At 71.0% G+C, this 56,175-nt stretch carries 52 protein-coding genes and 1 CRISPR repeat array; of the genes, 29 read left to right on the top strand and 23 right to left on the bottom strand.

Features of this window, described 5'->3' with window-relative positions; all coding sequences use genetic code 11:
* Positions 1-85 precede the first annotated feature (85 nt).
* Both ACFVUT_RS20420 and ACFVUT_RS20415 read left to right on the top strand, forming a co-directional pair.
* Positions 86-310, top strand: coding sequence for a DUF397 domain-containing protein (locus ACFVUT_RS20420; RefSeq protein ID WP_389651358.1), 225 nt, complete (start codon positions 86-88; stop codon positions 308-310).
* Between the two features lie 80 nt (positions 311-390).
* Entirely contained in the window at positions 391-867 is a 477-nt protein-coding gene (locus ACFVUT_RS20415; RefSeq protein ID WP_389651355.1) for a hypothetical protein, read from the top strand.
* 501 nt (positions 868-1,368) lie between these two features.
* Here the strand turns inward: ACFVUT_RS20415 and ACFVUT_RS20410 are convergent.
* Positions 1,369-5,118, bottom strand: coding sequence for a S8 family serine peptidase (locus ACFVUT_RS20410; RefSeq protein ID WP_389651352.1), 3,750 nt, complete (start codon positions 5,116-5,118; stop codon positions 1,369-1,371).
* Between the two features lie 141 nt (positions 5,119-5,259).
* On the opposite strand from ACFVUT_RS20410, the gene ACFVUT_RS20405 reads away from it, so the two are divergent.
* Complete coding sequence (locus ACFVUT_RS20405; protein WP_389651349.1) at positions 5,260-6,219, top strand: TrmB family transcriptional regulator; 960 nt, start codon at positions 5,260-5,262, stop codon at positions 6,217-6,219.
* 160 nt (positions 6,220-6,379) lie between these two features.
* Here the strand turns inward: ACFVUT_RS20405 and gdhA are convergent, their stop codons facing one another.
* Complete coding sequence (gdhA, locus tag ACFVUT_RS20400; protein ID WP_389651346.1) at positions 6,380-7,717, bottom strand: NADP-specific glutamate dehydrogenase; 1,338 nt, start codon at positions 7,715-7,717, stop codon at positions 6,380-6,382.
* A 332-nt stretch (positions 7,718-8,049) separates the two neighbouring features.
* Positions 8,050-8,562, bottom strand: a complete 513-nt coding sequence (locus ACFVUT_RS20395; protein WP_389651343.1) for a hypothetical protein — start codon at positions 8,560-8,562, stop codon at positions 8,050-8,052.
* A gap of 238 nt (positions 8,563-8,800) precedes the next feature.
* Between ACFVUT_RS20395 and ACFVUT_RS20390 the strand changes: the two genes are divergently transcribed.
* Positions 8,801-9,256 carry an RDD family protein gene (locus ACFVUT_RS20390; RefSeq protein WP_389651340.1) on the top strand — a complete coding sequence of 152 codons (456 nt, stop codon included), beginning with the start codon at positions 8,801-8,803 and terminating at the stop codon, positions 9,254-9,256.
* A 31-nt stretch (positions 9,257-9,287) separates the two neighbouring features.
* Here ACFVUT_RS20390 and ACFVUT_RS20385 read toward each other — a convergent pair whose 3' ends face one another.
* The 4 genes from ACFVUT_RS20385 to ACFVUT_RS20370 all read right to left on the bottom strand — a co-directional run bounded on the left by ACFVUT_RS20385 (position 9,288) and on the right by ACFVUT_RS20370 (position 13,661).
* Positions 9,288-9,971, bottom strand: coding sequence for an ABC transporter ATP-binding protein (locus ACFVUT_RS20385; protein WP_389651337.1), 684 nt, complete (start codon positions 9,969-9,971; stop codon positions 9,288-9,290).
* Between the two features lie 45 nt (positions 9,972-10,016).
* Complete coding sequence (locus tag ACFVUT_RS20380; protein ID WP_389651334.1) at positions 10,017-11,492, bottom strand: ABC transporter permease; 1,476 nt, start codon at positions 11,490-11,492, stop codon at positions 10,017-10,019.
* A 161-nt stretch (positions 11,493-11,653) separates the two neighbouring features.
* The gene (locus ACFVUT_RS20375; RefSeq protein ID WP_389651331.1) at positions 11,654-12,907 is read right to left on the bottom strand and encodes an Ig-like domain-containing protein; all 1,254 of its coding nucleotides are present in this window, start codon (positions 12,905-12,907) and stop codon (positions 11,654-11,656) included.
* A gap of 256 nt (positions 12,908-13,163) precedes the next feature.
* The gene (locus ACFVUT_RS20370; protein WP_389651328.1) at positions 13,164-13,661 is read right to left on the bottom strand and encodes a hypothetical protein; all 498 of its coding nucleotides are present in this window, start codon (positions 13,659-13,661) and stop codon (positions 13,164-13,166) included.
* Positions 13,662-13,769: 108 nt separating this feature from the next.
* On the opposite strand from ACFVUT_RS20370, the gene ACFVUT_RS20365 reads away from it, so the two are divergent.
* A complete protein-coding gene (locus tag ACFVUT_RS20365) occupies positions 13,770-14,054 on the top strand; it encodes a hypothetical protein (protein WP_389651325.1) in 285 nt (94 codons plus the stop codon).
* Positions 14,055-14,067: 13 nt separating this feature from the next.
* On the opposite strand, the gene hutH is transcribed toward ACFVUT_RS20365, so the two are convergent.
* The 5 genes from hutH to ACFVUT_RS20340 all read right to left on the bottom strand — a co-directional run bounded on the left by hutH (position 14,068) and on the right by ACFVUT_RS20340 (position 20,550).
* On the bottom strand, positions 14,068-15,627 hold the full coding sequence (gene hutH, locus ACFVUT_RS20360; RefSeq protein ID WP_389651322.1) for a histidine ammonia-lyase: 1,560 nt from the start codon (positions 15,625-15,627) through the stop codon (positions 14,068-14,070).
* A gap of 78 nt (positions 15,628-15,705) precedes the next feature.
* Entirely contained in the window at positions 15,706-16,875 is a 1,170-nt protein-coding gene (locus ACFVUT_RS20355) for a diguanylate cyclase domain-containing protein (RefSeq protein WP_389651319.1), read from the bottom strand.
* A gap of 85 nt (positions 16,876-16,960) precedes the next feature.
* Positions 16,961-17,773 carry an enoyl-CoA hydratase/isomerase family protein gene (locus ACFVUT_RS20350; protein WP_389651316.1) on the bottom strand — a complete coding sequence of 271 codons (813 nt, stop codon included), beginning with the start codon at positions 17,771-17,773 and terminating at the stop codon, positions 16,961-16,963.
* 342 nt (positions 17,774-18,115) lie between these two features.
* Positions 18,116-19,288 (bottom strand): adenylate/guanylate cyclase domain-containing protein, encoded by a 1,173-nt coding sequence (locus ACFVUT_RS20345; RefSeq protein ID WP_389651314.1) that lies wholly within the window; start codon positions 19,286-19,288, stop codon positions 18,116-18,118.
* Between the two features lie 356 nt (positions 19,289-19,644).
* Positions 19,645-20,550, bottom strand: a complete 906-nt coding sequence (locus ACFVUT_RS20340) for a biotin--[acetyl-CoA-carboxylase] ligase (RefSeq protein WP_389651311.1) — start codon at positions 20,548-20,550, stop codon at positions 19,645-19,647.
* Positions 20,551-20,683: 133 nt separating this feature from the next.
* On the opposite strand from ACFVUT_RS20340, the gene ACFVUT_RS20335 reads away from it, so the two are divergent.
* From ACFVUT_RS20335 to ACFVUT_RS20320, 4 genes are all read left to right on the top strand, one after another.
* Entirely contained in the window at positions 20,684-22,276 is a 1,593-nt protein-coding gene (locus ACFVUT_RS20335; RefSeq protein WP_389651309.1) for an acyl-CoA carboxylase subunit beta, read from the top strand.
* A gap of 14 nt (positions 22,277-22,290) precedes the next feature.
* Positions 22,291-22,497, top strand: coding sequence for an acyl-CoA carboxylase epsilon subunit (locus ACFVUT_RS20330; protein ID WP_389651306.1), 207 nt, complete (start codon positions 22,291-22,293; stop codon positions 22,495-22,497).
* A 122-nt stretch (positions 22,498-22,619) separates the two neighbouring features.
* Positions 22,620-22,748: a morphogenic membrane protein MmpB gene (mmpB, locus tag ACFVUT_RS20325; protein ID WP_389651303.1), complete on the top strand. Its 129-nt coding sequence runs from the start codon at positions 22,620-22,622 to the stop codon at positions 22,746-22,748.
* A gap of 150 nt (positions 22,749-22,898) precedes the next feature.
* The gene (locus ACFVUT_RS20320; protein WP_389651300.1) at positions 22,899-23,510 is read left to right on the top strand and encodes a Maf family protein; all 612 of its coding nucleotides are present in this window, start codon (positions 22,899-22,901) and stop codon (positions 23,508-23,510) included.
* A 99-nt stretch (positions 23,511-23,609) separates the two neighbouring features.
* On the opposite strand, the gene ACFVUT_RS20315 is transcribed toward ACFVUT_RS20320, so the two are convergent.
* The gene (locus tag ACFVUT_RS20315; protein ID WP_389651297.1) at positions 23,610-24,059 is read right to left on the bottom strand and encodes a hypothetical protein; all 450 of its coding nucleotides are present in this window, start codon (positions 24,057-24,059) and stop codon (positions 23,610-23,612) included.
* A 410-nt stretch (positions 24,060-24,469) separates the two neighbouring features.
* On the opposite strand from ACFVUT_RS20315, the gene ACFVUT_RS20310 reads away from it, so the two are divergent.
* Positions 24,470-26,224: an acetyl/propionyl/methylcrotonyl-CoA carboxylase subunit alpha gene (locus ACFVUT_RS20310; RefSeq protein ID WP_389651295.1), complete on the top strand. Its 1,755-nt coding sequence runs from the start codon at positions 24,470-24,472 to the stop codon at positions 26,222-26,224.
* A gap of 80 nt (positions 26,225-26,304) precedes the next feature.
* Here ACFVUT_RS20310 and ACFVUT_RS20305 read toward each other — a convergent pair whose 3' ends face one another.
* The gene (locus tag ACFVUT_RS20305) at positions 26,305-27,903 is read right to left on the bottom strand and encodes an MFS transporter (RefSeq protein WP_389651292.1); all 1,599 of its coding nucleotides are present in this window, start codon (positions 27,901-27,903) and stop codon (positions 26,305-26,307) included.
* Between the two features lie 117 nt (positions 27,904-28,020).
* Here ACFVUT_RS20305 and ACFVUT_RS20300 point away from each other — a divergent pair, with 117 nt between their 5' ends.
* Complete coding sequence (locus ACFVUT_RS20300; protein ID WP_389651289.1) at positions 28,021-28,620, top strand: TetR/AcrR family transcriptional regulator; 600 nt, start codon at positions 28,021-28,023, stop codon at positions 28,618-28,620.
* 249 nt (positions 28,621-28,869) lie between these two features.
* Here ACFVUT_RS20300 and ACFVUT_RS20295 read toward each other — a convergent pair whose 3' ends face one another.
* Both ACFVUT_RS20295 and ACFVUT_RS20290 read right to left on the bottom strand, forming a co-directional pair.
* Positions 28,870-29,844 carry a DeoR/GlpR family DNA-binding transcription regulator gene (locus ACFVUT_RS20295; protein ID WP_389651286.1) on the bottom strand — a complete coding sequence of 325 codons (975 nt, stop codon included), beginning with the start codon at positions 29,842-29,844 and terminating at the stop codon, positions 28,870-28,872.
* Between the two features lie 189 nt (positions 29,845-30,033).
* Entirely contained in the window at positions 30,034-31,473 is a 1,440-nt protein-coding gene (locus ACFVUT_RS20290; protein ID WP_389651283.1) for an NAD(P)H-quinone dehydrogenase, read from the bottom strand.
* A gap of 271 nt (positions 31,474-31,744) precedes the next feature.
* On the opposite strand from ACFVUT_RS20290, the gene ACFVUT_RS20285 reads away from it, so the two are divergent.
* From ACFVUT_RS20285 to ACFVUT_RS20275, 3 genes are all read left to right on the top strand, one after another.
* A complete protein-coding gene (locus ACFVUT_RS20285) occupies positions 31,745-32,182 on the top strand; it encodes a gamma-glutamylcyclotransferase (RefSeq protein ID WP_389651280.1) in 438 nt (145 codons plus the stop codon).
* A 102-nt stretch (positions 32,183-32,284) separates the two neighbouring features.
* Positions 32,285-33,109, top strand: coding sequence for a purine-nucleoside phosphorylase (locus ACFVUT_RS20280; RefSeq protein ID WP_389651277.1), 825 nt, complete (start codon positions 32,285-32,287; stop codon positions 33,107-33,109).
* Positions 33,110-33,282: 173 nt separating this feature from the next.
* On the top strand, positions 33,283-34,923 hold the full coding sequence (locus ACFVUT_RS20275; RefSeq protein ID WP_389651274.1) for a phospho-sugar mutase: 1,641 nt from the start codon (positions 33,283-33,285) through the stop codon (positions 34,921-34,923).
* 375 nt (positions 34,924-35,298) lie between these two features.
* Here the strand turns inward: ACFVUT_RS20275 and ACFVUT_RS20270 are convergent, their stop codons facing one another.
* The gene (locus tag ACFVUT_RS20270; RefSeq protein WP_389651686.1) at positions 35,299-35,889 is read right to left on the bottom strand and encodes a TetR family transcriptional regulator; all 591 of its coding nucleotides are present in this window, start codon (positions 35,887-35,889) and stop codon (positions 35,299-35,301) included.
* A gap of 105 nt (positions 35,890-35,994) precedes the next feature.
* Here ACFVUT_RS20270 and ACFVUT_RS20265 point away from each other — a divergent pair, with 105 nt between their 5' ends.
* The 4 genes from ACFVUT_RS20265 to ACFVUT_RS20250 all read left to right on the top strand — a co-directional run bounded on the left by ACFVUT_RS20265 (position 35,995) and on the right by ACFVUT_RS20250 (position 40,211).
* Complete coding sequence (locus ACFVUT_RS20265) at positions 35,995-36,930, top strand: oxidoreductase (protein ID WP_389651271.1); 936 nt, start codon at positions 35,995-35,997, stop codon at positions 36,928-36,930.
* Between the two features lie 695 nt (positions 36,931-37,625).
* Complete coding sequence (locus ACFVUT_RS20260; protein WP_389651268.1) at positions 37,626-38,270, top strand: hypothetical protein; 645 nt, start codon at positions 37,626-37,628, stop codon at positions 38,268-38,270.
* A 274-nt stretch (positions 38,271-38,544) separates the two neighbouring features.
* On the top strand, positions 38,545-39,156 hold the full coding sequence (locus ACFVUT_RS20255) for a TetR/AcrR family transcriptional regulator (RefSeq protein ID WP_389651265.1): 612 nt from the start codon (positions 38,545-38,547) through the stop codon (positions 39,154-39,156).
* Positions 39,153-40,211, top strand: a complete 1,059-nt coding sequence (locus ACFVUT_RS20250; protein ID WP_389651262.1) for a DMT family transporter — start codon at positions 39,153-39,155, stop codon at positions 40,209-40,211. Before ACFVUT_RS20255 ends, ACFVUT_RS20250 begins: the two co-directional genes overlap by 4 nt.
* A gap of 111 nt (positions 40,212-40,322) precedes the next feature.
* Here ACFVUT_RS20250 and ACFVUT_RS20245 read toward each other — a convergent pair whose 3' ends face one another.
* On the bottom strand, positions 40,323-41,363 hold the full coding sequence (locus ACFVUT_RS20245; RefSeq protein ID WP_389651259.1) for a LacI family DNA-binding transcriptional regulator: 1,041 nt from the start codon (positions 41,361-41,363) through the stop codon (positions 40,323-40,325).
* 456 nt (positions 41,364-41,819) lie between these two features.
* On the opposite strand from ACFVUT_RS20245, the gene ACFVUT_RS20240 reads away from it, so the two are divergent.
* On the top strand, positions 41,820-42,446 hold the full coding sequence (locus ACFVUT_RS20240) for a GNAT family N-acetyltransferase (protein ID WP_389651256.1): 627 nt from the start codon (positions 41,820-41,822) through the stop codon (positions 42,444-42,446).
* 27 nt (positions 42,447-42,473) lie between these two features.
* On the opposite strand, the gene ACFVUT_RS20235 is transcribed toward ACFVUT_RS20240, so the two are convergent.
* A complete protein-coding gene (locus ACFVUT_RS20235) occupies positions 42,474-43,226 on the bottom strand; it encodes a PH domain-containing protein (RefSeq protein ID WP_389651253.1) in 753 nt (250 codons plus the stop codon).
* A 124-nt stretch (positions 43,227-43,350) separates the two neighbouring features.
* On the opposite strand from ACFVUT_RS20235, the gene deoC reads away from it, so the two are divergent.
* Genes deoC through ACFVUT_RS20220 form a run of 3 tightly spaced genes read left to right on the top strand, consistent with a single transcriptional unit; the run spans position 43,351 to position 46,743 of the window.
* Positions 43,351-44,352 (top strand): deoxyribose-phosphate aldolase, encoded by a 1,002-nt coding sequence (deoC, locus tag ACFVUT_RS20230; RefSeq protein WP_389651683.1) that lies wholly within the window; start codon positions 43,351-43,353, stop codon positions 44,350-44,352.
* A 5-nt stretch (positions 44,353-44,357) separates the two neighbouring features.
* Positions 44,358-45,797 (top strand): aldehyde dehydrogenase family protein, encoded by a 1,440-nt coding sequence (locus ACFVUT_RS20225; RefSeq protein ID WP_389651251.1) that lies wholly within the window; start codon positions 44,358-44,360, stop codon positions 45,795-45,797.
* Positions 45,787-46,743, top strand: a complete 957-nt coding sequence (locus ACFVUT_RS20220; RefSeq protein ID WP_389651248.1) for an aldehyde dehydrogenase family protein — start codon at positions 45,787-45,789, stop codon at positions 46,741-46,743. The genes ACFVUT_RS20225 and ACFVUT_RS20220 overlap by 11 nt, the downstream gene beginning before the upstream one ends.
* 145 nt (positions 46,744-46,888) lie before the next feature.
* On the opposite strand, the gene ACFVUT_RS20215 is transcribed toward ACFVUT_RS20220, so the two are convergent.
* The gene (locus tag ACFVUT_RS20215) at positions 46,889-47,305 is read right to left on the bottom strand and encodes a hypothetical protein (protein ID WP_389651245.1); all 417 of its coding nucleotides are present in this window, start codon (positions 47,303-47,305) and stop codon (positions 46,889-46,891) included.
* Between the two features lie 63 nt (positions 47,306-47,368).
* Here ACFVUT_RS20215 and ACFVUT_RS20210 point away from each other — a divergent pair, with 63 nt between their 5' ends.
* On the top strand, positions 47,369-48,073 hold the full coding sequence (locus ACFVUT_RS20210; protein WP_389651242.1) for a uridine kinase: 705 nt from the start codon (positions 47,369-47,371) through the stop codon (positions 48,071-48,073).
* A 278-nt stretch (positions 48,074-48,351) separates the two neighbouring features.
* Here ACFVUT_RS20210 and ACFVUT_RS20205 read toward each other — a convergent pair whose 3' ends face one another.
* On the bottom strand, positions 48,352-49,152 hold the full coding sequence (locus tag ACFVUT_RS20205; RefSeq protein ID WP_389651239.1) for a SigE family RNA polymerase sigma factor: 801 nt from the start codon (positions 49,150-49,152) through the stop codon (positions 48,352-48,354).
* A gap of 193 nt (positions 49,153-49,345) precedes the next feature.
* On the opposite strand from ACFVUT_RS20205, the gene afsQ1 reads away from it, so the two are divergent.
* The 5 genes from afsQ1 to ACFVUT_RS20180 all read left to right on the top strand — a co-directional run bounded on the left by afsQ1 (position 49,346) and on the right by ACFVUT_RS20180 (position 53,203).
* The gene (gene afsQ1 / locus ACFVUT_RS20200) at positions 49,346-50,023 is read left to right on the top strand and encodes a two-component system response regulator AfsQ1 (RefSeq protein WP_176729344.1); all 678 of its coding nucleotides are present in this window, start codon (positions 49,346-49,348) and stop codon (positions 50,021-50,023) included.
* Complete coding sequence (locus ACFVUT_RS20195) at positions 50,020-51,558, top strand: ATP-binding protein (protein WP_389651236.1); 1,539 nt, start codon at positions 50,020-50,022, stop codon at positions 51,556-51,558. Before afsQ1 ends, ACFVUT_RS20195 begins: the two co-directional genes overlap by 4 nt.
* Positions 51,555-52,178 carry a GerMN domain-containing protein gene (locus tag ACFVUT_RS20190; RefSeq protein ID WP_389651233.1) on the top strand — a complete coding sequence of 208 codons (624 nt, stop codon included), beginning with the start codon at positions 51,555-51,557 and terminating at the stop codon, positions 52,176-52,178. Before ACFVUT_RS20195 ends, ACFVUT_RS20190 begins: the two co-directional genes overlap by 4 nt.
* A gap of 178 nt (positions 52,179-52,356) precedes the next feature.
* Positions 52,357-52,905, top strand: coding sequence for a VanZ family protein (locus tag ACFVUT_RS20185; protein WP_389651231.1), 549 nt, complete (start codon positions 52,357-52,359; stop codon positions 52,903-52,905).
* 94 nt (positions 52,906-52,999) lie between these two features.
* Entirely contained in the window at positions 53,000-53,203 is a 204-nt protein-coding gene (locus ACFVUT_RS20180) for a PspC domain-containing protein (RefSeq protein WP_389651680.1), read from the top strand.
* Positions 53,204-53,300: 97 nt separating this feature from the next.
* Here the strand turns inward: ACFVUT_RS20180 and ACFVUT_RS20175 are convergent, their stop codons facing one another.
* Entirely contained in the window at positions 53,301-53,615 is a 315-nt protein-coding gene (locus tag ACFVUT_RS20175; protein ID WP_389651228.1) for a hypothetical protein, read from the bottom strand.
* Positions 53,616-53,750: 135 nt separating this feature from the next.
* Positions 53,751-54,905, bottom strand: a complete 1,155-nt coding sequence (locus tag ACFVUT_RS20170; RefSeq protein WP_389651226.1) for an adenosine deaminase — start codon at positions 54,903-54,905, stop codon at positions 53,751-53,753.
* A 103-nt stretch (positions 54,906-55,008) separates the two neighbouring features.
* Here ACFVUT_RS20170 and ACFVUT_RS20165 point away from each other — a divergent pair, with 103 nt between their 5' ends.
* The gene (locus ACFVUT_RS20165) at positions 55,009-55,770 is read left to right on the top strand and encodes an alpha/beta hydrolase (protein ID WP_389651223.1); all 762 of its coding nucleotides are present in this window, start codon (positions 55,009-55,011) and stop codon (positions 55,768-55,770) included.
* A gap of 7 nt (positions 55,771-55,777) precedes the next feature.
* A CRISPR array of direct repeats spans positions 55,778-56,172; the repeat unit is 29 nt; unit sequence GGGACCATCCCCGCGGGCGCGGGGAGCAG.
* Between the last annotated feature and the right edge of the window lie 3 nt (positions 56,173-56,175).

Here is a 56,175-nt window from a genome sequence, read left to right as displayed (position 1 = left end):
AACAGATCGCAGAGGCGCTGAGAGCCACACGGCCCACCACGAACGGGACAGCGGTGCCCGTCCCATCTGAATCAAGGAGGACCAGATGACCGACCTGTACGGACTCGACATCTCCGGAGCCCACTTCAGCAAGGCGTGCGGAGGCAACACCCACCCGGACGGCGAGGCGTGCGTGACCCTCGCGAAGATCGGGCCGGACGCGTGGGCGATGGGCGACAGCAAGCGCCCGGACGCCGAGCCGCTGCGCTTCACCACGGCGGAGCTGGACGCGGCGGGTATCGACCCCGCGCACTTCGACCTCTCCGCCTGATCCACAGCACCACCTGAACTGACGGCCCTGCCCTCACGCCGACGGGTGGGGCCGTCGGCATCTCTGGGAACGGAGCGATAGTGCACCACCACGGCTATGCATGGCTCGGGGAGAAGAAGACGTTCGACAAGGAGAGCATCCGCAGACCGGCCGGACAGGCCCCAACCGTGAGCAGCGAGAAGGATGTAATCGACCGGTATCGGGAAGCCGTGGCGGTGTTCCCGACTGCTGACGTACCCCCGATCCAGACGGCGCACTGGCTCATGAAGCCGCCCTCGGCGATCCGAGGGACATGGGAGGAACCCAAGGAAGCCGGCGAGTGGCTTGGTCTCCAGCTCGCCGAGTTTGCACCCCGGTTCGCCTCTGAAAGCGACCGGGAAGCGGCCAGGCTGGTTTTCCTCGTGAAGGGCGCAGTCGAGCGGCTGACGTGGGGAGGCGACGTATCCCTTGGCCACTATTTGAGTGGCACTGTCTTCCACTCCGTCGCCCTCGTGACGTGCTCCCCAAACCGTGCTGCTCCTGACCTGGCCTGCCCTGTCCGGCAAGCCAGTGCATGACAGAGACCCCCGACTGGTGCCGGGGCCTGGGGAGTCTGCATGCCCATCCCGGACGCTCTCCGGGCCCGTGCAGAATCTGCCGGGCGGGCGAGACCTTCGTCTCTCTGTCGACGATGTACATGCGTCGCGGGGCCGAGGCCGTACGCCGGGACTCCTGTCGCGTATCAACCTGGAGCTGGCGCGGGGTGGCCCGCTCGACGGACGTGAACCCGTCCTCCTGCGCGGCGGAGTAGGCCCATCCCGCGCCCCTCCGGCCACGGCGCCGGGGCGCCGCGCCGTCACGCCGTGGAGAAGCCGCGGGTACCGGACAGCCCGGCACGTGGCCTCACGCAACGGTGCGCCGGGCGTGCGGCCGGGTCGCTGCTCCCAGCGATGCGGAAGGGGCCCGATCCGGCTGGATCGGGCCCCTCGCGCACCCCCTCGCGCACCCCCTCGCGCACCCCCTCGCGCACCCCCTCCTGCACCCCCGAGGGTGCCTGGTCGGTGCGGGCTTGCGGGCGGTCAGCCCTTTGTCACTCCGAAGGCCCGGTCGACCGTCTGGTCGACCTTGTGGCCCTGGGCGTCGACCGCCTGGGTGCGCAGGCTCACGTAGCCGGAGGAGGCAGCGCTCCTCGGCGCCGTGAACGTGGCGCGGTAGTCGCCCGTCTCGCCGGTCGGCTTGAGCGTCAGCGGGTGCCAGCTCCTGCCGTCGTCGTAGGAGGCCCAGGTCTTGACGTCGGTGACGTCGGCGCCGTCCTCGAACCACGACCGCGCGTTCACGGTCAGGGTCTGCGGGCGGCCGGCGTCGACACGGTTGTCGAGACCGGCGTGCGCGTCGTAGCTGATCTGCGGCATCGAGATCGGGGTGCTGTACGCGGTGCTGCCGCCCGCCTCGAACGTCCAGGTGGTCGTGGTGTGGGTGGCGAACTCCCACTCGGGCAGGGCGCGGGATGCCTCCAGCACCGCTCGGTAGGACGCCTTCTCATTGGGGATCTTGAACGAGCCGAGCCAGAGGCTGCTCTGTCCGACCTGCTCACCGTCCCGCGTGACGGTGAGCGAGTAGGTGTCATCGATGGGGGTGAGGGCGAAGTGGGTCGGGTCGTTGTCCGGGAACGGGGTGGGCGAGAGGGACAGCGTCGACTCGCCGGTGTAGGTGCTGTAGTACTGCGCGAGCGCCGAGCTGTTGCCGGCGTCGAACTTCGCGTTGTTCACCGCCTTGAGCCAGTCCACCGTCTTGTGGACACCCGGCTGATCGACGTGCGCGGCCTTGTCCCACATCACGAGGCCCGTGCCACCGAGGTCGAGCCCGTTCATGTGCTGAAGGTGGGAATCGGCGCTCATCCACTGCTCCTGGACCGCCCCGAGGCGCGTGGGGGCGGTACCCAGGATCCAGTTGAAGTTCTCGGTGCGCCGACTGCACAGGACGCTCACCCCGGTCGTGGTGCCCCGGGCGTGGTTGCGGGCCGTGACGTGCACCGTGTTGGACGCGTCGACGGGGACGCGCAGCGCGCCCTCGGGGACCGTGTCGGTGAACGTCTTGGTCAGCTGGTAGGCGTACGGACTGTACGGCGTACCGGTCAGTTTGACGACGACCTCACGCGAAGCAGCCAGGCGGGACAGGGCCGTGCCGTCCTCCCCGTACAGGGCGAACGCGGGCAGGGCCTGCGAACCGGCCGGTGCCACCATGCGTCCGGGGCCGTCGTGGCTGATGGCCACGGCCGCCGCGCCGCGGGCCGCGGCCGTGTCGATCACCTGCGAGATCGGGACGGCGCCGGTGGCCGTGGCGAGAACGAGCTTGCCCCGTACGCCCGCGCGCCGGAACTCCTCGTCCGTGCCCGTCCCGACGTCCGCCAGTCGCAGGGACCTGCTGCCTTCCGGCTTCGTGGCACCGTCGAGCTGGGTGGGATTGAGGGTGATGCCGCGGGCGCCCGGGACCGTGGCGGTCAACTGCGGGGCCACGAGGGTCGAGTGGACCGTGATCTGCTGTGTCCCGGTGGCCGGGGCGGTCGACGGGAAGAGGTGGACGTGCTTGATGTCGGCCGGTATGAGCAGCGTGGTGTCGTTGTAGGCGCCCGGCTTCGTCATCCGGTAGTACGACAGCGCGCCCCCGAGGAACTCGGTCGTGCGGCCGGTGGCGAAGGCGACCTCCTCCGCCTTCCGCGCGTCGAGCGTGTAGGCGGTGTCGCTCTCCGTCAGATCGATCTCCGTCCGGTACGAGTTCGCGACGCTCTCGACCCAGTTGCCGGAGGCGTCAGGAGTCAGGAGCATCGCCTGGGCCGCGTAGACGCCCGGCTTGACGCGCACCGTGGCCACCCCGTCGCGGAAGACGGCGCGGTAGATCCTGAAGGGCTGGCCGGAGGCGTCGCTGTACAGCGTCACCATGCTGCCGCCGCCGCTCTTCCGGCCGTCCCGCCCGATGCCGGTCACCTTGAGCTCCTGGAGCAGGGGCTCGATGTGGACGGAGAACGGAACCCGCAGGGACGCGGACGAGTCCGCGGCCACCGCGGTGACGATTCCGCTGTACGACGCCTCCCGTGCGAGCACGTTCGGGTCCACCGTGACCGTGACCGTGGCCGTGCCGCCCGCCGGAACCGTGACGGTGCCCTTGTCGAGCGCGAGCGCCCCGGTCGGCATCGCGGCGCCCGAGGAGTTGGCGCCGCCGGCGGTCAGTGAGAAGACCCGCTCGGTCGACGCGTCGTTGTGCAGGGTGACCTCGCCGCTCACCGGCGTGTACGCGCCGTCCTCGGCGTACCGCACAGGTCCCAGGTTGAGCGCGGCGGGAGTGGCGTGGGCCTGCTGGGTGGCGGCCCGCGGGACGTTCACGCGGCCCGCGCCGCCCTGGTCCGCCCGGTAGTCACCCTTGTCTGCCGAGGTCACGAGGGCGGACTTGAGCCGGTCCCAGGTCCAGTCGGGGTGGGCCTGCTTGAGCAGTGCGGCGGCGCCGGAGACGTGCGGGGTCGCCATGGAGGTGCCGCTGGCCGTGGTGTAGAGGTCGTCGACCGGGGTGCCCATGGTGGTGCCGGACGCCCGGGCCGCGACGATGTCGACGCCGGGCGCGGTGACCTCCGGCTTGATGGCGAAGTCGCCGATGCGCGGGCCGGTGCTGGAGAACGGGGCGAGGGCGTCGGACTTGCTCACGGCGCCGACCGTGAGAGCCTGCGTCGCCGACGACGGCTGACCGATGGTGTTCGGCCCCGAGTTGCCCGCCGCGACGACGAAGAGGGATCCGTACTGGTCGGTGAGTCTGTCGGCGGCGGCACTGAGCGGCCCGGAGCCGTCGTCGGGCTGGCTGGTGCCGAGGCTCATGCTGATGACGTCGGCGCCGCTGGAGGCGGCCCACTCCATGCCGCTGATGATGTCGGAGAGCGCTCCGCTGCCGCTGTCGCCCAGCACCTTGCCGTTGATGAGGTCGGCGCCCGGCGCGACGCCCTTCGCCCCGTTGCCCGCGCCGCTGCCGCCGATGGTGGCGGCGACGTGCGTGCCGTGACCGAAGTGGTCCCCCGCGTCCGCCGCGCTGGTGAAGTTCTTCTCGGCGGACACCCGGCCGCGCAGATCGGGGTGGGTGGTGTCCACCCCGGTGTCGAGGACGGCGACCTTGACACCCTTGCCGTCGTAGCCGCTCTTCCACATCTCCGGCGCGCCGATCTGCGGTACGGAGTCGGCCAGTTGGACGGTGACCTTGGCGTCCAGCCAGATCTTGCCGATCCGTGCGGACGTGCGCTCACCGGCCGTGTCGCTCGCCTTCCAGAACGCGGCGGCCTTCCCCTTCGGGACGTGTGTTCCGAGGGAATGGATGCTCCGGAGACGGTGGTCGACGCGGGCCGATGCCGGGGCGACGGGTTCCTTGCCGCCCTTCTGGTTGTCGAGCAGCAGGGGGAGCGAACCGGTCGACGCGTCGTCGTAGCCGTCGGCGATGAGGCCGTCGACATCGAAGAGTTCGAGGTCGACGGCGTTGCTGCTCACCGCCTCGTTCGCGGCGAGCGGCAGTACGTACGTGGCGTCGTCGGTGCGGGAGATCTGCGCCAGACCGCGCGAGGGTCCGGTCGGGTCGAGGGTGATCGTGGGGTGGTCGTCACCGGACCGGGTCGTCACGGTGACCACGTCGCCCGTGACGAGCGTGACGCGGTGAGTCGTGAGGGCTTGCTTCGGCGGCGTCTTGCTCGTCTCGGCCTCATCGGCTGAGGCGGTCGGCGTCATCACGCCGGCCACAGCCGCCATCGCCGTGACGGCGAGGGTCGCGTGGGCCCACGGACGCCTTCTACGCGGTGGCATATTCTTCCTCTCGACGCACGCCCCGTGTGCCGGGGCGGGTATGACCAATGAGAGTTCCGGATCAGGCGTCCTCCTGAACAGGCGATCGAGGTTCACCTACCGGACACGGTCCGTTAGAGGAAGCTCGATCGAGGAGGGGTCATGACCTCGGAGGAGTCCATATCCGCGGGGCTCGGCATGCCGGAGAACGCCGCCGCGGTCTACCTGTTCCTCCTGGACCGCGCGACGGCGACCACCGCCGAGGCCGCCGCCGCGTGCGGCCTCGAAGCCGGGGAGGCCGCCGCCCAGTTGACGTGGCTGCGTGACCACGGGCTCGTCCTGCGTGCCAAGGCCATGGCGCTGTCGGGCATCGACCAGTGGTCGGCCGCCGAACCCGACCACGCCGTACGGGATCTGATCCGAAGACGTGAACGCACGCTGCACGACGTCCGTCTCGTCCTTCCCGAACTGCAGGAACGCTTCCGTCAGGTGCACGACGACTCCGCCGCCCAGCGCGCGATCGAGCACGTACACGGGTGGGAGAACGTGGGGGCCCGCTACCACCAGATCCTCCGGGACACGCACGAGGAGGTCGCGCTGCTGGACCACGCCCCCTACGCGTCCGGCGCCGCTCCGACCGAGGAATCGCTTCTGGGGCGTGGCGTCCGGTTCCGGGTCCTGAGCGATCCGACCGATCTGCCGCGGGAGTTGGCCGACGAGTTCGCGGCGCTGAAGGGCCTGGAGGCCCGCCTGCACCCGGACATCCCGTTCCGGGGCGTGATCGCCGACCGGAGGATCGCCCTGGTCACGATGGACCGGGAGCCGCAGAACGTCTCCGCGATCGTGGTGCGTCCCTCACCGCTGCTCGACGGCCTCCTCCTGCTCTTCGACGCGTGCTGGAGCCGTGCCGTGCCGCTCGGCACCGACGCGACCACCCTCGACGTGCAGACACGCCAGGTCCTCATGCTGCTGGCGGCCGGGCTCAAGGACGAGTCGGTCGCCCGGCAGTTGAACACGACGACACGCACCGTCCGGCGCCGGGTCCAGGACGTGCTGACGGCCCTGCACGCCAAGTCGAGGTTCCACGCGGGCGTCGAGGCCAGCCGCCGCGGCTGGGTCTGATCCGGGCCCGGGACGCCCCCGCCCGCACGGGAGCCGGCGGATCGCGCGGCACAGCCCGTCGCGAGGCGCGGCGGCATGAACGAAACGACCCGGCCCCGGCCTCTGCCGGCGAGAGGACGGAGCCGGGTCGTCGCAGTGGGTCTGCTGCGTCACGGGAGGGTCAGATGAGCCCCTGGGCGAGCATCGCGTCCGCGACCAGTTCGAAGCCGGCGATGTTGGCGCCGACCACGTAGTTGCCGGGGCTGCCGTAGCGTTCGGCGGTGGTGTGGCAGGAGTCGTGGATGTGCCGCATGATCTCCGCGAGCCGCTCCTCGGTGTGGGCGAACGTCCAGGAGTCGCGCGAGGCGTTCTGCTGCATCTCCAGGGCGCTGGTGGCCACGCCGCCCGCGTTGGCCGCCTTGCCGGGGGCGAAGGCGACGCCCGCCTCCTGGAAGACGCGCACGGCCTCCGGGGTGGTGGGCATGTTGGCGCCCTCGGCGACCGCCTTCACACCGTTGCGTACGAGGGCCAGGGCGTCGGCCTCGTGCAGTTCGTTCTGCGTGGCGCAGGGCAGGGCCACATCGCAGGGGACGTTCCAGAGGCCGGTACCGGGGACGAACGTGACGTGTTCGCCGCGGCGCTGCGCGTACTCGGAGACCCGGCCGCGGCCGGCTTCCTTGATCTCCTTGAGCAGGGCGAGGTCGATGCCCTTCTCGTCCACGACGTAGCCGTCGGAGTCGGAGCAGGTCACCACGGTCGCGCCGAGCTGCTGGGCCTTCTCGATGGCGTAGATCGCGACATTGCCCGAGCCCGAGACCGCGATGCGCTGTCCGTCGAGGGTCTCGCCCCGGCTGCGGAGCATCTCGGCGGTGAAGAGCACACAGCCGTACCCGGTCGCCTCGGTGCGTGCCTGGGCACCGCCCCAGCCCAGGCCCTTTCCGGTGAGGACCCCGGACTCGTAGCGGTTGGTGATCCGCTTGTACTGGCCGAAGAGGTAGCCGATCTCGCGGCCGCCGACACCGATGTCACCTGCGGGAACGTCGGTGTATTCGCCGAGGTGGCGGTGGAGCTCGGTCATGAACGACTGGCAGAACCGCATGATCTCGGCGTCGGAACGGCCCTTCGGGTCGAAGTCCGCGCCGCCCTTGCCGCCACCGATCGGCATGCCCGTCAGCGCGTTCTTGAAGATCTGCTCGAAGCCGAGGAACTTCACGATGCCGAGGTTCACCGAGGGGTGGAAGCGCAGCCCGCCCTTGTACGGTCCGAGCGAGCTGCTGAACTCGACCCGGAAACCGCGGTTCACATGGATGTCGCCGGAGTCGTCGGACCACGGCACGCGGAAGATGAGCTGGCGCTCCGGCTCGCAGACGCGCTCGATGATCCGGGCGTCCACGAACTCCGGCCGCTGGTCGAGGACCGGGCCGAGGGTCTCCAGAACCTCTCGTACCGCCTGGTGGAATTCCTTCTCGCCCTGGTTGCGGCGGAGAATCTCCGCGTACAGCGGCTCGATGACACTCATGTGGGCCCATACCTTCCGTGGGTCGGAATCGCGCGCGTCGGTGCCCCGTCCCGGGGGCACCAGCGGTCCCCCTCCCCATTGAGGGCGTCGCCCAGACATCGCACGCTCGGCGGCTCACGAAAGCGACGTACAGAACCGTTGTGGCATTTCGATTGTCCCAGGGGCTTCGAAACTCCGTTCACGGCATCCGCATCCCGGACGCGGTCCACGGTGTCCGCGTCCCGGACCCGACGGGCGACGCCCGGGTCCGGACGCGATCGACGGCATCCGCCACCCGGCGCGCGGTCGGCCGCTGCGCGAGCACGGGGGTGGGGAGGGTGCCGGCGGAGGGTTCAGTCGGTGACGCCGAGGTCGTGGCGCATCAGTTCCCGCATGGTGCCGAGACGGGGCTCGGCCTCTTTCAGCTCCTCCAGGGCCCGTTCCGGATCTTCGCCGTCACGGGCGAGGCCGCGGTCGAGACGTTTGACGGCGGCGTCACCGGCGGCGAGGACCCGGTTGAGGTCACGGGATGCCTGCAGGATCCGTTCGGGGACGATCATCTGCGCCTCGGCGTAACGGTCGCGGTGGTCGAGGCGGGCCTCTTCGAGCTGGGCTCGTTCCTGTTCCGTGTAGACGCCGTCGCGGATGCGGTGCAGGGCGTCCTTGAGGAGCGTGTGGAACTGCCGGGAGGCCCGGTTCATCGCCGTGTACTGGGCCCGCCGCTCCTCGAACCTCCGCTGCCGCTCCGCGAGTCGGGCCTCTTCGGTGCGCTGGCGCGCGGTCAGCCGCTGCGCGAGCACGGGGGCGAGGAGAGTGCCGAGGACCCCGACGACAGCGGTGATCATTGTGGTGAGGGCGACGGTCATGCCAGTGAGATTAATGGGGCGCACGGGGCGGGAGGAGCTCGTTCCCGGCCCATGACGACGGCCGATCAGACATGATTTCGCCATGACCACGTCGCGGTGGCACAGACGTACCGAGCCGGCCCTGCCGGCCGACCGCACCCTGTCCGCAGGAGGGCGACCGCGCCCTTCGGGACCGTATGCCCATCCGGCTCCTCCGCCCGTCCCCGGGCAGCGGGCCGCACCCCGTATCCCGCCGCGCGTGGGCGACGTGCGCCGCTATCTCGCCGTCGGCCTCGACTGCTACACCTGCCTGGTCACCGGCGGTCTGCTGGCCCGGCCGCATGTGCACACGGCCGGTGTTCCGGAGACCGTCGGCCTGCTGCTCGGCCCCACGCTCGCGTTCTCGTTCGTCAACCAGGTGCTCCTCACCGCGGTCGCCGGGGCCGGCGTGGGCAAGCTGATCATGGGAATTCGGGTGATCAGACTGCCCGACGCCGGACGCCCGGGGCCCTGGCAACTGGTGCGGCGCTGGCTGTACGGACTGTGCCGGCTGCCGTTGCAGCCCTGGTACGCGCTGCTTTCGTTCCTCACGGGCCCCGGCGCCCTCGCCCTCAGCGCCTTCTGGAGCAGTGGGAACGACGATCCGGTGGGCCTGCGCCAGGTCCACCGGGCCGACCTCGTCGCCCACCGGAACGCCGTGGAGGGTCTGCGCTGAGAGCGAGTGCGCTGTCGGGCCCCCTCGGGCCTCAGGCCGCCGCGTTCTCCGTGATCGTGACCTTGCCCTTGCGGATCGTCGCCAGCCGGGGCGCGCGCCGGGCGATGGAGCTGTCGTGCGTGACCATGATGAAGGTCAGGCCGTGCTCCTTCCACATGGTCTCCAGGACCTCCATGACCTCGTCGCGCATCGACTCGTCGAGGTTGCCGGTGGGTTCGTCGGCGAGCAGCACCTTCGGCTGCTTGACGAGGGCCCGGGCGATCGCCACGCGCTGCTGCTGGCCTCCGGACATCTCGCTGGGGAGATGTCCGAGCCGTTCACCGAGTCCGACGGAGTCCAGTGCCTCGGCGGCCCGCCTGCGCCGCTCGGACGCCTTGCCGCCGAGCGGTACGAGCGCCGTCTCGACGTTCTCCTGGGCGGTGAGCGTCGGGATGAGATTGAAGCTCTGGAAGACGAAGCCGATGTTCTGGGCGCGCACCTTGGTGAGCTTGGCCTCGCTGAGCTTGGCGAGGTCGACGCCGTCGAGTTCCACGCTGCCGCTCGTGGGGCGGTCGAGACCGCCGAGCATCTGCAGCAGTGTGGACTTGCCGCCGCCGGTGGGGCCCTGGATGACCAGTCGCCCGCCGTCCTCGACGGTCAGATCGACACCCGCGAGCGCGTGGACGGTGGACTTGCCGCGCGTATAGCGCTTGGTGACGTCTCTGAGTGTGTACATGGGGTGAACTCCTGCTGGAACGGGGTGGGGTGGGACGCCGGGGGGCTACTCGACGCGGCTCAGCGCATCGGCGGGGCGCAGCCGCGAGGCCCGCCAGCCGCCGAACGCGCCGGCGATCAGCCCGCCCGCCACGGCCAGCCCGACGGCGATCAGGATGACGGAGAGCGAGACGGGTGCGGTCAGCGCGATGTCGAGCGACTTGGACGCGCTCTGTCCGCCCGGTCCGCCCATGCCCCGGCCGCCGCCCATGCCGCCCATGCCGCCGCCACCGCCCGAGGAGCCGAGCTGTGCGGTGAGGGTGGGGCTGATGGCGGTCACGATGTACGCGCCGGCGAGACCGACGGCGATGCCGAGCACACCGCCCAGCAGTCCGTTGACGAGGGCTTCGCCGATGACCTGGCGGGTGACCCGGCCGCTCTTCCAGCCGAGCGCCTTGAGGGTGCCGAACTCCCGGACCCGGCGGCTGACCGCCGACGAGGTGAGCAGGCCGGCCACCAGGAAGGCGGCGACCAGGACGGCGATCGACAGCCACTTGCCGACACTGGAGGCCAGGTCGGAGGCGGTGGAGAGGGAGCCGGAGACGGTGTCGGCGAGATCGGCGGAGGTGGTGACGGTCGTGCCGGAGACGTTCTTCTGGATGGTGGACTTGACCTGGTCGATCTGCTGCGAGTCCGCTGCCTTCACATAGACCGTGGTGACCTTGTCCTTCGAGTCGGAGAGGGTCTGGGCCTGCTTCAGCGGGATGTAGAGGTTGGCGGCCGCGTCGCCGCTGTCGGCGGTCGAGACGCCGATGATGGTGAACTTGGTGCCGCTGATGGTCACGGTCTTGTCGACCGCGAGCTCCTTCTCCTTGGCGTACGCGGAGTCCACGACGGCGACCTTCGCGTCGGTCTCGGACGTCTTGAACGTACGGCCCTTGGTGATCTTCGACGAGGTCAGCGGGCCGAGGGCCTGCTTGGTGACGTCGGTGCCGTACACGGTGTAGGAGTTGACGTCGAAGGAGGCTCCGCCGCCCCTGACCTCACCCTGCGGCTGACCGCTGCCGCCCGGGCCGCCCTGACCGCCCTGGCCGCCCTGGCTGGTGCCGCCGTCCTGCTTGAACTCGCCGCGCTTGAACTGGCCGTCGACCTTCATCACGTTCAGGCTGAGTCCGCCGACGACGTCCGCGACCCCGTTCTGGTCGCCGATCGTGGCGACGGTGGAGGAGGCCAGCGTCTGGAAGCCCTGGACCATGACCCGGTCGCTGCTCTGCGTCGCGTCGTCGTCGTCGCCCTTGGCGTCGAACTCGAACTTCGGGCGGTCGTTGCTGCCGGAACCGGGGGCTGCCGCGGCCTTGGTGACCGTCATGTCCGTGCCGAGGCCGTACAGCGATTCCAGGACCTTGTCCTGGGCCTTGCTCATGCCGGAGGAGACCGAGCTGACGATGATGACCAGCGCGATGCCCAGGGCCAGTCCCGAGGCGACGACCAGCGCCGCCTTTCTGCGGCGGCGCAGCTCGCGCCGGAGGTAGGTGAAGAACATGGCGTGAGGCTATGGACGGGTCGTGATGGTGAGTTAAGGCCAGGATGAGAGCTGGATGAGAACCTGTACGCACACCGAAGGCGGCGGCGCCGCGGATCCGGGAGGATCCGGGCGCCGCCGCCTTCGGTGTGCGGGGCTGCGGGAGGAGAGGTGTGTGCGGGTCAGGCCGCGGAGCCCGCGGTCCACTCCGCCCAGTTCATGTTCCAGCCGTTGAGGCCGTTGTCGGGGGTGATGGTCTTGTCCGGGGAGTTCTTGACGATGACCACGTCGCCGACCATCGAGTGGTTGTAGAACCAGGCGGCGGGCTGGTTGGCGTCGCTCGCGCCCTTCACGTCGGCGAGGCCGACGCAGCCGTGGCTGGTGTTGACACTGCCGAAGATCGACCGCGCACCCCAGTAGTTGCCGTGGACGAAGGTGCCCGAGGTGGACAGCCGCATGGCGTGCGGCACGTCCTTGATGTCGTACTCACCCTTGCCGTCGTCGTCGGTGAAGCCGACCGTCGCGCCGTTCATCCGGGTCTCCGTGAACTTCTCGGAGATCACCATCTGCCCGTTGTACGTGGGGTTGGCGGAGGAGCCGGCGGAGATCGGGATGGTCTTGATCGTCTTGCCGTCCTGGGTGACGGTCATCGTCTTCGTGCCGGCGTCGACCGTCGAGACCTGGTTGCGGCCGACCTTGAAGGTGACCGTCTTCTGCTGCACGCCGTAGACGCCGTCCGCGCCCTCGACGCCGTCCAGCGCGAGCTTCAGCGTGACGGTGGAGCCGCCCTGCCAGTACTGCTCGGGGCGCAGGTCGAGACGCTGCGCGTTGAACCAGTGGCCGACGACTTCCTGGCCGCTGCTGGACGTCACGGTGATTCCGTCCTGGACGGCCTTCCGGTCCGTGATCGGCTTGTTGAAGTTGATCGAGACCGGCATGCCGACGCCGACCGTGGAGCCGTCCTCGGGCGTGAAGTTGCCTATGAAGCTGTTGGCGGGCGAGACGGTGGTGAACGAGGAGTTCTCGTGCGCCTCGCGGCCCTTGGAGTCCTTGGCCGTCGCGTTGATCTTGTACGTGGTCGAGCGCTCCAGCTGGACGTCCGGCTTCCAGCTCGCGCCGTCGGCGGCGAGCGTGCCCTTGACGGCTGTTCCGTCCGACGTGGTCATGGTGACCTGGGACAGCGTGCCCTTGGCGACGCTGACCTTCGCGTCGTTGTTGATGCTCGCGTTGGTCGCACCGTTCTTCGGCGCGATCGTGATCTGCGCCTCCGACGCGTCCTGGGCGGCGGCCTTGTCGACCTCGGCCGTCTGCGACGTCTTCGAGCTCTCGGCACTGCTGCCGCTCGCGCCGCTGTCGTTGCAGGCGGTGAGCACCAGAACACCACCGAGCAGGGCGGACGCGGCCATCAGGCCCTTGCGCCGCTTGCTGTCCGTCATCACACGCTTCTCCATCGTTGCCTAATCCCCAAAAACCCCGAGCAGAGCCGCACCGACTGACCGGCGAAACCCGTCAATGTTCCTAGAACCCATGGAAAGGGTCCTCCGTTCCACATCCAAGGAGATGTGGGGAACAACACTCATCGACGCAACCACCCTCAGTGGTGGTTCCCGGCTCCGGTCGCGTATAAGCGGCCGGTGCGTGGGGCGGCCCGTCCCGGCCCGAGGACCGGCCGGGACCGTGGCTCACCGCCCGCTAGACCCGCCGCCCGGCACCGTCGCCGTCGGCGTCGTGTCCGCCGTCGTTCCCTCCATTGTGCGGGACGTCCCCGTGCGCCCCTTCGTCGTCCGCTCCGCCCCGGTCGCCCTCGCCCTCTTCGTCGTCGTCACCGTCGTCGTCCTCTTCCTCGTCGTCGTCACCGTCGTCGTCGCCGTCGTCATCGAGGTCCCAGTCCTCCGTGGCGTCCGGGTCGTGCTCGACGATCTCGCTGGTCCAGGACGCCTGGGCGAGCTCGACCCCCGGCACCTCGCCGACCAGGTCGAACGGATCGATCAGGGAGGCGAGGGCCTCCGCGCCGTCCTCCCGTACCGCCGCCTCGGCCAGCAGGCGTTCCTCGGCCGCCGCGCCGCCGGGCTCCCCGTACTCGGCGGCGATGGACTCCAGCGCGCTGCCGCTGAGGACGGCGAGGTCCGTGATCTCCAGCAGCATGTCGACCCGAAGCCGAACAAACCGTGATGTCTCAGAAGTGCTCATGGGCCGGAGCGTAAGCTCCACACCGTCGCGACTTTCCTACGACCCGCTGCTTTCACTAGCATCGGTGTACAGGCCTAACTCACGTATGTGACAAGGGGGATCGTTTCTGTGGCCGTTGCTCGCCGCCTGCTTCTGACCGCCACCGCCGCGGGCACGGTGCTGACCGCCCTCTGGTTCGTCCCGTCCGCCAACGCGACGGACGAGCCGGCCGGCGCCACCGGCACCCGGAACCAGCAGGCCGCCGCGGCGGACACCGGGAGCGGCCCGCGGCTGGCGGACACCGGCGCCGGAACCGACACCACGCCGTATCTGATCGGCGGCACGGCGTTCCTGGGCATCGGCGCCGCGTTCGTCACCCACTCGGCACGCCGCGCCGGAGCCCCGTCCGTCTGAATCCCCGCCGGGCCTACGCCAGCGGTCCGGTCACCGGCTCGACCGCGGCGACCAGCCTTCCGGCGCGTACGAACGCCTCCGTCGCGGCCAGGTCCGGTGACAGGAAGCGGTCCGGTCCCGGCCCCTCGACACCGGCCGCGCGCAGCGCGTCGACGGCGGCCTGCGAGGCGGGGGCGGGAGTGAGGCCCTGGGCGGCGCGCAGTTCGACGGCGCGGGTCGCCGCGTACAGCTCGACGGCCACGATCCGGGTGAGGGCGTCGACGGCGGTACGGAGCTTGCGCGCCGCCGACCAGCCCATGGAGACGTGGTCCTCCTGCATCGCGGAGGACGGGATCGAGTCGGCCGACGCGGGGACCGCGAGCCGCTTCATCTCGCTGACCAGGGCGGCCTGGGTGTACTGGGCGATCATCAGGCCCGAGTCCACACCGGGGTCGTCGGCGAGGAACGGCGGCAGACCGTGCGAACGGTTCGTGTCCAGCAGCCGGTCGGTGCGGCGTTCGGTGATCGAACCGAGGTCGGCGGCGACGATCGCCAGGAAGTCGAGGACGTACGCGACGGGCGCGCCATGGAAGTTGCCGTTGGACTCGACCCGGCCGTCGGGCAGGACGACGGGATTGTCGACGGCGGAGGCCAGTTCGCGGTCGGCGACGATTCCGGCGTGGTCGAGGGTGTCGCGTCCGGCGCCGTTGACCTGGGGTGCGCAGCGCACGGAGTAGGCGTCCTGGACGCGGGGGGTGTCGCCGGTGACCTCGGCGTGCCGACCCGTGAGGCCGGAACCGGCAAGCACCCGCAGCATGTTGTCGGCGCTGGCGCCCTGGCCCGGGTGCGGGCGGATCGCGTGCAGTTCCGGGGCGAGGACCTTGTCCGTGCCGAGCAGCGCCTCCAGGGAGAGGGCGGCGGTGATGTCGGCGGAGGTGTAGAGGTTCTTCAGGTCGGCGAGGGCCATGACGAGCATGCCCAGCATGCCGTCGGTGCCGTTGAGGAGGGCGAGGCCCTCCTTCTCGCGCAGCTCGACGGGGGTGATGCCATGGGCGGCGAGCAGCTCACCGGCGGGGCGCACGGTGCCGTCGGGGCCCTCCGCGTCACCCTCGCCCATCAGCGTCAGGGCGCAGTGGGAGAGCGGGGCCAGGTCGCCGGAGCAGCCGAGCGAGCCGTACTCGTGGACGACGGGGGTGATGCCCGCGTTGAGGACGTCCGCCATGGTCTGCGCGACCTCGGGACGTACACCGGTACGCCCCGAGGCGACCGTCTTCAGGCGCAGGAACATCAGGGCGCGGACGACCTCGCGCTCGACCCGCGGGCCCATGCCGGCGGCGTGCGAGCGGACGATGTTGCGCTGGAGCCTGGCACGGAGGTCCTGGCCGATGTGCCGGGTGGCCAGCGCCCCGAAGCCGGTGGAGACGCCGTAGACCGGCTCGGGCTTGGCGGCGAGCGCCTCCACGATCTCGCGCGCGGCGGCGAGCGCGCTCACGGCCGCCGCGGAGAGCTCGACACGGGCGCCCTCGCGGGCCACGGCGATGACGTCGCCGGCGGTGGCGCCGGACGTCCCCACCACGACTGTATGCATATCCATATTCAGAAGCGTACGGATTGAATCCGTTCATGTCACCAGTGGTCGCGCGATTGACCCCTTACCGGTCCGCCCCTCCGGTCAGGGGCGGCTGCCGCGCAGGTGGCGGCGGTCGTGCGGGGACCTGGGCGGCGCGTCGGCCAGCCGGATCACCTCGTCGTCGCGCCCCGCCACGACCGGCTGCACGGAGCGGGCCGCCTTCGCCCGGTACTGGGCCGCGTCGGCGAGCCGGAAGAGCCGGCGCGCCGACACGACGGGACCGACCGGGTCGCCGGTCGACGCGATCCCGCACGCCACCCCGTCGCCGAACTCCAACTCGGCTGCCCGTTCGCAGAGTTCGGTGGACACCCGGATCACCTCGTCCGCGTCGGGGCCCACCACGAGCAGGCAGAACTCATCGCCGCCGAGCCGGGCAGCGAGCGCCCCGGGCAGCATGGCGCCGCACCGGGAGAGCACCGAGCCGAAACGTTCCAGCAGACGATCGCCGACCGCATGGCCGTGCGTGTCGTTGACCCGCTTCAGGCCGTTGAGATCGCAGACGACCAGGCTGACCACTGATCCGTCCGTCCGGTGCCGCTCCACGGCTTCGTCGAGCCGCACGTCGACGGCGCGGCGATTGGCCAGCCCGGTGAGCGGATCGGTGAAGGCGAGTTTGCGGACCTCCTCCAGCCGCTCGGCCTGGGCGATCCCGGCGGCGACGACGGCGGCCAGCACGGTCGCGAAGTCCGCGTCGTCCCGCCCGAACACCGGCACGCCCACCGGGCGGGCCACGTACAGCTCACCCCAGGCCCGCCCGTGCAGCACGATCGGCGCGACCACGCAGCAGCCGCGCCCGCGCCGCCGCAGGGCGGCCACGCGCTGGTGGCAGTACCCGCGCCCGGACCCCCGGGCCCCCGCGCCGCCGCACGGCGGGCGCCGCACCGGGTCGTCGGCGGTCTCCACCCAGGCGTCCGGCTCACCGCCCCCGGCGGCCCACCGCTCGTGCAGGAACTCGGTGATCTCCGGGAACCGGTGCACCGGGTACGCCTCCTCCTCGGGGAACTCCTCCTCGCCTTCGGCCCGTTCGCCCGCGTTGACCAGCACACGCAGCCGCCCTCGCTCGCGCTCCCACACGGAGAGCGCGGCGAAGCTGCCGCCCAACGCCTCGCACACCCCCAGCGCGGCCGCTCGCCACGACCCCCGCGGGGTGGGTGCCGCCGCCATCGCCTGCGCGAGAGACACCACGGCCCGCAGCCGCACATCATCACCCATTGCTCCAGCTTATGTAGTTTTGTGGTGATTTGATCAGTTAGGGGCGTCAGAAATGTTCACTGCGTGTCTCTTTGAACACGAAACGTTACTGTCCGGGCCAGTTCGGCTTCCTCTTCTCGTTGAACGCGGCCACGCCCTCGGCCCGGTCACCGGAGAAGGCGACCGACCGCCAGGCGGCGTCCTCGACTTCCAGCCCGGCCCGCAGATCGAGCCCGTGCCCGAGCCGCAGTGCCCGCTTGGCCGCCCGCAGCCCCACCGGGGAGTTGGCGGCGATCCGGCCCGCGAGCGCCAGCGCGGCCTCGCGGTCCCGCCCCGCCTCCACCAGTTCGTCGACCAGCCCCGCGTCACGGGCCTCCGCCGCCTCCACCCGCCGGGCCGTGAAGACCAGCTCGGCAGCCGCCGCCGCACCGATCCGGCGCGGCAGAAGCTGCGTACCGCCGCCGCCCGGGATGACACCGACCGACACCTCGGGCAGGCCGACCACGGCTGTGCGGTCGGCGACGATCAGATCGCAGGACAGGGCCAGCTCGAATCCGCCGCCGAGCGCGAAGCCGTGCACGGCCGCGATCGTCGGCATCGGCAGCTCCAGGACGCCGGTGTACGCCGCGCGCGCGGTGGGGCGCTGGCGCAGCAGCTCGGCATCGGTGAAGGAGTTCCGCTCCTTCAGGTCCGCGCCCACGCAGAAGGCCCGCTCGTGGCTGGAGGTGAGGACGGCGACCCGGACGTCCGGATCGGCGGCGAGCGAGGCACAGGCGGCGGCGATCGAGCGCGCCATGTCCGTGGACACCGCGTTCATCGCCTTCGGCCGGTCGAGAACCAGCTCGGCGACGTGTTCCTGTCCCTCGTGGACCCGCACGACGACGAATTCCCCGAACCGCTGCTCGGACGTGACGGTCATGACTTCACCCCTCCGGTTAACGATCGTTACCGGAGGGATCCTAGGCCGTGTCTGACACATGGCGCCGTCCGCCCGGAGGGCGGGACCGGCGGTGTCCGGCGCGTGCGATCGCAAGGCGGAGGGTCGTCCTCGTAGTGGGCCCACTCGGACGATCCCGACAACGCAGCGAGCGTGCGTGTCAGGCGCCGCCGGGCAGGCGGGATCTGTCAGACACGGCCCAGGGGGCACCCGGGGCAGCGGTCCGGGTGACGGCGGACGGGGACGGTGTCAGGGCGCTTCCGGTGGCACCGGACCAGGGGCAATGTCCCGGACCGGGCGCGACGTCTCGGACCGCGGGCGACGTCAGGACGTGCCCCGGCGGGCCAGCAGCCAGGGCTCCACCACGCCGAGACCGCGTACCGGGCGCTGCCACATCGGCTGCAGCCCGTAACGGTACGTGGGCACGGACAGCGGCTCCACGCCCTCCTGGCGCTCCTTCTCGGCCGCCGCGGCCTCCTCCGCCGCCTGTGCCTCGGAGGCCGGGGCGTCGCCGGTACGCGTCAGCTCCTCCGCGAACGCCCCGTCCACCAGGACGGCGTCCTTCGGAGCTATCGAGGTCAGTCGGCTGGCGAGGTTCACCGTCGTACCGAAGACATCGCCCATTCGGGTGGTGACCGTGCCGAACGCGATGCCGACGCGCAGCGCCGGCATGGTCTCGTCCTGGGTCATCGCCTCGATCAGGCGCAGCGCGATCTCGGCCGCGGTACGCGCGTCGTCCGCGGCGTAGAGGACCTCGTCGCCGAGCGTCTTGATGAGCCGGCCGCCGTGCGCGGCGACCAGGTCGGCGCAGGTGGTCTCGAACGCCTCGACCAGCTCTCCGAGCTCCTCCTCCTCCAGCCGCCGGGTCAGCCGGGTGAAGCCGACGAGGTCGGCGAAGCCGACGGCCAGGCGCCGGTCGACCATCTCCTCGTCGTCGGCGGCCTGCACGACCCGGCCGGTGGCGGCGGCGAGCTGGCGCCGCCACACGTAGACCAGGAACTCCTCCAGCTCCGGCAGCAGCAGCTCCACCAGCGGGTACGTGACCTCGGTCCGGGTCATCCCGGGCTCGGGGGGCTCGGTCAGCCCCTCCAGGAAGGAGTCGATCTGCCACTCCGCCAGCCTGGCGGTGGTCTGCCCGGTGGACCGGGCCACCTGGATCGCCATGGGCTCGCTGAGCAGCCCCGCCTCGACGAGACCGGCGAGCCGGCGCAGCGCCAGCACATCGGCTTCGGTGAGCGCCCTGGCCTGCCCGATGTCGGCGAAGCCCATGGCCCGCCAGAAACGGGAGGCCAGGTCCATCGAGACGCCTGCGGTACGGGCCGCCTGGAACGGTGTGTAGCGACGGTCGGCGCCCAGGATCAGCTGTTCGAGCCGGATCGCGAGGGGGTCGTGGGTCGGTTCCGCCGTATGGTCGACTTCGTGATGCGGTGTCGGGTGGACCGAAGGTTCTGACGGGGGCTCCGCGCCCGCGCCGGAGGTCGTGTCGTCGACGGTCACCAGCCGCCTCCTGCCCGTTCCCTGCGCACTGCCCTGCCGATCTGTCGGTGGATCGCCTCAACGATACGGCAGGTGTGCCGTGGCTCACGTCGCTCAGTCTCCCGGGAATGTTCCTGGGTGGGCCGGGGGCGTGGGCGGTCGCGGCCGGTGGGTGGCTTCCGGGAGGGCAAGGCGCATCCCCCGGGTCGCATGCGGACGAGGGGGAATGACCGGGCAGGTCAGGCGCACCGCGACGTCCGCAGGGCGCTCCTCGGGGCGAGGCCCGGTGATACGTCCGCAGGGCGCTCCTCGGGGCGAGGCCCGGTGATACGTCCGCAGGGCGCCCCCGGGGCGGCCCCGCGCGCGGGGCCGCCGTGTCAGACCAGGCCGCCCCCGACGCCCCGTAGGTGCACGATGTCGCCCGCCGACACAGGTTCCTGGATGCCGTCACCGGTCGACAGGATCAGCCTGCCGTCGCCGTCGACCGCCACGGCTTCGCCGGTGAGGGTGCGGTCGCCGGGCAGTTGGGCGCGTACCGTCCGGCCGAGTGTCGCGCAGCCCGCCGCGTACGCCTCCTGGAGACCGCTCCCCGCCGGGTCGCCGCCCGCCGCGCGCCACTGCCCGTACCAGTGCTCCAGCGAGCGCAGCACACCCCGCAGCAGCGTCTCGCGGTCGGTGGAGATCGCGCCGGCCAGGGCCAGCGAGCCGGCTGTGGGGGCGGGGAGTTCGTCGGCGCGCAGGGAGACGTTGAGGCCGATGCCCACGACGACGCCGTCCCCGGCGCGCTCGGCCAGGATGCCGCCCGCTTTGCGCTCCTCGCCCGGTGGGGTCTCCCCCGGACGGAGCGGGCCGGAACCCCCGGGGACGGTCACGAGGAGGTCGTTGGGCCACTTGAGAGCCATGTCGACGCCCGCCGCCCGGGCCAGGCCCGTCGCCGTCGCGACGCCGGTGAGCAGCGGCAGCCAGCCCCATCGGTGGACGGGGACGTCACCCGGTGTGAGGAACACGGAGAGGAACAGGCCCGAACGGGCCGGAGCCGTCCAGGTGCGATCGAGGCGCCCGCGGCCCGCGGTCTGCTCCTCGGCGACCAGCACGGCGCCCTCGGCGAGCCCCGCCGCCGCCCGCCCGGCAAGATCGGAGTTGGTGGAGCCGGTGGTCTCCACGACGTCGAGCGAGGTCCACAGTCCGCCCTGCCGCAGCAGCCCGCGGCGCAGTGCGGCGATGTTCAGGGGCGGCCGGTCCAGGTCCGACCAACGGCTCCGAGGCGCATCCGAAGGTGTCATGCAAGCCAGACTAGGTGTGGGAAACGACGCACTGCCGAACCGAATACCCGCCGTTACCCTACGAATCAGTAGGTGTTTCAGAACCTGATCAGCCGCACCGTCGTCCCGTGACCAGGCAGGGAGCCGCCACCCGATGTCCGAGCCGGAAGCAATCGACATCCACACCACCGCTGGCAAGATCGCGGACCTTCAGCGCCGGATCGGCGAAGCGACGCACGCGGGCTCCGAACGCGCGGTCGAGAAGCAGCACGCGAAGGGCAAGTTGACCGCCCGCGAGCGGATCGGTCTGCTGATCGACGAGGGTTCCTTCGTGGAGCTCGACGAATTCGCCCGGCACCGCTCCACCAATTTCGGCATCGAGAAGAACCGCCCGTACGGGGACGGTGTCGTCACCGGCTACGGCACCGTCGACGGCCGCCCCGTCTGCGTGTACTCGCAGGACTTCACCATCTTCGGCGGCTCGCTCGGTGAGGTCTACGGCGAGAAGATCGTCAAGGTGATGGACTTCGCGATGAAGACCGGATGCCCGATCATCGGCATCAACGACGGCGGTGGCGCGCGCATCCAGGAAGGCGTGGCCGCGCTCGGTCTGTTCGCCGAGATCTTCCGCCGCAATGTGCACGCCTCGGGCGTCGTTCCGCAGATCTCGCTGATCGTCGGACCGTGCGCGGGCGGCGCGGTCTACTCCCCCGCGATCACCGACTTCACGGTCATGGTCGACCAGACCTCGCACATGTTCATCACCGGCCCGGACGTCATCAAGACCGTCACCGGCGAGGACGTCGGCTTCGAGGAGCTCGGCGGCGCCCGCACCCACAACACCACCTCCGGGGTGGCCCATCACATGGCGGGCGACGAGAAGGACGCCATCGAGTACGTCAAGTCGCTGCTGTCGTACCTCCCTTCGAACAACCTCTCCGAAGCACCGGCCTTCCCCGAAGCCGCGGATCTCGCCACCACGGACGAGGACCGTGAACTCGACACCCTGATCCCGGACTCGGCGAACCAGCCGTACGACATGCACACCGCCATCGAGCACGTGCTGGACGACGGCGAGTTCCTGGAGACGCAGTCCCTCTTCGCGCCGAACATCATCACCGGCTTCGGGCGCGTCGAGGGCTTTCCGGTGGGCATCGTCGCCAACCAGCCGCTCCAGTTCGCGGGCTGTCTGGACATCAACGCGAGCGAGAAGGCGGCACGGTTCGTCCGCACCTGCGACGCCTTCAACGTGCCCGTCCTGACCTTCGTCGACGTCCCCGGATTCCTGCCCGGCGTCGACCAGGAGTACGGCGGCATCATCCGTCGCGGCGCCAAGCTGATCTACGCGTACGCGGAAGCGACCGTCCCGCTGATCACGGTGATCACCCGCAAGGCGTTCGGGGGCGCGTACGACGTCATGGGCTCCAAGCACCTCGGCGCCGACATCAACGTCGCCTGGCCGACCGCGCAGATCGCCGTGATGGGCGCACAGGGCGCCGTGAACATCCTGCACCGCCGCACCATCGCCGCCGTCACGGACCCCGCCGAGGCGGAGGCGACCCGCGCCGAGCTGATCGCCGACTACGAGGACGCGCTGCTCAACCCGTACGTGGCGGCCGAGCGCGGCTACGTCGACGCGGTGATCATGCCGTCCGACACCCGCGCCCACATCGTGAAGGGCCTGCGCCAGCTGCGTACGAAGCGGGAGTCGCTGCCCCCGAAGAAGCACGGCAACATCCCCCTCTAGAAAAGGTCCTGGCCATGATCAAGGTCATACGGGGCAACCCGACCCCCGAGGAGCTGGCCGCCGCACTGGCGGTGGTCCGGGCGCGCGCCGCGGCGACGGCCGACGCGCCGTCCGCCGCACCGGCACTGCCCGGCCAGTGGTCCGACCCGGGGCGCATCGCCCGGCGCGAGCGCCGTCTGCCGGGGCCGCGCGCCTGGGCACGGACGTACTGGCCCGGGTAGGCGCGGGAACATCTGTCTGTCCGCTATCTGTCCGCGCGCGAGGGCGATCCGGCCCGTACACACCAGGGCGCCTGAGTACCCGTACTCAGGCGCGGTGTCCGCCGCGGCAGCAGGATCGGTCCATGCTGTGGTCCGACCCGGAGAACAAGGCGCCGAAGGAACTGCGCGACGCCCAGGACATGATGCGGCGCGTGGGAATGGTGCTCGCCCTCGCGATGGTGGTCGCGATGCTCGTCCTCGGGACGCGGTGACGGGTTCGGGAGCGCCGCACGGGCGGAACGGCCGGTACACGCGACGGTGGGGGCGAGGCGTGCGGGATCCCGCACGGGGGCGCGGTCCCCGGACCTCGCCTGCCGCGTGCCCCGGGGTTCCGCCCCGGCCCCCGGCGCTTCCCTTCTACGATGGCCCGTATGACTGATCAGCGCCGTCTCGTGCTCGCCTCCGCCTCCCCCGCCCGTCTCGGCCTTCTGCGCCAAGCCGGTTTCGCGCCCGAGGTGATCGTCAGCGGGGTGGACGAAGACGCCCTGAGCGCGCCGACACCGTCCGAGCTGGCGCTCGTGCTCGCCGAGGCCAAGGCCGCCGCGGTGGCCGGCCGGCCGGAGGCGGCGGGCGCCCTCGTCATCGGGTGCGACTCGGTGCTGGAACTCGACGGCGCGGCGCTCGGCAAGCCGGCCGACAGCGAGGAGGCCATCGCCCGCTGGAAGTCCATGCGCGGCCGGGCCGGTGTACTGCGGACGGGTCACAGCGTGATCGACACCGCGAGCGGCCGTACGGCCTCGGCGACCGCCTCCACGACCGTCCGTTTCGGCGAACCGACGGACGCCGAGGTCGCCGCCTACGTGGCCTCGGGCGAGCCGCTCCATGTCGCGGGCGCCTTCACTCTGGACGGCCGCTCGGCGCCGTTCGTCGATTCCATCGAGGGTGACCACGGCAATGTCATCGGGCTCTCGCTGCCGCTGCTGCGCCGTCTGCTGGGCGAGCTGGGGATCTCCGTGACCGAGCTGTGGGTCTGAGCCGGACCGTGCGGGCCGAGTCGCCTCAGGTCCACCAACCCGGCCGGACCGTGCCGGTCAGGGCGCCCCGCACGCACCGCCCCGGCCGGACCGTGCCGGTCAGGCCGTAGCCGGCGCGCTCGGTTCGATGTCGTCCGTGGGCCGGTCGGACTCGGGGCCGTACGCCACCAGCGTCAGCACGATCAGGCCGAGCACCACCATCAGCCACGCGAACGCGGCCCAGCCGACCAGTCCCACCGTCAGCGCACCCAGCACCCCGTGCACCACCGCGCAGACGATGAGGGCGATGCGACCGATGCGGCCGGGGGTACGGTCACGGACACCGGTCAGCAGGAGGACCAGCCCGCACAGCAGCAGGTACAGGCCGAAGACGCCGCCCATCGCCCAGGTGCCGTTGGCCATGGCCCCGGATTCCATCCCGGCCAGCGACATCTCCTGGTTCTTGACGACCGTCGCCAGAATGCCGTTGATGAGCACGACACCCACAGCTTCCACGAACAGCACGATCGCGGCCACGAACGCCACTGGTCTGCGCACCACGGTGCTCACCCCCTGTTACCTCGCGTACGTGCGACAGCGCGGACCCTACTAATGGGTAACGCTCCGGACAAGGGCCCCGCCCTCCTCCATCCGCGCCGTGTACCTCCGACGTGCACCCGCACACTCTCCCCGCGCCCCCTCCTCGCGCCTGAGGTGTGTCGGGCAAAGAATCGTTCGCCCATTAGTGGGGACTGGACAAAGAATCGCCGGGCGTAACAGCTTGCCCGAACAGAGATCTGGACCACACCTCGTGGCTACTGTGCGGTCATGGAACGCGGCGTACCTTGGTGCCACAAGGGATTTAGCTACTTGAGCAAGCCTCGAATCACACTCCGTGTGGGCAAGCTCACCAGTGGGGACGGGTCGTAGGGCCGTGTCGGTAGTCCCTAAACTCAGCTTGTTTCAAGGAGGGAGCCATCGTGCGCAAGGTGCTCATCGCCAACCGTGGCGAAATTGCTGTCCGTGTTGCTCGGGCATGCCGGGATGCCGGAATCGGGAGCGTGGCCGTCTACGCCGACCCGGACCGGGACGCTCTGCATGTGCGGGTGGCCGACGAGGCATTCGCCCTGGGCGGTGACACCCCGGCCGCCAGTTACCTCGACATCGCCAAGGTACTCCAGGCCGCCAAGGACTCAGGCGCGGACGCGATCCACCCGGGATACGGCTTCCTGTCGGAGAACGCCGAATTCGCCCAGGCCGTCATCGACGCGGACCTGACCTGGATCGGGCCGCCGCCGCAGGCGATCCGCGACCTCGGCGACAAGGTCGCCGCCCGTCACATCGCCCAGCGTGCGGGGGCCCCGCTGGTGGCGGGTACGCCCGACCCGGTCGAGGGCTCCGACGAGGTCGTGGCGTTCGCGAAGGAGCACGGGCTGCCGATCGCGATCAAGGCCGCCTTCGGTGGCGGCGGTCGCGGCCTGAAGGTGGCCCGCACGCTGGAGGAGATCCCCGAGCTGTACGACTCCGCGGTCCGTGAGGCCGTCGCGGCGTTCGGCCGCGGGGAGTGCTTCGTGGAGCGCTATCTCGACAAGCCGCGCCACGTCGAGACGCAGTGCCTGGCCGACACCCACGGCAACGTCGTCGTCGTCTCCACGCGTGACTGCTCGCTCCAGCGCCGCCACCAGAAGCTGGTCGAGGAGGCCCCGGCGCCGTTCCTCAGCGAGGCGCAGAACGCGGAGCTGTACGCGGCGTCGAAGGCCATCCTCAAGGAGGCCGGATACGTCGGTGCGGGCACCGTGGAGTTCCTCGTCGGGACGGACGGCACGATCTCGTTCCTGGAGGTCAACACCCGCCTCCAGGTCGAGCACCCGGTCACCGAGGAGGTCACCGGCCTCGACCTCGTACGCGAGATGTTCCGCATCGCCGACGGCGAGAAGCTCGGCTACGACGACCCGGCCATGCGCGGGCACTCCTTCGAGTTCCGGATCAACGGCGAGGACCCGGGCCGCGGGTTCCTGCCCGCCCCGGGCACGGTGACCGTCTTCGCGCCGCCGACCGGTCCCGGTGTCCGTCTCGACGCGGGCGTGGAGTCCGGTTCCGTCATCGGTCCCGCCTGGGACTCGCTCCTGGCGAAGCTGATCGTGACCGGCGCGACCCGCGAGCAGGCCCTCCAGCGGGCGGCGCGCGCGCTGGCCGAGTTCCGTGTCGAGGGCATGGCCACCGCCATTCCGTTCCACCGTGCGGTCGTCTCCGACCCGGCGTTCACCAGCGACCCGTTCCGGGTCCACACGCGGTGGATCGAGACCGAGTTCGTCAACGAGATCAAGCCCTTCGCCTCCCCCGCCGACGCGGAGGCGGAGGAGGAGAGCGGTCGCGAGACCGTGGTCGTCGAGGTCGGCGGCAAGCGACTTGAGGTCTCGCTGCCCTCGTCACTCGGCATGAGCCTGGCCCGTACCGGACTCGCGGCGGGCGCCAAGCCCAAGCGTCGTGCGGCGAAGAAGACCAGCTCCGCGGCGTCCGGCGACACCCTCGCGTCCCCGATGCAGGGCACCATCGTCAAGATCGCCGTCGAGGAGGGCCAGCAGGTCCACGAGGGCGATCTCATCGTGGTCCTGGAGGCCATGAAGATGGAGCAGCCGCTGAACGCGCACCGCGCCGGCACCGTCAAGGGGCTCGTCGCCGAGGTCGGCAGCTCGGTCTCCTCCGGCGCCGTCATCTGCGAGATCAAGGACTGATCGCGCGGTACCCGACGTTTCACCGGGGCCCCTGGGAGTCATTCCCCAGGGGCCCCGGTCTCGTTCGAGGACGGTGTGCGTCACCCCTCGACAGGTGATGCGGCCTGCGGCGCGGCGTCCGACCTCGCGGCGGTCTGCGGCGCGGCGTCCGACTTCGCGGCTTCCGGCCTTGTGGCTTCCGGCTTCGCGGCGTCCGGCTTCGCGGCTTCCTGCGGGGCGGCGGCGGGCGGGGCGGCGGCCGGCTTCGCGGCGAGCAGCAGGATCAGGGTCAGTGCCAGAAAGCCCGCTCCGGCCAGCAGCCCCGTCGAATAGCCCTCGACCATCCCCTCCGGCCCCGGCAGATCCGCCGCCCGGACCGCCGCCCCGTACACCGTCACCAGCGCGGACAGCCCCAGTGCGCCGCCGACCTGCTGCATGGTCTGCATCAGTCCGGACGCGGCGCCGGCCCGGTCCGGGGTGACGCTGGTGAGGATCAGGACGCTGAGCGGCATGAAGACGAACCCCAGCCCCAGGCCGTTGATCAGGAGCGGTCCGAAGAGCGCCGTCCAGTAGCCGCTGTCCGTGGAGAGCATGCTCTGCAGCAGGATTCCGGCGGCGGCGAAAACGAGTCCACCGCCCGCGGTGCGTCGCAGACCGTAGCGGGCGAGCGCCCGGGGCGCGAGCATGGACGAGGCGAAGATGCCGACGGCGAGCGGCAGGAAGGCGAGTCCGGTGCGCAACGGGCCGTAGTCGCGGACGAGTTGGAAGTACTGGGTGTCGAAGTAGAAGACGCCGAACATCGCGGCCGGCACCAGCAGCATCCCGGCGAAGGCGAGGGCACGGTTCCGTACGGCGAACAGGTCGAGCGGTACGACGGGCTGCCGCGCCCGGCTCTCCACCGCGAGGAACGTGCCGAGCAGCACGGCCGCCGCGACGAATGCCCAGGTCACCTCGGCCTCACCCCAGCCGTGGTCGGCGGCGCGGATGAACGCGTAGACGAGCGCGGTCACCCCCGACGTACCGGTGAGGGCGCCGCCGACATCGAAGCGGGCACCGCGGACGCGGGCCGTCTCGCGGATGGCGAGCGGGGCGAGCACCAGGACGGCGAGGCCCACGGGGACATTGATGAAGAGGGTCCAGCGCCAGGAACCCACCTCGGTGAGCACACCGCCGAGGATCATCCCGACCGCCGAACCGGCGGCGGCCACACCCGTGAACATGCCCAGCGCGCGGTTGCGTTCGGGTCCTGCGGCGAAGGTGGTGGTGATCAGCGCGAGCGAGGACGGCGCGGCGAGTGCGCCGCCGACGCCCTGCGCGGTCCGGGCGACGAGCAGCAGCGAGGCCTGATCGACGAGGCCGCCGAGTAGCGAGGCGACGGTGAAGATCAGCACACCGACGGTGAGGGCGCGGCGGCGGCCGATGAGGTCGCCGAGCCGGCCTCCGATGAGCATCAGTCCGCCGAAGGCGAGGGTGTACGCGTTGAGCACCCAGGACAGTCCGGCCGGACTGAAGTCGAGTTCCTCGCCGATGTCGGGAAGCGCGATGTTCACGACAGTCGCGTCCAGGATCAGCATCATCTGGCAGGTCAGGATCAGGGCGAGGGCGAAGGCGGGGCGGGGCGGTAACGCGGAGGTGGCGTGCGCGTGCGTCGTGGTGTCGGCCGTGGCGCCCGATGTGGCCGCGGCTTCGGTTTCCGGCATGGCGGTATCGCCTCCAGGAGAGGATAAACGGAGGTTGCCTCCGAAACGATACGGAGGGTGCCTCCGGATATGCAATGGCATCCTGGACCCCGGGGCGGAAAAAGGGAGGACTGCGCAATGGCGATGAGCCCGGCACCGACGCCGGCCAGGCCGATGCGCGCCGATGCGCGCCGCAACTACGACCGACTGCTGGAGGAGGCCCGTACCGCCTTCGCGGAACACGGCACCGACGCGTCCCTGGAGGACATCGCGCGACGCGCGGGGGTGGGGATCGGCACGCTGTACCGGCACTTCCCCAACCGGCACGCGCTGATGGGCGCCGTTTTCCAGGAGGCCGTCGGCTCGCTGATCGCCCGCTCCCACGAACTCACGAGGGCGGAGCAGCCCTGTGGGGCGCTGGTGGAGTGGCTGGGCGCGATCATCACTCATGCGGGTGAGTACCGCGGCCTCGCTCAGGCGCTCATGTCGACGTCACGGGACAAGAACTCGGCCCTGTCCCAGTGCAATGTGCCGCTGCGCGAGGCGGGGTCCACGCTGCTGACGCGCGCTCAGGCGAGTGGGGCCGTACGGGCGGACGTATCCATCGACGACGTCCTGCAGCTGACGAACGCGATCGCGCTGGCCGCGGAACAGGCGCCGGACGACCCGGAGTTGGCAGGACGCCTGCTGATGCTGACCCTTCAGGGGCTGAAGGGGCCGAAGACGGAGGGAAGTTGATGACCCCGTAGTCGGGGCCGGGTGCAGCCCCCCACCGGAAGCCGGGCGTGCCGCCCGGCGCCGGGACGACGCAGGGCGGGGCGGGGCGGGGCAGGGCGGGGCGGGAGAGGAGCCCCCGCCCCCGCTACGAGGCCCGCTATCAGGCCCCACTACCGGCGCCGCAGGGCCGCGTACCGGCACCGCAGGGCCCCACGGGGGCGAAGAGGCCCCACCGGCGCCCCCTCGAACGCACGCCGACGTGAGGCCCCGCTACCGGCGCCGCAGATCCGCCACTCTTGCCCGGTCCCCCTGCCCCGGTTCGGCCATCGCCGCCGCGCTCCGCAGCTGCTGTGGGCCCGGCGCCCCGGGGCCGCCTCCGCGCGTACGGCGCTGCCCGGGCAGCGGCATGTCCCGGCGGGCCTGGCGGCCCGGCGGGAGGGTCTCGGCCGACGCGGAGCCGCTTCCGGCGCCGGCCACCGCGATCTGCACCCCCTGGTCGGCCAGGGCCTGCAGTTCGGTGGCGGCACGGTCGTCGTGACCGGGGGGCTCATCCGTCACGAGGCGGGTGATGAGGTCCGTCGGCACCGTCTGGAACATGGTGTCGGAGCCGAGTTTGGTGTGGTCCGCGAGGACCACCACCTCCGCCGCGGCCTGCACCAGGGCCCGGTCGACGCTCGCCGAGAGCATGTTGGAGGTGGACAGACCGCGCTCCGCGGTGAGCCCGCTCCCGGAGAGGAACGCGCGCGAGACCCGCAGCCCCTGGAGGGACTGCTCGGCCCCGCTGCCCACCAGGGCGTAGTTGGAGCCGCGCAGGGTGCCACCGGTCATCACCACTTCGACCCGGTTGGCATGGGCCAGCGCCTGGGCGACCAGCAGGGAGTTGGTGACGACGGTCAGACCGGGAACCCGCGCGAGCCGGCGGGCCAGCTCCTGCGTGGTCGTACCGGCACCGACGACGATGGCCTCGCCCTCTTCGACGAGACCGGCGGCCAGATCGGCGATGGCCGTCTTCTCGGCGGTGGCGAGATGGGACTTCTGCGGAAAACCGGACTCGCGCGTGAAGCCGCCCGGCAGGACCGCACCGCCGTGCCTGCGGTCGAGGAGTCCTTCTGCCTCCAACGCCCGCACGTCCCGCCGTACGGTCACTTCGGAGGTCTGGACGACGCGGGCGAGCTCACGGAGCGATACCGCCCCGTTGGCACGCACCATTTCGAGGATCAATTGACGACGTTCTGCAGCGAACACGAAACTGACAGTAACGTGACTACCCGAGTGTTTTCAGCAGTTTGCGCCGAATAACAGAAGTTGTACATACAAGGGGTCGCCAAGTGGTATAGGCGGCCCCGTTGTTGTTCCGTTCCGACCGTCGAACAGCGGCCGGACCCGTCCGGGATGCCGGGATCCGCCGGGAAATGCCGGTCTCCCTGAAGGCGCTTACCCCTGGTCCGTGAGCTTACGGGTGTGCAATTGACGGGCCACTTCCGCGATCGATCCCGACAGGGACGGATACACGGTGAAAGCGTTTGCGATCTGTTCCACTGTCAGATTGTTGTCGACCGCGATCGAGATGGGGTGGATCAGTTCGCTCGCCCGCGGCGCGACGACACAGCCGCCGACCACGATTCCGGTGCCGGGCCGGCAGAAGATCTTGACGAAGCCGTCGCGGATGCCCTGCATCTTGGCGCGCGGGTTGCGCAGCAGCGGCAGCTTGACCACCCTGGCGTCGATCGTCCCGGCGTCGACGTCGGCCTGGGTGTAGCCGACGGTGGCGATCTCGGGGTCGGTGAAGACGTTCGAGGAGACCGCCTTCAGGTTCAGCGGGGCCACCGCGTCACCGAGGAAGTGGTACATCGCGATCCGGCCCTGCATGGCGGCGACGGAGGCGAGCGCGAAGATCCCGGTGACGTCACCGGCCGCGTACACACCGGGGACGCTCGTGCGGGAGACCTTGTCGGTCCAGATGTGGCCGGACTCCTTGAGCCGGACCCCGGCCTCCTCCAGGCCCATGCCCGCGCTGTTGGGGATCGCGCCGACCGCCATCAGACAGTGGGAGCCGGAGATGACCCGGCCGTCGGCGAGGGTGACCTCGACCCGGTCGCCGACCCGCTTCGCGGCCTGGGCGCGGGAGCGGGCCATGACGTTCATGCCGCGGCGCCGGAAGACGTCCTCCAGCACGGCGGCCGCGTCCGGGTCCTCACCCGGCAGCACCCGGTCGCGCGAGGACACGAGGGTGACCCGCGAGCCGAGCGCCTGGTAGGCGCCGGCGAACTCGGCACCCGTCACACCGGAGCCGACCACGATGAGCTCCTCGGGCAGCTCGTCGAGGTCGTAGACCTGGGTCCAGTTCAGAATGCGCTCGCCGTCGGGGAGGGCGTCCGGGATCTCCCTCGGGTGACCGCCGGTCGCTATCAGGACCGCGTCGGCGGTGAGCCTCTCCTCCGTGCCGTCGGCGGCGGTCACGACGACCGTGCGGGAGCCGTCGGCGGCCTGGAGGCCGTCCAGCCGGCCGCGTCCGCGCATCACGCGCGCCCCGGCGCGGGTGACGGAGGCGGTGATGTCGTGGGACTGGGCGAGCGCCAGCCGCTTCACACGCCGGTTGACCTTGCCGAGGTCGACGCCGACCACCCGGGCCGCCTGCTCGACGTGCGGCGTGTCGTCGGCGACGATGATGCCCAGCTCCTCGTACGAGGAGTCGAAGGTGGTCATCACCTCTGCCGTCGCGATCAGGGTCTTCGAGGGTACGCAGTCGGTGAGCACCGACGCGCCGCCGAGGCCGTCGCAGTCGACGACGGTCACCTCCGCGCCGAGCTGGGCGCCCACCAGCGCCGCCTCGTACCCGCCGGGTCCTCCGCCGATGATCACGATCCGGGTCACGAAAAGTCCGCCTCGCGTATGTCATCCCGCGGCCGTCTGCTGCCCCGGCCGGGGGTCCGGGGGGCCGCCCCGGGGAATGCAGTACGTACTTCATTGTCCCGCACGCGCCAAGGTGCTTCGCCCCGGGGCCCTCCATACGTGCGCCGGAGCGCGCGCGGCGGGGCTCCAAGGCGGCCCGGGGGCCGCGGGCGGACGCGGGTGCGGACCCCCGAAGGGGGTCTTCCTCACAGGAATCGACGTTCCGGCCGCCACCTCCCGTACCCTCGACCCCATGTCGCTCTACGCCGCGTACGCCGGCAACCTCGACGCGCGGCTGATGACGCGCCGCGCACCGCATTCCCCGCTGCGCGGCACCGGCTGGCTCAACGGCTGGCGGCTGACCTTCGGCGGGGAGCAGATGGGCTGGGAGGGCGCGCTCGCCACGGTGGTGGAGGCCCCCCGCTCCCAGGTCTTCGTGGCGCTGTACGACCTGGCCCCGCTGGACGAGGACTCCATGGACCGGTGGGAGGGCGTCGGCCTGGACATCTACCGGCGCATGCGGGTGCGGGTGCACACCCTGGACGGCGACGAGCCGGCCTGGATGTACGTGCTGAACGGGTACGAGGGCGGGCTGCCGTCCGCCCGCTATCTGGGCGAGATCGCGGACGCGGCGGAGTCCGCGGGCGCCCCGCACGACTATGTGATGGAACTTCGCAAGCGCCCTTGCTGACCCGCCCGACCAGCACTTTTGTATGAATGTACGAGCACGTCCGCGCAGACTGTGCGCAGGGGCATCTACGCGCGTAGGGAATCACCGGCTACCCTCATCGGCGTGAACGCATCAGTTATTCCGGACCACATCCAGGGCGACCCGCACGCCGCTGCGGCCGACGCCGCCGTCCGCCTGCGCGAGCTGACCGGTATCGAGACCCACGACGTCGCGCTCGTGATGGGCTCCGGCTGGGCACCCGCGGGCGATGCGCTCGGCACTCCGGAGGCCGAGTTCCCGGTGACCGACCTGCCCGGCTTCCCGGCCCCCGCCGTGCAGGGGCACGGCGGGACGATCCGCTCGTACCGGATCGGCGCGAAGCGCGCCCTGGTCTTCCTGGGGCGCACGCACTTCTACGAGGGCCGCGGCGTGGCCGCCGTCGCGCACGGGGTCCGCACCGCCGTCGCCGCGGGCTGCAAGACCGTCGTCCTGACGAACGGCTGCGGCGGTCTGCGCGAAGGCATGCGCCCCGGACAGCCGGTGCTGATCAGCGACCACATCAACCTCACCGCGGCGTCCCCGATCGTGGGCGCCAACTTCGTCGACCTGACCGACCTGTACTCGCCGCGGCTTCGCGCGCTGTGCAAGGAGGTCGACGCGACGCTCGAAGAGGGCGTGTACGTGCAGTTCCCCGGTCCGCACTACGAGACCCCGGCCGAGATCGGCATGGTCCGTGTCATGGGCGGCGACCTGGTCGGCATGTCCACCGTGCTGGAGGCGATCGCCGCCCGGGAGGCGGGGGCCGAGGTGCTGGGCATCTCGCTGGTCACGAACCTGGCGGCGGGGCTGAGCGGCGAGCCGCTCAACCACGAGGAGGTGCTGCGGGCCGGTCGGGATTCCGCCACGCGGATGGGCGCGCTGCTGGCGCGGGTGCTCGAACGGATCTGAGCCGGACCGCGGTGGGGGCGGTGCGCCCACAGGTGCGCCCGCGGGTGCGCCCGGCGACCGCGGCGGGCCTGTGACCCCGCTCCCGCCCGGACCGGAACACCGGCCGGGCCCCGCGCCCCGCACGCCGGCGAGGCTGAACTCTCTGTACCGCGACCCGCAGAAGGGCGGACACCGTGCAGCAGGACCTCATCGCGCGGGCCAGGACATGGCTCGCCGAGGACCCCGACCCCGAGACCCGTGACGAGCTCGCCGAGCTCATCGCCACCGAGGACCTCGACGAACTCGCCGTACGGTTCGCCGGCACGCTGCAGTTCGGCACGGCCGGGCTCCGCGGGGAACTGGGCGCCGGGCCGATGCGGATGAACCGCGCGGTCGTCATCCGGGCCGCCGCGGGACTCGCCGCCCACCTCAAGGCGGAGGGGCGGACCGACGGGCTCGTCGTCATCGGGTACGACGCCCGCTACAAGTCCGCCGACTTCGCCCGTGACACCGCGGCCGTGATGATCGGCGCGGGCCTGCGCGCGGCGGTACTCCCCCGCCCGATGCCCACTCCCGTGCTGGCGTACGCCATCCGGCACCTGGGCGCCGTCGCGGGCGTGGAGGTGACGGCCAGCCACAATCCGCCCCGCGACAACGGTTACAAGGTCTACCTGGGCGACGGCTCGCAGATCGTCCCCCCGGCGGACGGCGAGATCGCCGCCGAGATCGCCGCGGTCGGCCCGCTCGACGAGGTGGCCCGCCCCGAGAGCGGCTGGGACGTACTCGGCGACGAGGTCCTGGCGGCCTATCTGGCCCGTACGGACGCCGTGCTCGACGCCGGGTCGCCGCGTACCGCCCGGGTCGTGTACACCGCGATGCACGGCGTCGGCACCTCCGTACTGACCGCCGCCTTCGCCCGGGCCGGGTTCCCGGAGCCCGTGCTCGTCACCGAGCAGGCGGAGCCCGACCCGGCCTTCCCGACCGTCGCGTTCCCCAATCCGGAGGAGCCCGGCGCGATGGATCTCGCCTTCGCCACCGCTCGGCGCACGCACCCCGACCTCGTCATCGCCAACGACCCGGACGCCGACCGCTGCGCCGTCGCCGTTCCGGACCCCGCCACCGACGGCGGCTGGCGGATGCTGCGCGGCGACGAGGTCGGGGCGCTGCTCGCCGCCCATCTGGTGAACCGCGGCGTGACCGGTGTCCTCGCCGAGTCGATCGTGTCGTCCTCGCTCCTCGGCAGGATCGCCGAGAAGGCGGGCCTCGGTTACGAGGAGACGCTGACGGGCTTCAAGTGGATCGCCCGCGTGGACGGCCTCCGGTACGGGTACGAGGAGGCGCTCGGCTACTGCGTCGACCCGGAGGGCGTCCGCGACAAGGACGGCATCACGGCCGCGCTGCTCGTCGCCGAACTGGCCTCGGTGCTCAAGGAGCGAGGGCGTACGCTCCTCGACCTCCTCGACGACCTCGCGGTCGACCACGGGCTGCACGCCACCGACCAGTTGTCCGTCCGGGTGGAGGATCTCTCCGTCATCGCGGACGCCATGCGGCGGCTGCGCGAACACCCGCCGACCGCGCTCGCCGGCCTCGCCGTCACCTCGGCCGAGGATCTGTCCCGGGGCACCGCGCAGCTGCCGCCCACCGACGGGCTCCGCTATCACCTCAGGGGCGCCCGCGTGATCGTCCGCCCGAGCGGCACCGAGCCGAAGCTCAAGTGCTACCTGGAGGTCGTGGTGCCGGTCGGTTCCGCCCAGGAGCTGCCCGCGGCCCGTGCGAAGGGTGCGGAGCTGCTGGCCGGGATCAAGCGGGACCTGGCGGCGGCGGCCGGGATCTGAGCCGTACGCGCCGGGGCGGGTGACATGGCCGGGATCCGGCCCGCACGGACCGGGGCCGGTGACCTGGCCGGCCCCATGACGGGGTTCACGGGTGCGGAGAAGGGTGCCCAGCGGGCCGCCGGGGGGTGTGGAGGCGTCGTCGGCGGGTGAGGAGGCGTCGCCGGGGGCGTACCGCGAACCCGTCCGGTGAGCGCGGCGGGCCCGCGAGGTGCCGTCCGAAGCGGCCGTTCACGTCATCGGCGGTACGGGTGTGCCGCGGGGGCCCTTCGTCCGGCTGCCGAGGAGCGCACCCGTTCCGCCGGCCGCATGCCAGGAGCGAACCGTTCCTCCGGCCGCGCGCCGAGGACCGGACGGACCGGACCGTTCACCTGCGGTTCAGCGCCGGGGCACGGCGTCCAGCGCCGGGGCGATGACGGCGAAGGCCCGGTCGGTCAGTTCTTCGGGGTCCTCGGCGCCGTCACTGCCGCTCCACCGTTGCAGCACGGTGTCGAAGGCGGTCAGCGCCATGCCGACGGCGAGCTGCGGGTAAAGATCGGTGACCGGGTCGAGCCCCGAGCGGGCCGCCAACTCCTCCGTCAGGTCGTCGCGCCACTGCACCTGGCGCTCCAGGAAGCGGGCGAGCAGGGCGGGGGTACGCAGAATCAGCTGAACCACCGGCAGCGCCCTGTCGGAGTGGTCCCCACAGGCGGCGACGGAGACCCAGACGGTCTGTCGCAGCGCGACGGAGGGCCGCTCCTCGACGGGGCGGGCCGCCAGCTCCGCGCGCATACCGGCGCCCATGTCGGCCAGGAACTGGACGACCACATCCTCTTTGGACGCGAAGTAACGGAAGAACGTCCTCTTGGACACTCCGGCAGCGGTCACGATCTCGTCGACCGTGACCGCGTCAAACCCTTTCAGCGCCAGCAGTTGCAGCGCCGCTTCGGTCAATTCGTTCGCGACGAGCTGACGTTTGCGCTGGGCCATGCTCACTTCGGGGCGGGAGGTCACCGCTCCATCCTACACACCACGCCTTCCGCGACACTCAGACGCACCTTGACACCGAGTGCCACCGAAGGCAATCTATGCCGCATGACGCAGCAGCGCTGGACTCCCGATCAGATCCCCGACCAGACCGAGCGGGTATTCGTCGTCACCGGAGCCAACAGCGGCCTCGGCCTGGCGACGACCCGGGCGCTCACCCGCCGGGGCGGGCACGTGATCCTCGCGGTACGCGACGAGGAGAAGGGCCGACGGGCGGTCGCGGACATCACCGCCGAGCAGCCGGGCGCACGCCTCGAAGTGCGCCACCTCGACCTGGCGGATCTCGACTCGGTCCGGACCTTCGCCGCCCAGTTGCACACCGACCATCCGCGACTGGACGTCCTCGTCAACAACGCCGGGGTGATGGCGCCGCCGCGCTCACTGAGCGCACAGGGCCACGAACTGCAGTTCGCCTGCAACCACCTCGGCCACTTCGCGCTCACCGGGTTGCTGCTGGACCTGCTGACCGTCGGACACGACCCCCGCGTCGTCACGGTGAGCTCGATCAACCACCGGCAGGGGCGCATCCACTTCGACGACCTCACCGGCGAGCGCGGCTACCGGCCCATGGGCTTCTACAACCAGTCGAAGCTCGCCAACGCTGTTTTCGGGCAGGAACTCCACCGACGGCTGACCGGGGCCGGAAGCCCGGTGCGCAGCGTGCTCGCCCACCCCGGCTACACCGCCACCAACCTGCAGACGAGCGCGCCGATCGGCCTGTGGCGGGTGGTGTTCGGCCGTATCGGCAACCCGTTGCTCGCCCAGTCCCCGGCCCGCGGCGCGCTGGCGCAGCTGTACGCCGCGACCGACCCGGGCGTGGAGGGCGGTCAGTTCATCGGTCCGAACGGCCTCGCCGAACTGCGCGGCGAACCGACACAGGTCCGCCCGTCCCCCACGGCGGCCGACGCCGAGACCGGCCGCCGCCTGTGGGAGGTGTCGGAAGAGCTGACCGACGTACGGTTCGTGTTCCCGACGCCCGTCTAGGCCGCGTCTGACACATGGCGCCGTCCGCCCGGAGGGCGGGGCCGGCGGTGTCCGGCGCGTGCGATCGCAAGGCGGAGGGTCGTCCTCGTAGTGGGCCCACTCGGACGATCCCGACAACGCAGCGGGCGTGCGTGTCAGGCGCCGCCGGGCAGGCGGGATCTGTTCAGACACGGCCCGGCACCACGCCCGTCCGGACCGCACCCGTCCGAGACAGCGAGGCGGAAAGGGGTGCTCCGCGGAGCCGCGCCCCGGCGGGAGGCCGACACGGTCCGGCGATCGGTCAGTCGGGTGCGGGCCGACCGCCCGCACCGGTTCGCCCGCACCGAGCCGACCGAGGGAGCGGCACGCCACCCTGGACGCGGGATCCCGAGCACCACCGGCGGGAGACCCACCCGACCCGACACGCCTCGCTCGGGGCTGTGTCAAGGAACGACACGCCGCCGCCAGGGTGACAGGCGATCAGAAAGTCGCCCGGTCGGGCGAACGGCACACCAATGCGCCTGTTCGCGACGGTTGCCGACGGGTCATCAGGCCGCATGTGAGCGGCGTACGGGTGACATACGGGTGACTCCCGACCCGTCCGGCACTCTGGCGCCGGTCTTTCAATATGCCCGATATGACAGGAATAACAGCCATACGTACCTTCAGTCACGGGTCGACTACGCAGCCGACCTCTCTGAGACAGGAGAAGTGACGTGGCTACACGTTCCATCATCATCGCCGCCGCCATCGCGGCCTCCGGGGCCTTGATCGCCGCCGGCAGCAGTTTCACCTCGGCCGCCCCCTCCGACGCGCCCCCGGCAACCCCGGTCGCCCGACAGGCCGCCGTCCCCGCTCCGGCCCCCAACAACGGGAGCGACAGCGGTAAGGGCAACGGAGACAGGGGCAACAGCGAGGGCAGGGACAACGGGAGCAACGAGAACGGGAACAGGGGCAACGACGACAGAGGGTACGGAGACAGGGGAGGCGAGGGCGGAGACCGCGGCGAGGGGCGGGGCGACGAAGGCGGCGACCGCGGCGAGGGCCGGGACCGCGGAGGCCGGGACTACGACGAGGGCAGGATCCACTTCAACGACCGCACGTACTCCGCCTTCCCCAGCGGCTGCGTCACCGCGGCCAGCGGCCTCGGCTCCACGAGCTTCAACATCTTCAACGACAGCCGGCGGACGGTCGAGGTCTTCAGCGGGGCGACCTGCGACAACGGTGGGCCGGTGGCTGTCGTCGGACCGTACGGCGCCACCGATGGCGTGTTCCCGCAGCGCGTCGGCGGAGGCGTCTTCGTCAACGACGGAGTGGGGGCGAGCTTCCGAGTGATCGAGGACGGTTTCGGCGACTGGTGAGCGACCGGGGCACCCGACCGACGCGTGACAGAACCTCGGCCCGCCGGAATCGGGCCGGGGTTCCGCGCATGACCCGACCCCCTCGGCGAACCGCGCGCCCGAGGACCACCCGGGAGAGGCGCCACCCCGGAGAAGGATCGGCCCTGAAAGCGCCACCCCGGAGAAGCACCGTCCCGAGAGACGGGCAGGGAACGCCGTGGCACGGCAGCGTCAGGCGTTCGGCAGCCCAGATGATTAGGTAGACTGGTCTACCTAATCAGGGAAGGGGCCTGTCATGGCTGATGCGACGGCCGCGGGGCAGCACCCCGTGAAGCGGCGGCAGGGGCCGGCGCGAGGGCGGATTCTTGAGGCCGCGGCGCGCCGGTTCTATGCCGACGGCGTGGCGGCGACCGGGATCGACACGATCACCGCCGAGGCCGGCGTGGCGAAGATGAGCCTCTACAACAACTTCGCCTCCAAGGCCGACCTCGTCTCCGCCTACCTCCAGGCCCGGCACGAGGAGTGGCTCGGCCTCTACCGGCGGCGCCTGGCCGGCGCGCAGGGCCCCCGGGAAGCCGTCCTGGCTGTCTTCGACGCCTACGCCGACCATGCCGGTCTCGCCTACGAGCACGGCTTCCGCGGTTGCGGGCTGCTCAACGCAGCCGCCGAACTGCCCACCGGGCACGAGGGACGGGCGGTGGTGCGCCGTCACAAGGAGGAGGTCGAGAGCCTGCTCGCCGCGCACCTTCGGGAACTGTTGCCCGGCCAGGACGAGAAGGCCCGCGCCACGGCGGAAAACCTGGCGTTCCTGCTCGAAGGGGCCATCGTGCGCGCGGGGCTCGAAGGGGACGGCGCGCGCGTGCGCCGCGCGCGTGGCATGGCGGCGCGCCTGGTGGACGGCCTGTGACACACGGGCCGGGGCGTGCCGCAGGTCCGGGAGCGGGGGCGCTCGCCGTCCTGCTGGCCTCGGTGCTGTGGGGCACCACCGGCACCGCCGCGACGTTCGCACCGCAGGTGGGGCCGCTGGCGATCGGCGCCGCGGCGATGGGCCTGGGCGGCCTGTTGCAGGCCCTGCTGGCCGGTCCCCGCATCGTGCGGGCCCGCGCGGTACTGAGGGCCCAGTGGCGGATCGTGCTGGTCGGCGGGGCGGGCGTCGCTCTCTATCCGCTGGCGTTCTACACCTCGATGCACCTGGCCGGCGTCGCGGTGGGAACGGTCGTGTCCATCGGCTCGGCCCCGCTCGCATCGGCCTTGATCGAGCGGCTCGCCGACCGGCGGCGCCTGTCCCGGCGGTGGATGACCGGTGCCGCCCTGGGACTGACCGGCACCGTGCTGCTGTGCGCGGCCGACGCCGCGCAGGGCGGCGCAGGCACCGGTGCGGGGTCTGCGGGGCGGACCGTCGTGGGTGTGGGCCTCGGGCTGGTCGCCGGCGCGACGTACGCCGTGTACGCGTGGGCCGCGCACCGCCTCATCACGCGCGGCATCACGTCGCGCGCGGCCATGGGCGGGGTGTTCGGGCTCGGCGGGCTGCTGCTCGTACCGGTGCTGCTGTCCACCGGCGCGCCGCTGGTGGCCTCCTGGACGAACGCGGGCGTCGGCCTCTACATGGCGCTGGTGCCGATGTTCACCGGGTACGTCCTCTTCGGGTTCGGTCTGTCCCGCATCCCCGTCAGCACGGCGACCACCCTTTCCCTCCTGGAGCCCGTCGTCGCGGCCGTGTTCGCGGTCCTGATCGTGGGCGAACACCTGCCCGCCCTCGGCTGGACCGGGATCGCGCTCGTCATCGCCTGCCTCGGTGTGCTGACCGCCCCCGGCCGGCGTGACTCCGCGCCGGCCGCGCGCCGCACAACCACGGCGCGGCGGGTCGGCTCCGGAGCGCCCGGCGCCTCGCACGCGCCGGAGCCCGGACGACCGTCGCGGGCGGACGCGAGCGGAGCGACGAACGACGGGTTTCCCGCCTGACGGACGTGCCATCCCGACGGACGTGCCATCCCGACGGGCGTGCCATCCCGACGGGCGTGCCATCCCGACGGGCGTGCCGTGAGGAACGGCCTCAGGCGGAGAGGAACGGCCTCAGGCGGACTCCCGGAGGACCAGCCTCATGGGGGTGATCACGGACGGCGCCGCGGGGCTGTGCTCGTCGTGCCCCGCACCGGCGTGGATCTGCTTCATCAGGAGCCGCGTCATCTCCCGTCCCATCGCCTCGATGTCCTGGTGCACCGTGGTGAGCTGCGGCTGCGTGGACTCTCCGACGGGCAGGTCGTCGAAGCCGACGACAGCCACCTCCTCCGGAACGCGGCGTCCTCCGGCCCGCAGCGTCCGGAGAGCGCCCGCGGCCATGAGGTCGGAAGCCGCGAACACCGCGTCGAGGCCGGGACACCGGTCCAGCAGCGTCGCCATGGCCTGTGCTCCGCCCTGGAGGGTGAAGTCGCTTTCGGCGATCAGGGACTCCGGGCCGGCCGGGAAGGCGTCGCGGTAGCCGCGCAGGCGTGCGACCGACGCCGCCTGGTCGAGCGGGCCCGTGATGGTCGCGATGCGGTGCCGCCCCCGGGACACCAGATGCCGGACGGCTTGCCGTGCCCCGTCGCGGTTGTCGGCATCGACGAAGGTGACCCGGTGTTCGGGGTGGTCCGTGCGCCCGCCGAAAACGGCCGGAAGGCCCATGCTCTCAAGGGCAGCCGGCAGCGGATCGTCCGCACGCAGCGCGAAGACCAGCGCTCCGTCCACGTGACCACCGCTCAGGAAGTTCACGACCCGCGGATAATCCGTCGGCTCCTCGACCAGCAACACGACGGGCTGCACGGCGTGCAGGGAGAGTTCCTTGCGGACGCACCGCAGTTGACGGTCGAAATACGGGTCGGTGTACAGACGCTTCTGCGGCTCCGTCACCACGAGCGCCACCGCGTCACTGCGACGGGTCACCAGGCTGCGGGCGGCCTGATGGGGAACGTAACCCAGTTCGTCCACTGCCCTGCGCACACGCTCGACGACTGCGGCACTCACCCGCGGCTCACCGTTGACGACACGCGAAACGGTCGACTTCGACACACCGGATCTGATCGCCACGTCGTCAAGTGTCGGGCGCCGCCCGTTCGACCGTTGCTGCACCATCATCCCTCGTAGCCGTGCTGCGGAACCATGCTCGGGCACTCAGTACGCCGCCCCGTGCCCGTCCCCGTGCCCGGGGAATCGTGCCGGGCGCGGGATGCGGACGGCCGCGTCACTGCGGAAGTGAGAACGGCAGGGCTCGACTGCTGTCTTCCACCGCGGACGCCTTCCCGCGACCGGAACCACCCTCGATCTACCTATGAACCACCATAGATCACCCCACCTGCGCCGGATCAGCACACCCGCACCGCATCAGCGCACCCACAAGGGATGAACGTACCCGCATCGGATCAGCGCGCCCACGCCCTCCGGGTCCGGCAGCCCTCCAGGGCCGACAGCCCTCCGGTCGTCGGCGACACCGTGTCGAGCGACGGGAACACCGACGTCCAAAAGCCGGTCCCGGCGAGAACAGGTCACGCGACTCCGGTTGGGAGCGCTCCCCGCGTGCCATGATCCCCCGCCATGGATCCTGAGCCCTTCGTTCGCCCCTACCGGCCGTCGGACCTGCCGGACGTGGCGGACATCTGCGTGAAGACCGCCCACAACGGTGAGGACTCGACCTCCCTGTATCCCGACACCGAGCTGATGCCGTCGATCTTCAGCCACCCCTATGTGCGTCTGGAGCCGGAAGTGGCCCATGTGCTGGACGACGGCAGGGGCCGCGCGGTCGGGTACATCCTGGGCACCGCCGACACCGTGCGCTTCGTCCGGCGGTTCCGCGAGGAGTGGCTGCCCGAGGTGGCCGGAACGTACCCGCTTCCGGCGCACGAGCCTCGCACCCCGACCGAGGAGATGATCGGCCTGCTCCACCGTCCGGAACGAATGGTGCAGCCCGAACTGAGCCAGTTTCCCGCCCATCTCCACATCGACCTGCTCCCGACGTGGCAGGGGCGGGGCTTCGGACGGGCCCTGATGGAGTCGTTCTTCGCCACCCTGCGCGCCAAGGACGTCGCGGGGGTGCACCTGTGCATGGTGAAGGCCAACACCAAGGCCAGGGCCTTCTACGACCGGCTGGGCTTCCAGGAGCTGGCGGTGCCCGACCCCGGACCGGTGTGGTACCTGGGGCGTACGACGGCTCAGGACGCCTGAGGCGCGTACGCGCAACCCGCGGGCCCCTCAGCCGATCGCGAACAGCACCACCAGCAGCACCACACCCACCACCGCCGGCGCGATCACCTCGTACGCCCAGCGCACCGAGACCGCGGACGCCGTCGAAGGCTCCGCCGACTCCGACGACTTCGAAGCCGCCGGAGTCTTCGACGGCTCCGAAGCCTCTGAAGCCTTCGACAACTTCGGCGGCTTCGAGGACTTCGACGGCTTCGAGGACTTCCTCGCGCCCGCCTTCGCCCGCTCCACCAGTTCCCGCAGATCCGCCACGGCCTGGTCGGCCGTCGCCATCCGGGACCGGGTGTCGCGGACGTCGGCGTGCACGGACGTCCGGCCGTACGGATCGTCCAGCGACTTCCGGGACTGCTGCCTTGCTGCCTTCTTCCGCTGCCGCAACGACACCGGCACCGCCCACAACTGGTACTTCGCGCCGTCCTCGGTGAACAGCTCGCTCGAAAACCCGGCCCGCACATCCGCGACCGCGGTCCACGGCATGGTGATCGTGCGGAACGGGTTGCGGATCTTGATGCGCTGGTCGTTGACGAACACGACGGGCCGCAGCGTGAAGGCCACGACCAGCGGCACCGCGGTCACCAGCCCGGCCAGCGCCAGCCACGGCACCCGGCCGTGGCCCCGGAACACGGCGTCCCCGCCGATCCAGCAGATGAGGAGTAGCAGCAGGACACCCCCGACGATCCCGGCGGACGACCGGAAGGTCCGGTCGGCGTAGGTCGGCTCGGCGGGCGGTGTGGGGCTCGTCATGAGCCCGATTCTGCCTGACGTACGCTCGGCGCGACGGGGCGCCCGCCGGGGTCCTGCGCGACGCCCGGACGACCGGCCCCCCTGTACAGGTCGCTACGCGCGTAGATATGCTCATCTGGTGACCATGCCCACCACAGCTCCCTCCCCCCAGCGCTCAGCTGCGTCCGAGCAGGGAGGTATCCCCTTCTCCGACGCGACCGCGTCAGACAGTGCGCTGCGCCGCTTCCTGCACGGGCTGCCCGGCGTCGACGCCGTCGGCCTCGAAGCGCGCGCCGCGTCCCTCGGAACCCGCTCGATCAAGACGACGGCCAAGGCGTACGCCATCGACCTGGCCATCTCGATGATCGACCTGACGACGCTGGAAGGCGCGGACACCCCGGGCAAGGTCCGGGCCCTCGCCGCCAAGGCCGTCCACCCCGACCCGACCGATCGCACGACGCCGCGCACCGCCGCCGTCTGCGTCTACCCCGACATGGCGGCGACCGCCGTCGCCGCGCTGGCCGGTTCCGGCGTGAAGGTGGCGTCCGTGGCGACGGCCTTCCCGGCCGGTCGTGCCGCGCTCGACGTCAAGCTCGCGGACGTCCGCGACGCCGTGGCCGCCGGGTCCGACGAGATCGACATGGTGATCGACCGGGGCGCCTTCCTCTCGGGGCGCTACCTCAAGGTGTACGAGGAGATCCGCGCCGTGAAGGCCGAGTGCGCCCGCACCGGCGGCACCGACGCCCGGCTGAAGGTGATCTTCGAGACCGGCGAGCTGTCCACGTACGACAACATCCGCCGCGCCTCGTGGCTCGGCATGCTGGCGGGCGCCGACTTCATCAAGACGTCGACCGGCAAGGTCGGCACCAACGCCACGCCCGCAAACACCCTGCTGATGCTGGAGGCCGTGCGCGACTTCCGGGCGCAGACCGGCGTACAGATCGGCGTGAAGCCGGCCGGCGGTATCCGCACCTCCAAGGACGCGATCAAGTTCCTGGTGCTGGTGAACGAGACCGCGGGCGAGGACTGGCTGGACAACCACTGGTTCCGCTTCGGCGCCTCCAGCCTGCTGAACGATCTGCTGATGCAGCGCCAGAAGCTCAGCACCGGCCGCTACTCCGGCCCCGATTACGTGACGGTGGACTGATCCCCATGGCATCTGCATTCGAGTACGCACCCGCTCCCGAGTCGCGCGCGGTCGTCGACATCGCTCCTTCGTACGGCCTGTTCATCGACGGCGAGTTCACCGAGGCGGCCGACGGCAAGGTCTTCAAGACTCTCTCGCCGAGCAGCGAGGAGGTGCTCTCCGAGGTCGCGCAGGCCGGCGCCGCGGACGTCGACCGGGCCGTGAAGGCGGCCCGCAAGGCATTCGAGAAGTGGTCGGCGCTGCCCGGCTCCGAGCGCGCCAAGTACCTCTTCCGGATCGCCCGGATCATCCAGGAGCGCAGCCGCGAGCTCGCCGTTCTCGAAACCCTCGACAACGGCAAGCCGATCAAGGAGACCCGCGACGCGGACCTCCCGCTGGTCGCGGCGCACTTCTTCTACTACGCGGGCTGGGCCGACAAGCTCGGCCACGCCGGTTACGGTCCGAACCCGCGCCCCCTCGGCGTCGCGGGCCAGGTCATCCCGTGGAACTTCCCGCTGCTGATGCTGGCCTGGAAGATCGCCCCGGCGCTCGCCACCGGCAACACGGTGGTCCTCAAGCCCGCCGAGACGACTCCGCTCTCCGCGCTGTTCTTCGCGGACATCTGCCGCCAGGCCGGCCTGCCCAAGGGTGTCGTGAACATCCTCACCGGTTACGGGGACGCGGGCGCCGCGCTCGTCGCGCACGAGGGCGTCGACAAGGTCGCGTTCACCGGCTCGACCGCGGTCGGCAAGGCCATCGCCCGCCAGGTCGCGGGCACGGACAAGAAGGTCACCCTCGAACTGGGCGGCAAGGGCGCCAACATCGTCTTCGACGACGCCCCGATCGACCAGGCCGTCGAGGGCATCGTCACCGGCATCTTCTTCAACCAGGGCCAGGTCTGCTGCGCGGGCTCGCGCCTGCTCGTCCAGGAGTCGATCCAGGACGAGTTGCTGGACGCCCTGAAGCGCCGGCTGTCCACGCTCCGGCTCGGCGACCCGCTGGACAAGAACACCGACATCGGCGCGATCAACTCGTCCGAGCAGCTCGCACGGATCACCGCGCTCGCCGAGACGGGCGAGGCCGAGGGCGCCGAACGCTGGTCCGCCCCCTGCGAACTCCCCTCCTCCGGCTACTGGTTCGCCCCGACGCTGTTCACGAACGTCACGCAGGCGCACACCATCGCCCGCGACGAGATCTTCGGCCCGGTGCTGTCGGTGCTGTCGTTCCGTACGCCCGACGAGGCGGTCGCCAAGGCGAACAACAGCCAGTACGGCCTCTCGGCCGGCATCTGGACGGAGAAGGGTTCGCGCATCCTCGCGGTGGCGAACAAGCTCCGGGCGGGCGTCGTCTGGGCCAACACGTTCAACAAGTTCGACCCGACCTCGCCCTTCGGCGGCTACAAGGAATCGGGCTTCGGCCGCGAAGGCGGTCGTCACGGCCTGGAGGCGTATCTCGATGTCCGATAACCGTCTGAGCGTCTTCAAGACCTACAAGCTGTACGTCGGGGGCAAGTTCCCCCGCTCCGAGAGCGGCCGGGTGTATGAGGTGACCGACTCCAAGGGCACGTGGCTGGCGAACGCCCCCCAGTCCTCCCGCAAGGACGCACGGGACGCGGTCGTGGCGGCCCGCAAGGCCTTCGGCGGCTGGTCGGGTGCGACGGCGTACAACCGCGGCCAGATCCTCTACCGCATCGCGGAGATGCTGGAGGGCCGCAGGGACCAGTTCGTGCGAGAGGTGGCGGACGCGGAGGGCCTGTCGAAGTCCAAGGCGGGGGCCGTCGTGGACGCGGCGATCGACCGCTGGGTCTGGTACGCGGGCTGGACCGACAAGATCGGCCAGATCGTGGGCGGGGCGAACCCGGTCGCGGGCCCGTTCTTCAACCTGTCGACACCCGAACCGACCGGCGTGGTCGCGGTGCTGGCGCCCCAGGAGTCCTCGTTCCTGGGCCTGGTCTCGGTGATCGCCCCGGTGATCGCGACCGGCAACACGGCGGTCGTCATCGCCTCGGCGAACGCCCCGCTCCCGGCCCTGTCCCTGGGCGAGGTGCTGGCCACCTCCGACCTGCCGGGCGGTGTGGTGAACATCCTGTCCGGGAGGACCGCGGAGATCGCGGCACCGCTCGCCTCCCACCAGGACGTGAACGCCCTCGACCTCACGGGGGCGGACGCCGCGCTGGCGAAGGAGCTGGAGACCGCGGCGGCGGACAACCTGAAGCGGGTTCTCCGCCCGCCCGTCTCCCGTCACCGCTCCGAGAAGGAAGCGCAGGGCGATGCCCCTGCCTCCGCCGTGGACGGGCGCGGCGCCGTCGACTGGTCGGCCGATCCGGGCACCCATCGGCTGACGGCGTTCCTGGAGACGAAGACGGTGTGGCACCCGACAGGCGCCCTGGGCGTCTCGGGGTCCTCGTACTGACTCGCACGGACCCGCGCTGACCCGCGCAGAGGCGCACCACCGGCGCGAGGGCGCGTGTCGGCTCGCACGAGCGCGATGACGGTCCGCGTCTCCGGAACCCCGGAGGCGCCGACCGTCATCGTCCGTGCCGGTGCCGACATCCGTCTCAGCCGTGCAGCACCTCTGCCACCTGTCCCACCAACGGCAGGTCCTTCAGGGCGCCTCCGCTGGTCAACGGGTCGGTGACGGCAGCCGTGGAGAGCGGCTTGAAGTCGGCGATCTGTGTCCCCACCGCGTTGTCCAGCGGGTCCGTGCCCGTACCGGCCAGCGGGTCGAGCCGCAGATGTGTCACCGGGGCGATGCCGTGCTTGAGCGACTGCCCGAGCGCCCCGGTCACCGCGCTGCCGGTCGTCGCGCCGACCGCGCCGAGGCCGCTGTCGGGTTCCGCGGCCGGTGCGAGGGGCAGCGGCGCCGCCTGGGCCGCCGCACCCCCCGCACCGAGCGCGGCGCCCACCGCGGTGACGGTCAGACCTGCCCGCAGGAGCGTGCGCCGCCGGGACCTGGAAAGTGCATGACGTGCCATGGAGTTCCCACCTGATCGAGACGATCGAGTAACCATCTGAATGCGTAGAGTAGTTGACATGTGATGCTCGATACCAACACGGCCACCGGGGGATCCCCTGCGCGGGTCAATGCCTCACACTCGTGTCCTGTGAGTTCCCAACCGATCCCGACCCGCGTCGTGCTGCTCGCGGGCCCCTCCGGCTCCGGCAAGTCCTCCCTCGCCGCCCGCACCGACCTTCCGGTCCTGCGCCTGGACGACTTCTACAAGGAGGGCGACGACCCCACACTGCCCCTCGTTCCCGGCAGTACGGACATCGACTGGGACTCCGCGCAGTCCTGGGACGCGGACGCGGCGGTCACCGCGATCACGGAGCTGTGCCGCACCGGCCGGACGAACGTCCCGGTGTACGACATCACCACGAGCTCCCGGGTGGACCGGGAGGTCCTCCACATCGAGCGCACACCGCTGTTCGTGGCCGAGGGGATCTTCGCCGCGGACATAGTCGAACGGTGCCAGGAGCTGGGTGTGCTCGCCGACGCGCTGTGCCTGCGCGGAAGTCCCGCGACGACGTTCCGTCGCCGGCTCCTGCGGGACCTGCGGGAGGGGCGGAAGTCGGTGCTGTTCCTACTGCGGCGGGGCTGGCGGCTGATGCGTGCGGAACGGGGCATCGTGGCGCGGCAGACGGCGCTGGGCGCATACCCGTGCGGCAAGGAGGAGGCGCTGGGGCGACTGGCCGCGGCCGCGGCCGGACGCCGACGGGCGCCCGCGTCGCGGGGGACGGTGTAGCGGGAACGGTGCGGCGGGCTTCCCGCCGACCGGTCACCGGTCACTGTCACCAGTCACTGGCCTCACTGGCTCACCGGCTCACCGGCTCAACGAACGAGCGGGGACACATGGCGACGGGGCCGGACTGGACCCCCCGGCCCGTCCGACCCCGCAGCGTTTCCCCGTAACCCGTGCACCGCCGCCTCCCCCGAAGCGGCGAGCCCGTTCTCCCCCGTGCACCACCGCTTCCCCCGAAGCGGCAGCCCGTTCTCCCCCGTATCCCCCGTATCCCCCTACCCTCAGGCCACCAGCTCGCCGAAGGACTCCTCCTCGTCACGGCCGAAGCTGAGGACCTCGTCCTCGCGCAGCCGGCGGAGCGACCGCCAGATGCTCGACTTCACCGTGCCGACACTGATGTCGAGGATGGCCGCGATCTCCGGATCGGTGCGGCCCTCGTAGTACCGCAGGACCAGCATCGTGCGCTGGAGTTCCGGCAGCCGCGCCAGCGCCTGCCAGAGCACGGCGCGCAGTTCCGTACCGCGCATCGCGTCCGTGTCGCCCGCCGTCTCCGGCAGCTCCTCGGTCGGGTACTCGTTGAGCTTGCGCCTGCGCCAGGCGCTGATGTGCAGGTTGGTCATGGTGCGGCGCAGATAACCGCCGACCGCGGCCTTGTCGCTGATCCGGTCCCATGCCCGGTACGTCGAGAAGAGGGCGCTCTGGAGCAGATCCTCGGCCTCGAACCGGTCTCCGGTCAGGTGGTAGGCGGTTGCGTACAGGGAGGCGCGGCGCTCCCGGACGTAGGCCGTGAACGCCGTTTCGGCGTCGTCGGCCTGCGCCGGGGACTTCCGCTCCCCCGTGACCTCCCCGTACGCGGCTCCCCCGTCGTTCCCCCCGCTGTCCCCCGTGGACGCGTCAACGACCGCCATGTACGACGTGTGCTGACGCCCGGCGCCACGGCACCCCCGCGCCGCTCCCCCGAGCTCGCGGCCCCGCTCCAGCAGAGCGGCACCCGCTGCGGCACCGGACCTCTCGGTGCTCCGGCCGACGTCATGGAGACGCGTGACAACTGCGCTTGCGGTGATGCTGTGAGTTGCGTTCATCTCGCGCCCCCCATCGGTGGAGTCCGTTCGTTCCTTGTTGACCACGAGCTTGCCGGGGCAGTTTCATCACGCTGTCCGCCGACTGTCACAGCCCTGTCACAGGGCCTGCCGTCCATGCGTCTCGGGTGCGCCGGATGTATGAGTCGGACCCAACTGTCGAACTGGGGCTCCACCATGGGTCAGAATGGCCAGCGTGCCTTTCCTGTTGCTGATCGAGGACGACGACGCCATCCGCACGGCCCTCGAACTCTCCCTGTCACGCCAGGGCCACCGTGTGGCCACCGCGGCGACGGGCGAGGACGGCCTGAAACTCCTGCGTGAGCAGCGGCCGGATCTGATCGTGCTGGATGTGATGCTGCCCGGCATCGACGGTTTCGAGGTGTGCCGGCGCATCCGGCGCACCGACCAGCTGCCGATCATTCTGCTGACCGCGCGCAGCGACGACATCGACGTCGTCGTCGGGCTTGAGTCCGGTGCCGACGACTATGTGGTGAAACCTGTGCAGGGCCGGGTGCTCGACGCCCGTATCCGTGCCGTGCTGCGCCGCGGTGAGCGCGAGTCCACCGACTCCGCGTCCTTCGGGAACGTGGTGATCGACCGCTCCGCCATGACCGTGACCAAGAACGGCGAGGATCTGCAGCTCACCCCGACCGAGCTGCGCCTCCTGCTGGAACTGAGCCGCCGGCCCGGCCAGGCCCTGTCGCGGCAGCAGTTGCTGCGGCTCGTGTGGGAGCACGACTACCTCGGTGACTCCCGGCTGGTGGACGCCTGTGTGCAGCGGCTGCGCGCCAAGGTGGAGGACGTACCGTCCTCGCCGACCCTGATCCGTACCGTTCGAGGTGTGGGCTACCGGCTGGATTCGCCTCAGTGAGCGATGCCGTCAAACGGAGTGTCCTCACCGGGCTGCGCTGGACCAGTCTGCGGCTGCGTCTCGTCGTCGTGTTCGCGCTGGTGGCGCTGACCGCCGCGGTGTCCGCCTCGGGAATCGCGTACTGGCTGAACCGCGAAGCCGTGCTGACGCGTACCCAGGACTCCGCGCTCGGCGACTTCCGCCAGGAGATGCAGAACCGTGCGGCGTCGCTGCCACCGCGTCCCACCAAGGACGATCTGCAGTACGCCGCCGTGCAGATGGCGAGCAGTTCGCCCGGCTACAGCGTGCTCCTGGTCGACGAACGCGACACCGGCAAACCGATCGTCGGCAACTCCGATCTGGACACCTTCACGCTCGACAACGTGCCGTTGTCCCTGCAGAAGGCGGTCAACAAGAGACAACCGGTCGAGGCGGGCAACAAGTACGAGTACCACCTGTTCTGGCAACGGGTCAGCATCCGCGACACTCCGTATCTGGTGGGCGGCACGAAAATCATCGGCGGTGGTCCGGCCGGCTACATGCTGAAGTCGCTCGACCAGGAACGGCAGGATCTGAACTCCCTCGCCTGGTCACTGGGGATCGCCACCGGGCTCGCCCTGATCGGCTCGGCGCTGCTCGCGCAGGCCGCCGCGACGACCGTGCTGCGGCCCGTGCAGCGGCTCGGTGACGCCGCCCGCAAGCTCGGCGAGGGCAAGCTCGACACCCGGCTCGTGGTGTCCGGCACCGATGAACTCGCCGATCTCTCCCGTACGTTCAACAGAACCGCGAGTTCACTGGAGAAGAAGGTCGCGGACATGAGCGCGCGGGAGGAGTCGAGCCGCCGGTTCGTCGCCGACATGTCCCATGAACTGCGCACGCCACTCACCGCGCTGACCGCCGTCACCGAGGTGCTGGAGGACGAGACGGACAGCCTCGACCCCATGATCGCGCCCGCGGTGCGCCTGGTGGTGAGCGAGACCCGGCGCCTCAACGACCTGGTGGAGAACCTGATGGAGGTCACCCGCTTCGACGCGGGTACGGCGCGGCTCGTCGTCGACACGGTCGATGTCGCCGACCAGGTCACGGCCTGCATCGACGCCCGCGCCTGGCTGGACGCCGTGGACCTGGACGCCGAGCGCGGCACGATGGCCCGGCTCGACCCTCGCCGGCTCGACGTGATCCTGGCGAATCTGATCGGCAACGCGCTCAAGCACGGCGGTTCGCCGGTGCGCGTCTCGGTACGGACCGAGGGTGACCAGCTCGTCATCAAGGTCCGTGACCACGGCCCCGGTATTCCCGAAGACGTCCTTCCGCATGTCTTCGACCGGTTCTACAAAGCCAGTGCCTCGCGCCCGCGCTCCGAAGGCAGCGGCCTCGGACTGTCGATCGCCGTGGAGAACGCACACATCCACGGCGGTGACATCACCGCCGCGAACTCTCCGGACGGCGACGGCGCGGTGTTCGTCCTGCGGTTGCCGCGCGACGCCGAGCCGCTCACCCGGTCCGACAGGGAGCACCAGGCGGAGTCCTCGGGCGAGGAGGGCGACGCGACGTGAGGGGCAACAGCGGCAACCGCCCGGCACGCCGTTCGGCCGCGGCACTGGCCGGTGTCGTGATCACGGCCGTGCTGGCCGCGGGCTGCGGGATCAGGACCACCTCCGTGCCGGTGGACGCCGGGGCGGCTCCGTCCCGGGTACCGTGCTCGATGTCCGCGGAGGACGTCAGCACCCAGGCCCTCCAGGGCATCCCCGTACAGATCTATCTGGTCTGCGCCTCCCAGCTGGTCACGGTCGACCGCACGGTACGGGTCGACGAGACGAAGTCGGACCGGCTCCGGATCGCGAAGGCGCTCCTGGACGAACTGGAGCAGAAGCCGCCCTCCGACGAGCGACGGGCCGGGTTCTCCACGGCCGTCCCGGCGGACCTGCGGGTCAGCGGTGCCCTCAGCGGCGACCAGGAGGGCACACTGCGGCTGAGCGAACAGCCGGAGGATCTGCCGTCCGAGGCACTGGCGCAGATCGTGTGCACGTACGCGGAGAGCGAGTCACTCTCCTCGAAGGGCACAGTGGTGCTGGCCGGTCCGGGGAACTACGCGCCGCGCGGCTATCTGTGCACCTCGGAGACGAAGACCAGCCCGAAGGCGGCACCGACGCCGGGGGCGAGCACGGGGGCCTGAGGCACCCCATGCTGACGGGGGCGCCTGAGCGGGCGGGGCCGACGGGGGCTGAGCGGGCGGGGCCGACGGGGGCTTGAGTGAACGGCGCCGACGGGGGGCCTGAGCGGGCAGGAGCAACGGCGCCGGGTTTGTCGGGCCAGGCGGAACCGATCCTGCCGCACGGCGCGTCTTGGGATGCGTGCGTCAAGGTTCGGGCAATCACGTTGCCATCCGCTTCCGCGCGGTCGGGGTCTCTCTCCTCCTCGCGCATCTACTGTGTGTCGGCTGGCTGATGCTGCGCCCGCTCGACGTCCCCTGGACGACCGCCTCGAATCTCCAGCCGCTCGCAGGCATCCGGGCGGACCTGTCTCTCGGCCCGGTCGAGGCCACCCGCAGGATCGGCGAGGGGCTGTTGCTGCTCGCCCCGCTGGGTGTGCTGCTGCCGATGGCCGGAGGCCGGCTGTTCGTCTCTCCGTGGGCATCGATGGCCCGTACGGCCGCGGCGGGCGCGCTGATATCGCTGACCATCGAACTGGCGCAGACCGGTGTGCCGGGCCAGGTCGTCGACGTCGACTCGCCGCTGCTGAACACCACCGGCGTGGTGCTCGCGCACCTGCTGGTCGTACCCATGTGCCGAGCGCGTCTGCGTCGCAGGAATCAGCAGCGGGTCGGAGTGCTTCCCCACCTCGGGGACGAGACGGCTCAGGGGCCGACCCCGACAATTCCCAGGGTCGGTATCGCACCGTAGAGCGACGCTTTGCCCCTGTTCGCCGGGCGACCATGGACGCATGGGGAGTACGACGGAGTTGCTCCCTCAGCAACGGTTCGCGAAGGAGCCCACCATGGCCGCACTTGCCCGCCCCCGTGACGGACGCATGATCGGCGGAGTGTGCGCAGCGCTGGCACGGCGCTTCGGTACCTCCGCGGGAACCATGCGCATCATCTTCCTGCTCTCCTGCCTGCTGCCGGGGCCGCAGTTCCTGCTCTACCTGGCACTGTGGGTGCTGTTCCCGAGCGAGAAGACGTCGTCGTCCACGGCCTGGTGACCGCATACGCACCGGACGGGGTAACTCCCGTACGCGCACACGTCTGTGGGGCGGACACCCGGTCCGGGTGTCCGCCCCACAGGCGTGCGTACGGGGATCAGCCGCCGAGGGGGAGACCGTTGGCCGACAGGCCGCTGGTGGTCAGGCCGCCCGCGGGCAGACCGCCGATCAGGCCCTTGACCGGGGCGGTGGCGTCGCCGACGAGCTTCTGCTGACCGGTGCCGAGGAGCTTCGTGGCCGTGTCCTGGACCGGCAGGGTCCGGGCGGTGGTCTCCAGCGCCGAACCGGCGACCGGCAGAGCGGTGGCGACCTCGGCCGGAAGCACGGCGGCGGAGGCGGTACCCGCGGCGGCAGCGGCGAAAGCGGCACCGAGAGCGGCGACGCCGAGAGTCCTGACAGCAGACTGCTTCATGTGAAATTCATCCTTGGGGAGAGGGACGTGAGCGGCTTTGAAACGTAGTCAGCCCACGGCCCGTCCCGCAAACACTCCGACACAGGGGAAACGGCCGGGAATTCGCCGTCCCGGCCGTTTCCGCGAAAGCGCGGGTCAGCTCACCGAAGGGGAGGACACGCTGGTCGCGGAGGTCTGCTCGAAGAGCCACTCGGACTTCAGCTCGGCATATCCGGGCTTGATCACGTCATTGATCATCGCGAGACGTTCATCAAAAGGAATGAATGCAGACTTCATCGCATTGACGGTGAACCACTGCATGTCATCGAGCGTGTATCCGAACGTCTCGGTCAGTTTCTCGAATTCATGGCTCATGCTCGTGCCACTCATCAGCCGGTTGTCCGTATTAACGGTGGCTCGGAAATGCAGCCTCCGCAGCAGCCCGATGGGGTGCTCGGCGTACGAGGCGGCGGCGCCGGTCTGGAGGTTGGAGGTCGGGCAGAGCTCCAGCGGAATGCGCTTGTCCCGTACGTAGGAGGCGAGACGGCCGAGCTTCACGCTGCCGTCCTCGGCGACCTCGATGTCGTCGATGATGCGGACACCGTGGCCGAGCCGGTCGGCACCGCACCACTGGAGGGCCTGCCAGATCGACGGCAGCCCGAAGGCCTCGCCCGCGTGGATGGTGAAGTGGTTGTTCTCGCGCTTGAGGTACTCGAAGGCGTCGAGGTGCCGGGTGGGCGGGAAGCCCGCCTCCGCACCCGCGATGTCGAAGCCGACGACGCCCTGGTCGCGGTACCGGTTGGCCAGCTCGGCGATCTCCAGGGACCGGGCGGCGTGCCGCATCGCCGTGAGGAGCGCGCCCACGCGGATGCGGTACCCGTCCTGGCGGGCCCGCCGCTCTCCCTCGCGGAAGCCCTCGTTGACCGCCTCGACGACCTCTTCGAGGGTCAGTCCGGCTTCCAGGTGCTGCTCGGGGGCGTAGCGCACCTCGGCGTAGACGACACCGTCCGCGGCCAGGTCCTCGGCGCACTCGGCGGCCACCCGCACCAGCGCGTCGCGGGTCTGCATGACGGCGCACGTGTGGGCGAACGTCTCCAGGTAGCGCTCCAGCGACCCGGAGTCGGCCGCCTCGCGGAACCAGATGCCGAGCTTGTCGGGCTCGGACTCGGGCAGACCGTCGTAACCGCTCGCGAGGGCGAGGTCGACGATCGTTCCCGGGCGCAGACCGCCGTCGAGATGGTCGTGGAGAAGGACCTTGGGAGCGCGCCGGATCTGATCCTGGCCGGGTACGTGGAGGGTCGGGCTCATCATTTGGGCACTCTAGCGCCTACGCGCGTAGATTGTCGCTTGCCGATGCGTAACAGTGACCGCGAATACGGGTGGAGTACACCTGTCCTTCTGACACTGTTCTGTCATGGCACAGCGCGCACTCCCCCTGCCTGCTGCGAGGCTGGGACGGGCCGTCAGAACGGCCGGAGCACCATCTGCGGTCAGCGGCGTGGTTCTGCTGCTCCCGGACGGCGAGGCCGACTCGCACCGCCGCCCTTCCTCCCTCTCCTACGCCCTCCAGCTGCCGCTCGCCCGCACGCTGGCCCGAGCGGGCCAGGAGGACGGGCTCGCCGCGCATGTCGTGCGCTACCGCTGCCGCGGCTGGAACGCGACCGACGCACAACTCGCGGCGGATGCCCGATGGGCGGTGGACGAGGTCGTACGCCGCTACGGCGACGTCCCCGTCTGCCTGGCCGGCCACGGCATGGGCGGCCGTGCCGCACTCCGGGCAGGCGGCCACGCGGCGGTCCACTCCGTTCTGGCGATGGCCCCCTGGCTGCCCGACGGCACGACGGACGAACCGGAGCCGGTGAAGCATCTGCTGGGCCGACAGGTCCTTCTCATCCATGGCACCAACGATGCCCACTGCGACCCCGAACTCTCCTTCCGCCTCGCCGAACGCGCCAAGAAGACCAACCGCGACACCTGCCGCTTCGAGGTCCACTCGGACGGCCACAGCCTGCGCCAGCACCGGGCCGAAGTCGTCGCCCTGGCAACCGACTTCGTCCGAGGCTCACTCTTCGGCCGCGCCTACGCCCGCCCCGTCGCCGACGCCCTGGCAGCCCCGCCACCCCTGGGCCTGCGCATGCCGCTGGCAGCGGGGTTCGGGAAGTCGTTACGGGGGTGAGGGGAGCGGGGCGAGCGCTGCGGGTGGGGGGAGCAGTCGGTCGCGCGGCAAAGGAGCCGGCCTTGTGCGGGACCATCCCCGCGGGCGCGGGGAGCAGACGCCCGTTCTGCCCGTCGAGCCAGGCGACGAGGGACCATCCCCGCGGGCGCGGGGAGCAGAGCATCCCGTCCCGGGCGGCCTTGCCGTCGAAGGGACCATCCCCGCGGGCGCGGGGAGCAGGTACGAGGTCCTGTAGTCGCGCGCGGTACACGGGGACCATCCCCGCGGGCGCGGGGAGCAGCCTCTGACAATTCCCTTGGGGTTTTCTCGCGCGGGACCATCCCCGCGGGCGCGGGGAGCAGACGCCCGTTCTGCCCGTCGAGCCAGGCGACGAGGGACCATCCCCGCGGGCGCGGGGAGCAGAGC

The sequence above is a fragment of the Streptomyces sp. NPDC058051 genome (genome assembly GCF_042885475.1).
Classification (GTDB): Bacteria; Actinomycetota; Actinomycetes; order Streptomycetales; family Streptomycetaceae; genus Streptomyces.
This window is presented reverse-complemented; position numbering and strand designations above follow the sequence as displayed.

Excerpts from the sequence above, each read along its gene's own strand:
- ACFVUT_RS20420 (WP_389651358.1), top strand. The coding sequence starts at position 86 with ATGACCGACCTGTACGGACTCGACATCTCCGGAGCCCACTTCAGCAAG.
- ACFVUT_RS20410 (WP_389651352.1), bottom strand. The coding sequence starts at position 5,118 with ATGCCACCGCGTAGAAGGCGTCCGTGGGCCCACGCGACCCTCGCCGTC.
- ACFVUT_RS20405 (WP_389651349.1), top strand. The coding sequence starts at position 5,260 with ATGACCTCGGAGGAGTCCATATCCGCGGGGCTCGGCATGCCGGAGAAC.
- gdhA (WP_389651346.1), bottom strand. The coding sequence starts at position 7,717 with ATGAGTGTCATCGAGCCGCTGTACGCGGAGATTCTCCGCCGCAACCAG.
- ACFVUT_RS20395 (WP_389651343.1), bottom strand. The coding sequence starts at position 8,562 with ATGACCGTCGCCCTCACCACAATGATCACCGCTGTCGTCGGGGTCCTC.
- ACFVUT_RS20385 (WP_389651337.1), bottom strand. The coding sequence starts at position 9,971 with ATGTACACACTCAGAGACGTCACCAAGCGCTATACGCGCGGCAAGTCC.
- ACFVUT_RS20380 (WP_389651334.1), bottom strand. The coding sequence starts at position 11,492 with ATGTTCTTCACCTACCTCCGGCGCGAGCTGCGCCGCCGCAGAAAGGCG.
- ACFVUT_RS20375 (WP_389651331.1), bottom strand. The coding sequence starts at position 12,907 with ATGACGGACAGCAAGCGGCGCAAGGGCCTGATGGCCGCGTCCGCCCTG.
- ACFVUT_RS20370 (WP_389651328.1), bottom strand. The coding sequence starts at position 13,661 with ATGAGCACTTCTGAGACATCACGGTTTGTTCGGCTTCGGGTCGACATG.
- hutH (WP_389651322.1), bottom strand. The coding sequence starts at position 15,627 with ATGGATATGCATACAGTCGTGGTGGGGACGTCCGGCGCCACCGCCGGC.
- ACFVUT_RS20355 (WP_389651319.1), bottom strand. The coding sequence starts at position 16,875 with ATGGGTGATGATGTGCGGCTGCGGGCCGTGGTGTCTCTCGCGCAGGCG.
- ACFVUT_RS20350 (WP_389651316.1), bottom strand. The coding sequence starts at position 17,773 with ATGACCGTCACGTCCGAGCAGCGGTTCGGGGAATTCGTCGTCGTGCGG.
- ACFVUT_RS20340 (WP_389651311.1), bottom strand. The coding sequence starts at position 20,550 with ATGACACCTTCGGATGCGCCTCGGAGCCGTTGGTCGGACCTGGACCGG.
- ACFVUT_RS20335 (WP_389651309.1), top strand. The coding sequence starts at position 20,684 with ATGTCCGAGCCGGAAGCAATCGACATCCACACCACCGCTGGCAAGATC.
- ACFVUT_RS20330 (WP_389651306.1), top strand. The coding sequence starts at position 22,291 with ATGATCAAGGTCATACGGGGCAACCCGACCCCCGAGGAGCTGGCCGCC.
- mmpB (WP_389651303.1), top strand. The coding sequence starts at position 22,620 with ATGCTGTGGTCCGACCCGGAGAACAAGGCGCCGAAGGAACTGCGCGAC.
- ACFVUT_RS20320 (WP_389651300.1), top strand. The coding sequence starts at position 22,899 with ATGGCCCGTATGACTGATCAGCGCCGTCTCGTGCTCGCCTCCGCCTCC.
- ACFVUT_RS20305 (WP_389651292.1), bottom strand. The coding sequence starts at position 27,903 with ATGCCGGAAACCGAAGCCGCGGCCACATCGGGCGCCACGGCCGACACC.
- ACFVUT_RS20300 (WP_389651289.1), top strand. The coding sequence starts at position 28,021 with ATGGCGATGAGCCCGGCACCGACGCCGGCCAGGCCGATGCGCGCCGAT.
- ACFVUT_RS20285 (WP_389651280.1), top strand. The coding sequence starts at position 31,745 with ATGTCGCTCTACGCCGCGTACGCCGGCAACCTCGACGCGCGGCTGATG.
- ACFVUT_RS20270 (WP_389651686.1), bottom strand. The coding sequence starts at position 35,889 with ATGGCCCAGCGCAAACGTCAGCTCGTCGCGAACGAATTGACCGAAGCG.
- ACFVUT_RS20265 (WP_389651271.1), top strand. The coding sequence starts at position 35,995 with ATGACGCAGCAGCGCTGGACTCCCGATCAGATCCCCGACCAGACCGAG.
- ACFVUT_RS20255 (WP_389651265.1), top strand. The coding sequence starts at position 38,545 with ATGGCTGATGCGACGGCCGCGGGGCAGCACCCCGTGAAGCGGCGGCAG.
- ACFVUT_RS20245 (WP_389651259.1), bottom strand. The coding sequence starts at position 41,363 with ATGATGGTGCAGCAACGGTCGAACGGGCGGCGCCCGACACTTGACGAC.
- ACFVUT_RS20240 (WP_389651256.1), top strand. The coding sequence starts at position 41,820 with ATGGATCCTGAGCCCTTCGTTCGCCCCTACCGGCCGTCGGACCTGCCG.
- ACFVUT_RS20235 (WP_389651253.1), bottom strand. The coding sequence starts at position 43,226 with ATGACGAGCCCCACACCGCCCGCCGAGCCGACCTACGCCGACCGGACC.
- deoC (WP_389651683.1), top strand. The coding sequence starts at position 43,351 with ATGCCCACCACAGCTCCCTCCCCCCAGCGCTCAGCTGCGTCCGAGCAG.
- ACFVUT_RS20225 (WP_389651251.1), top strand. The coding sequence starts at position 44,358 with ATGGCATCTGCATTCGAGTACGCACCCGCTCCCGAGTCGCGCGCGGTC.
- ACFVUT_RS20220 (WP_389651248.1), top strand. The coding sequence starts at position 45,787 with ATGTCCGATAACCGTCTGAGCGTCTTCAAGACCTACAAGCTGTACGTC.
- ACFVUT_RS20215 (WP_389651245.1), bottom strand. The coding sequence starts at position 47,305 with ATGGCACGTCATGCACTTTCCAGGTCCCGGCGGCGCACGCTCCTGCGG.
- ACFVUT_RS20210 (WP_389651242.1), top strand. The coding sequence starts at position 47,369 with ATGCTCGATACCAACACGGCCACCGGGGGATCCCCTGCGCGGGTCAAT.
- ACFVUT_RS20205 (WP_389651239.1), bottom strand. The coding sequence starts at position 49,152 with ATGAACGCAACTCACAGCATCACCGCAAGCGCAGTTGTCACGCGTCTC.
- ACFVUT_RS20180 (WP_389651680.1), top strand. The coding sequence starts at position 53,000 with ATGGCCGCACTTGCCCGCCCCCGTGACGGACGCATGATCGGCGGAGTG.
- ACFVUT_RS20175 (WP_389651228.1), bottom strand. The coding sequence starts at position 53,615 with ATGAAGCAGTCTGCTGTCAGGACTCTCGGCGTCGCCGCTCTCGGTGCC.
- ACFVUT_RS20170 (WP_389651226.1), bottom strand. The coding sequence starts at position 54,905 with ATGATGAGCCCGACCCTCCACGTACCCGGCCAGGATCAGATCCGGCGC.
- ACFVUT_RS20165 (WP_389651223.1), top strand. The coding sequence starts at position 55,009 with ATGGCACAGCGCGCACTCCCCCTGCCTGCTGCGAGGCTGGGACGGGCC.